Origin of the sequence: Phenylobacterium sp. (assembly GCF_036495085.1) — a bacterium.
Lineage (GTDB): Bacteria > Pseudomonadota > Alphaproteobacteria > Caulobacterales > Caulobacteraceae > Phenylobacterium.
Map to the genome: position 1 here is coordinate 1 of NZ_DASXNL010000172.1, position 41,191 is coordinate 41,191.

At 67.3% G+C, this 41,191-nt stretch carries 37 protein-coding genes, 2 tRNA genes and 1 pseudogene; 26 read left to right on the plus strand and 14 right to left on the minus strand.

Annotation, left to right across the window (positions count from 1 at the left end):
* The first annotated feature begins 182 nt into the window (after positions 1-182).
* The 4 genes from VGI62_RS19025 to recQ all read left to right on the plus strand — a co-directional run bounded on the left by VGI62_RS19025 (position 183) and on the right by recQ (position 5,754).
* Positions 183-1,922, plus strand: a complete 1,740-nt coding sequence (locus tag VGI62_RS19025; protein ID WP_331506133.1) for an N-acyl-D-amino-acid deacylase family protein — start codon at positions 183-185, stop codon at positions 1,920-1,922.
* 11 nt (positions 1,923-1,933) lie between these two features.
* On the plus strand, positions 1,934-2,986 hold the full coding sequence (locus VGI62_RS19030; RefSeq protein WP_331506134.1) for a TauD/TfdA family dioxygenase: 1,053 nt from the start codon (positions 1,934-1,936) through the stop codon (positions 2,984-2,986).
* Between the two features lie 23 nt (positions 2,987-3,009).
* Positions 3,010-3,765, plus strand: a complete 756-nt coding sequence (locus VGI62_RS19035; protein ID WP_331506136.1) for an enoyl-CoA hydratase/isomerase family protein — start codon at positions 3,010-3,012, stop codon at positions 3,763-3,765.
* Positions 3,766-3,909: 144 nt separating this feature from the next.
* Positions 3,910-5,754, plus strand: coding sequence for a DNA helicase RecQ (gene recQ, locus VGI62_RS19040; protein ID WP_331506172.1), 1,845 nt, complete (start codon positions 3,910-3,912; stop codon positions 5,752-5,754).
* Positions 5,755-5,897: 143 nt separating this feature from the next.
* Here recQ and VGI62_RS19045 read toward each other — a convergent pair whose 3' ends face one another.
* The 4 genes from VGI62_RS19045 to VGI62_RS19060 form a co-directional block, all read right to left on the minus strand.
* A complete protein-coding gene (locus VGI62_RS19045) occupies positions 5,898-8,156 on the minus strand; it encodes a TonB-dependent receptor (protein WP_331506137.1) in 2,259 nt (752 codons plus the stop codon).
* Between the two features lie 328 nt (positions 8,157-8,484).
* Positions 8,485-10,923 (minus strand): DNA topoisomerase (ATP-hydrolyzing) subunit B, encoded by a 2,439-nt coding sequence (gene gyrB / locus VGI62_RS19050; RefSeq protein WP_331506138.1) that lies wholly within the window; start codon positions 10,921-10,923, stop codon positions 8,485-8,487.
* On the minus strand, positions 10,920-12,071 hold the full coding sequence (gene recF, locus VGI62_RS19055) for a DNA replication/repair protein RecF (RefSeq protein ID WP_331506139.1): 1,152 nt from the start codon (positions 12,069-12,071) through the stop codon (positions 10,920-10,922). Before recF ends, gyrB begins: the two co-directional genes overlap by 4 nt.
* Before the next feature lie 41 nt (positions 12,072-12,112).
* Positions 12,113-12,676, minus strand: coding sequence for a metallophosphoesterase family protein (locus VGI62_RS19060; protein ID WP_331506140.1), 564 nt, complete (start codon positions 12,674-12,676; stop codon positions 12,113-12,115).
* A 1,152-nt stretch (positions 12,677-13,828) separates the two neighbouring features.
* On the opposite strand from VGI62_RS19060, the gene VGI62_RS19065 reads away from it, so the two are divergent.
* The 3 genes from VGI62_RS19065 (at position 13,829) to VGI62_RS19075 (ending at position 18,643) form a co-directional block, all read left to right on the plus strand.
* Positions 13,829-14,629, plus strand: a complete 801-nt coding sequence (locus VGI62_RS19065) for an isocitrate lyase/phosphoenolpyruvate mutase family protein (RefSeq protein ID WP_331506141.1) — start codon at positions 13,829-13,831, stop codon at positions 14,627-14,629.
* 180 nt (positions 14,630-14,809) lie between these two features.
* Entirely contained in the window at positions 14,810-17,686 is a 2,877-nt protein-coding gene (polA, locus tag VGI62_RS19070) for a DNA polymerase I (RefSeq protein WP_331506142.1), read from the plus strand.
* A gap of 18 nt (positions 17,687-17,704) precedes the next feature.
* Positions 17,705-18,643: a DUF1206 domain-containing protein gene (locus VGI62_RS19075; RefSeq protein ID WP_331506143.1), complete on the plus strand. Its 939-nt coding sequence runs from the start codon at positions 17,705-17,707 to the stop codon at positions 18,641-18,643.
* A 58-nt stretch (positions 18,644-18,701) separates the two neighbouring features.
* Here VGI62_RS19075 and VGI62_RS19080 read toward each other — a convergent pair.
* Positions 18,702-18,777, minus strand: a tRNA-Ala gene (locus VGI62_RS19080).
* A 134-nt stretch (positions 18,778-18,911) separates the two neighbouring features.
* Between VGI62_RS19080 and VGI62_RS19085 the strand changes: the two genes are divergently transcribed.
* The 3 genes from VGI62_RS19085 (at position 18,912) to VGI62_RS19095 (ending at position 20,455) form a co-directional block, all read left to right on the plus strand.
* Complete coding sequence (locus VGI62_RS19085; protein WP_331506144.1) at positions 18,912-19,196, plus strand: YggT family protein; 285 nt, start codon at positions 18,912-18,914, stop codon at positions 19,194-19,196.
* 14 nt (positions 19,197-19,210) lie between these two features.
* The gene (locus tag VGI62_RS19090; RefSeq protein ID WP_414695708.1) at positions 19,211-19,492 is read left to right on the plus strand and encodes a DUF167 family protein; all 282 of its coding nucleotides are present in this window, start codon (positions 19,211-19,213) and stop codon (positions 19,490-19,492) included.
* A gap of 207 nt (positions 19,493-19,699) precedes the next feature.
* Positions 19,700-20,455 (plus strand): Sir2 family NAD-dependent protein deacetylase, encoded by a 756-nt coding sequence (locus tag VGI62_RS19095; protein ID WP_331506145.1) that lies wholly within the window; start codon positions 19,700-19,702, stop codon positions 20,453-20,455.
* A 12-nt stretch (positions 20,456-20,467) separates the two neighbouring features.
* Here the strand turns inward: VGI62_RS19095 and VGI62_RS19100 are convergent, their stop codons facing one another.
* Positions 20,468-20,929: a hypothetical protein gene (locus tag VGI62_RS19100; protein WP_331506146.1), complete on the minus strand. Its 462-nt coding sequence runs from the start codon at positions 20,927-20,929 to the stop codon at positions 20,468-20,470.
* Positions 20,930-21,216: 287 nt separating this feature from the next.
* Between VGI62_RS19100 and VGI62_RS19105 the strand changes: the two genes are divergently transcribed.
* The 5 genes from VGI62_RS19105 to VGI62_RS19125 all read left to right on the plus strand — a co-directional run bounded on the left by VGI62_RS19105 (position 21,217) and on the right by VGI62_RS19125 (position 26,947).
* Positions 21,217-22,203, plus strand: coding sequence for a toll/interleukin-1 receptor domain-containing protein (locus VGI62_RS19105; protein ID WP_331506148.1), 987 nt, complete (start codon positions 21,217-21,219; stop codon positions 22,201-22,203).
* Positions 22,204-22,255: 52 nt separating this feature from the next.
* On the plus strand, positions 22,256-24,019 hold the full coding sequence (locus VGI62_RS19110; RefSeq protein ID WP_331506149.1) for a hypothetical protein: 1,764 nt from the start codon (positions 22,256-22,258) through the stop codon (positions 24,017-24,019).
* 66 nt (positions 24,020-24,085) lie between these two features.
* On the plus strand, positions 24,086-24,634 hold the full coding sequence (locus tag VGI62_RS19115; protein ID WP_331506150.1) for a hypothetical protein: 549 nt from the start codon (positions 24,086-24,088) through the stop codon (positions 24,632-24,634).
* 131 nt (positions 24,635-24,765) lie between these two features.
* Positions 24,766-25,062: an antibiotic biosynthesis monooxygenase gene (locus tag VGI62_RS19120; protein WP_331506152.1), complete on the plus strand. Its 297-nt coding sequence runs from the start codon at positions 24,766-24,768 to the stop codon at positions 25,060-25,062.
* A 232-nt stretch (positions 25,063-25,294) separates the two neighbouring features.
* A complete protein-coding gene (locus VGI62_RS19125; protein WP_331506153.1) occupies positions 25,295-26,947 on the plus strand; it encodes a TIR domain-containing protein in 1,653 nt (550 codons plus the stop codon).
* A gap of 51 nt (positions 26,948-26,998) precedes the next feature.
* Here VGI62_RS19125 and VGI62_RS19130 read toward each other — a convergent pair whose 3' ends face one another.
* The 5 genes from VGI62_RS19130 to VGI62_RS19150 form a co-directional block, all read right to left on the minus strand.
* Positions 26,999-27,367: a hypothetical protein gene (locus VGI62_RS19130; protein ID WP_331506154.1), complete on the minus strand. Its 369-nt coding sequence runs from the start codon at positions 27,365-27,367 to the stop codon at positions 26,999-27,001.
* A 233-nt stretch (positions 27,368-27,600) separates the two neighbouring features.
* Positions 27,601-27,676 (minus strand) — tRNA-Thr (locus VGI62_RS19135).
* A gap of 52 nt (positions 27,677-27,728) precedes the next feature.
* Positions 27,729-29,255, minus strand: coding sequence for a heme biosynthesis HemY N-terminal domain-containing protein (locus VGI62_RS19140; RefSeq protein WP_331506155.1), 1,527 nt, complete (start codon positions 29,253-29,255; stop codon positions 27,729-27,731).
* Positions 29,252-30,121: a hypothetical protein gene (locus VGI62_RS19145; protein WP_331506156.1), complete on the minus strand. Its 870-nt coding sequence runs from the start codon at positions 30,119-30,121 to the stop codon at positions 29,252-29,254. The genes VGI62_RS19140 and VGI62_RS19145 overlap by 4 nt, the downstream gene beginning before the upstream one ends.
* A complete protein-coding gene (locus VGI62_RS19150) occupies positions 30,118-30,822 on the minus strand; it encodes a uroporphyrinogen-III synthase (RefSeq protein ID WP_331506157.1) in 705 nt (234 codons plus the stop codon). Before VGI62_RS19150 ends, VGI62_RS19145 begins: the two co-directional genes overlap by 4 nt.
* 76 nt (positions 30,823-30,898) lie before the next feature.
* Here VGI62_RS19150 and VGI62_RS19155 point away from each other — a divergent pair, with 76 nt between their 5' ends.
* A complete protein-coding gene (locus VGI62_RS19155) occupies positions 30,899-31,366 on the plus strand; it encodes a DUF3828 domain-containing protein (protein ID WP_331506158.1) in 468 nt (155 codons plus the stop codon).
* A 43-nt stretch (positions 31,367-31,409) separates the two neighbouring features.
* Complete coding sequence (locus VGI62_RS19160) at positions 31,410-31,571, plus strand: hypothetical protein (protein WP_331506159.1); 162 nt, start codon at positions 31,410-31,412, stop codon at positions 31,569-31,571.
* A gap of 14 nt (positions 31,572-31,585) precedes the next feature.
* On the opposite strand, the gene hemC is transcribed toward VGI62_RS19160, so the two are convergent.
* Complete coding sequence (hemC, locus tag VGI62_RS19165) at positions 31,586-32,548, minus strand: hydroxymethylbilane synthase (protein ID WP_331506160.1); 963 nt, start codon at positions 32,546-32,548, stop codon at positions 31,586-31,588.
* 68 nt (positions 32,549-32,616) lie between these two features.
* On the opposite strand from hemC, the gene tsaD reads away from it, so the two are divergent.
* From tsaD to VGI62_RS19190, 5 genes are read left to right on the plus strand one after another with little or no spacing between them, the layout of a single operon-like run.
* Entirely contained in the window at positions 32,617-33,711 is a 1,095-nt protein-coding gene (gene tsaD, locus VGI62_RS19170) for a tRNA (adenosine(37)-N6)-threonylcarbamoyltransferase complex transferase subunit TsaD (protein ID WP_331506174.1), read from the plus strand.
* Positions 33,708-34,712: an NAD(P)H-dependent glycerol-3-phosphate dehydrogenase gene (locus VGI62_RS19175; RefSeq protein WP_331506161.1), complete on the plus strand. Its 1,005-nt coding sequence runs from the start codon at positions 33,708-33,710 to the stop codon at positions 34,710-34,712. Before tsaD ends, VGI62_RS19175 begins: the two co-directional genes overlap by 4 nt.
* Positions 34,713-34,715: 3 nt before the next feature.
* Entirely contained in the window at positions 34,716-35,000 is a 285-nt protein-coding gene (locus tag VGI62_RS19180) for a YciI family protein (protein ID WP_331506162.1), read from the plus strand.
* A gap of 28 nt (positions 35,001-35,028) precedes the next feature.
* Positions 35,029-35,349, plus strand: a complete 321-nt coding sequence (locus VGI62_RS19185) for a Rieske (2Fe-2S) protein (protein WP_414695709.1) — start codon at positions 35,029-35,031, stop codon at positions 35,347-35,349.
* Positions 35,350-35,401: 52 nt separating this feature from the next.
* On the plus strand, positions 35,402-35,932 hold the full coding sequence (locus VGI62_RS19190; RefSeq protein WP_331506164.1) for a YbhB/YbcL family Raf kinase inhibitor-like protein: 531 nt from the start codon (positions 35,402-35,404) through the stop codon (positions 35,930-35,932).
* Here the strand turns inward: VGI62_RS19190 and VGI62_RS19195 are convergent.
* Together VGI62_RS19195 and VGI62_RS19200 are read right to left on the minus strand one after the other, a co-directional pair.
* On the minus strand, positions 35,929-36,678 hold the full coding sequence (locus tag VGI62_RS19195) for a creatininase family protein (protein WP_331506166.1): 750 nt from the start codon (positions 36,676-36,678) through the stop codon (positions 35,929-35,931). The two genes, VGI62_RS19190 and VGI62_RS19195, sit on opposite strands and share 4 nt — an antisense overlap.
* Before the next feature lie 53 nt (positions 36,679-36,731).
* Positions 36,732-37,280, minus strand: a complete 549-nt coding sequence (locus VGI62_RS19200) for a hypothetical protein (RefSeq protein WP_331506167.1) — start codon at positions 37,278-37,280, stop codon at positions 36,732-36,734.
* Between the two features lie 54 nt (positions 37,281-37,334).
* Here VGI62_RS19200 and acs point away from each other — a divergent pair, with 54 nt between their 5' ends.
* From acs to VGI62_RS19220, 4 genes and pseudogenes are all read left to right on the plus strand, one after another.
* Entirely contained in the window at positions 37,335-39,287 is a 1,953-nt protein-coding gene (acs, locus tag VGI62_RS19205) for an acetate--CoA ligase (protein ID WP_331506169.1), read from the plus strand.
* A gap of 20 nt (positions 39,288-39,307) precedes the next feature.
* A complete protein-coding gene (locus VGI62_RS19210; protein ID WP_331506170.1) occupies positions 39,308-39,889 on the plus strand; it encodes an SRPBCC family protein in 582 nt (193 codons plus the stop codon).
* The gene (locus VGI62_RS19215) at positions 39,886-40,860 is read left to right on the plus strand and encodes a small ribosomal subunit Rsm22 family protein (RefSeq protein WP_331506171.1); all 975 of its coding nucleotides are present in this window, start codon (positions 39,886-39,888) and stop codon (positions 40,858-40,860) included. Before VGI62_RS19210 ends, VGI62_RS19215 begins: the two co-directional genes overlap by 4 nt.
* 139 nt (positions 40,861-40,999) lie before the next feature.
* Positions 41,000-41,191, plus strand: a pseudogene (locus VGI62_RS19220) (NADP-dependent oxidoreductase); the annotation flags it as partial.

The following is a 41,191-nucleotide window of genomic DNA, read 5'->3' on the forward strand; positions in this document are numbered from 1 at the left end:
CGCAAACCCATGCTCTAGCTTGTTGCCTTAATTCGCCCGGAACAAGAGTGCTGAATCGTTCGTGAGTTCCGGCAGGACGAAGCGGCGGGACGCGATGCTGCTTGACCGACGGGGCCTTGCGGGCGGCAAAATGCCTGGAACAGGCAGCGCAGATTGCACTTTACGGCCAAAGGGAGCCCGCGATGGAAAAGGCTTACGACCTGGTGATCCGGGGCGGCAACATCGTCGACGGCACAGGCGCCAAGCCCTTCGCGGCCGACGTGGCGATCAAGGATGGCGTCATCGCCGCGGTGGGCAAAGTTGCAGGCTCGGGCGCGGAGGAGATCGACGCCCGCGGCCAACTGGTGACGCCCGGGTTCGTCGACATCCACACCCACTACGACGGCCAGGCCACGTGGGACGAGCGGATGCAGCCCTCGTCCTGGCACGGGGTGACAACCGTGGTGATGGGCAATTGCGGCGTCGGCTTCGCGCCCTGCAAACCCCGCGATCATGACCGTCTGATCCGCCTGATGGAAGGCGTCGAGGACATTCCCTTCCCTGTGCTGGCGGACGGCCTGCCCTGGAACTGGGAGAGCTATCCGGACTACCTCGAGGGCCTAAGCCGGCGCCGCTTCGATGTGGACATCGGGAGCCAGTTGCCGCACGCGGCGCTTCGCGTGTTCGTCATGGGCGAGCGGGGCGTCAACCGCGAGCCCGCCACGGTGACCGACATCAGCGCCATGGGTGCGATCGCCAAGCGAGCGATGGAAGCTGGGGCAATCGGATTCGGCACCTCTCGCACGCTCAACCATCGCTCCTCCGACGGCTCGCCAATCGCGACGCTGACGGCCGGCGAGGACGAACTCACCGGCATCGCCATGGGGATGGCCGCCGCCGGACGGGGTGTCCTGCAGGTTGTCTCCGACTTCAACGATCCGGCCGAGGAGTTCGCCATGTTGCGGCGGATCGTCGAGGCGTCCCGCCGGCCGCTGTCTTTCTCGCTGGTGCAGAGCCCGCGGGAGCCCGAGCAGTGGCGGTTCATGCTGGACCGGATGTCCGAGGCAAAGGCCGCGGGCCTGCAAATCAGGGCCCAGGTGGCGACACGGCCCGTCGGCGTGCTGTTCGGGTTGGAGCTGACGGCGAACCCGTTCAGCTCGCACCCGAGCTATCGCGCGATCAAGGATCTGCCGCTGGCCGAGCGCGTGGCGCGGCTAAGGGATCCGGAGTTCCGTCGTCGCCTGCTCAGCGAGGAGGCCGAATCGGCCCGCGCGCCTGGTCTCTCACCGATGCGCGCCTGGGAGCGCATCTACCCGATGGGCGCGGAGCCAGACTATGAGCCCACCCCGGATCACTCGCTGGCTGCGATCGCCGCCGAGCGCGGGGTCGACCCCTACGAGCTGGCGCTCGACCACATGCTGCTGAGAGACGGCCGCGGCATGCTCTACCTGCCGCTCTTGAACTACGCCCAGAACACCCTCGATCCGGCCTATGAGATGCTACAGCACGACTGCGTCGTGCCGGGCCTCTCCGACGGCGGAGCGCATGTCGGCATGATCTGCGACGGAAGCTTCCCGACCACCAACATCGTCCACTGGACCCGTGACCGCACCCGCGGGCCGAAACTGCCCCTTGAGAAGATGATCAAGGCTCAGTGTCGCGACACCGCTGAAACCGTGGGGCTCTACGATCGGGGGGTGATCGCGCGCGGCTACCGCGCAGACCTCAACGTCATCGACTACGACCGCCTGAAGCTGAAGGCTCCGAGCGTCGCCTATGACCTGCCGACTGGCGGGCGCCGGCTGATCCAACGGGCCGAGGGCTATACTGCGACCCTTGTCGCCGGCCAGGTGACCTACCGCGACGGGGAGCCCACCGAGGCCCTGCCCGGGCGTCTGCTGCGCGGAGGGCAGGCCGCTCCCGCCGCGATGGCGGCGGAATAGGAGGCAAGGAAATGAACGACATCGCCCAGGTCTCGACCGAGGCCCCGCCCCAGGTCCTGGAAATCGCCTGCGAGTGGACCGCCAAGGACGTGAGCGATCCTACTCAGTGGACGGAGCACCTCTCGGCCGCGGAGACCGACGAGCTCGACGAGGCGGTGCAGCACGCCTTTTCAATCTCCGACGACTTCCTCGAAATCAGCAAAGCGCAGTTCCCGCTGCCGACCTTGGGACCCCGGCTGGCTGCCATCGAGCGCGAACTGATCGACGGGCGGGGGTTCGTGCTGGTCCGAGGACTGCCGCGCGAACGCTGGTCGAACGACGAGATGAGCATGGCCTACTGGGGGATCGGGGCGCACCTGGGCAAGCCCTGGCCCCAGAACGCCAAGGGCCACCTGCTGGGCGATGTCACCGATCACGGCAAGGCCCCGGGCGACCCGACGTCGCGGGGCAACGAAATCGGACTTGTGGGCCTAGACTTCCACTGCGACGGCTCGGACCTGGTCGGCCTCATGTGCCTGCAGACTGGCGTTTCCGGTGGACTGTCAGCCGTCTGCAACTCAGTCGCCCTGCACAACCGGCTGGTCCGCGAACGCCCGGACCTCGCCGCCGAGCTCTACAAGCCGCAACCCTTCGACTATCGCGGCGAACAGGCGCCCGGAAAACCCGGGTGGTACCTGATGCCGGTGTTCACCCGCCACGCCGACCGAATCTTCATCCGTCTGATCCGGCCCTACATCCTGGCGTCACAGCGCCACGCCGACGCCCCACGCCTCACCGAAAAGGCCATCGAGGCGCTCACTTGGATGCAGGATCAGGCCGAAGGCGGCGATTACTCGGTTGTCATGGACTTCCAACCCGGCGACATGCAGTTCATCAACAATTACCACGTCTTGCATGGCCGCAGCGCCTATGAGGATGACCGCGCCTCGGGGAAGATCCGCCACCTGAAACGCCTGTGGCTGGAGACCGAGGTCCTGGCCGACCGGCCGGCCCAGTTCGTCAACCGCATGGGCAGCCACTGGGCGAAGAAGCTGACGATCAGCCGGATGGACGCGACCAACTAGCAGCAGCACGAAGGAGCGCCGCCATGACGGACCTGGTCACCCGCCAGGACAGGGACGGCGCCGCGACGCTGACCCTCAACCGGCCCGAGAAACTGAACTCGCTGAACGTCGAGCTCTTCATCCAGCTCAACGCCCATGTGGAGCGCCTCGCCCGCGAAACCGACACGGTCGGCCTGGTCATCCTGCGCGGAGCCGGCCGATGTTTTTCCGCCGGCCACGACCTGGGCGACATCGCCACCGGCGAGAAGCTGCCAGAGCCTTTCTTCCAATCGAAGGTGATCGAGCGGCTGGCAGACCTACCTCAGCCAGTGATCACGGCGGTGCATAGCCATTGCTACACCGGGGCGCTTGAGCTCGCTCTGGCGGGCGACATCATCCTGGCCTCGGAGAACGCGAAGTTCGCGGACACCCACGCCAAGTGGGCGCTGACGCCGGTCTGGGGTCTTTCCCAGAGGTTGCCGCGCCGGGTCGGGACCTACAAGGCCCGCGAAATGATGTTCACCTGCCGCACGATCTCTGGGCGTGAGGCCGAGGCCAACGGCCTGGCGAACATCTGCGTTCCTGACGATGAGTTCGATGCGCGGATCGGGTCGCTGGCCCGGGAGATCCTCGGCAATTCCTGGTTCAGCCACCGGGCCAACAAGCGGCTGGTGCGCCAGACTGACGGGCTGCCCCTGCCGGCCGGCTTGGCGCACGAGATCTTCCGCGGCGAGGGGCGCGGCCCCGACATGGAAGAGCGCATCGCCGGCTTCGCCAACAAGAGCGTCAAACAGGCCTGATCAGGGGCCGGCCGGAGCCCTGGATATTTCAGGACCGGTCACCCCTGGACCAGGCCAAGGCCGCGACCAGTCAATTTCGAGCTGAGCGTCCATTCGTAGGGAACCTAGATGGCAATCGGGGTGAGTCTTCCCCATAACGACCCGATGCACGCCGCCGTCGCCGAGCCGTCCACACCCCTAGATCAAGCGCGCGATATCCTCAGGCGCACCTTCGGCCACGCCGAGTTCCGGGGGATGCAAGCCGATGTGATCGCCGAAGTGCTCGCGGGACGAAGCGCCATGGCGGTGCTGCCGACCGGGGGCGGCAAGAGCCTTTGCTATCAGATCCCAAGCCTGATCCGGCCCGGCCTTGGGCTGGTGGTCTCGCCGCTGATCGCGCTCATGGCCGACCAGGTGGCCGGCCTGCAGCAGTCGGGCGTGGCGGCGGCCCGACTCGATTCCAACATCGACCCCAGCGAGAAGGCCGAAACCTGGCGGCGGATCGAGGCCGGCGAACTCGACCTGCTCTACACCTCACCTGAAGGCCTGATGCAGCCGTGGATGCTGGAGCGGTTGTCGCGCACCCCTCTGGCCTTGATCGCCATCGACGAGGCCCACTGCGTAAGCCAGTGGGGCCACGATTTCCGGCCTGAGTACCGGATGCTGGGGCGCCTGGCGGACGTCTTCCCGAATGTCCCGCGCCTTGCGGTCACCGCCACCGCCGACGCCCGGACCCGTGAGGATATTCGCGCCGAGCTGCGGCTGGAGAGCTCACCGGAGTTCGTCGCCAGCTTCGCTCGGCCCGAGCTGATGCTGTCGGCCGAGCGCAAACACGGCAGCGCGCAGAAGCGGGTCGTTGAGCTGGTCACCGCACGGCCCGATCGGTCCGGGGTGGTCTATGCCGGGTCGCGCGATAAGACGGAAACCATCGCCGAAGCCCTGCGCCACGCAGGTGTGCCGGCGCTGGCCTACCACGCCGGCCTCGATCGCCAGGTGCGAACCGATCGGCTGGAGCAGTTCCTGCAGGCCGACGCGGCGGTGATGGTGGCGACCATCGCCTTCGGCATGGGGGTCGATAAGCCCGACGTCCGCTTCGTGATCCACGCCGATCCGCCCGCCTCTATCGAGGCCTACTGGCAGGAAATCGGCCGCGCGGGGCGCGACGGCGACCTGGCCGAGGGGATCACCCTTTATGGGGCGGCGGACATGAGCTGGGCGCTGCGGCGGATCGGCGAGCGAGAGATGGACGGCGCCGTCAAGCAGGTGCAGGTGGGTAAGGTGCGCCAGCTCTACGCGCTGCTGGACGGAACCGGCTGCCGCGCGGCCACCGTGCGCCGCTATTTCGGTGAGGAAGGCGTCACGACGTGCGGCCAATGCGACGTCTGCACCGGCCAGATCGAGACCAGCGACGCCACCGAGGCCGCGCAAAAGGCGCTCTCGGCGGCCCATCGTTTGGCCGGCAGGTTTGGCCGTGGCCGGCTGGTCGATCACCTGCTGGGCAAGACCAAGGATGTCAGCGACCACGAGGCCTCGTTATCGACCTGGGGCATCGGCCAGGAACTGTCGGCGAGCGCCTGGCGCGACCTGGTGGAACAATTGCTCTTCGAGGGCCTGCTTCGGGAGGATCCCAACGACGGCCGCCCGCTGGTGGGTGTCGGCGACAACGAGGCGGTGCGCGCCGTGTTCCGCGGCGAGCGCCGGGTGACGATCCAGACCCGTGCTGAGGCGCCGGCCAAGGCGCGCCGCGGCCGCAAGGGCCGCGAGACCCTGACGCTGTCACCCGCCGACCAGCCGCTGTTCGAAGCGCTGAGAGCCTGGCGTAGCGGCGAGGCCAAGAGCCAGCACGTGCCGCCCTATGTGATCTTCCACGACCGCACCCTGGCCGAAATCGCTGCGATCAAGCCGGGCGGCCGCGCCGCACTCGAACGCATCAACGGCGTCGGCGAGGGCAAGCTCGCGCGCTACGGCGCTGCGGTGCTGGAGGTGGTCGAGGGTTTCGCCAGGACATGAAGGCTCTCGCGCTCACGATCCTGAGCGCGTTGAGCCGGCAGAGTTTTCCCCGGTAGGGGAATGTCCCCGGCCGAAGGCGGGGCAATGGGGGAAATGTTCTCCACTCCCCCCATGCGATCCCGCGAGCGTCGCTGAAGCCGCCTCTAGAATATCGTCTTCACCTCGACGCCCCAGGTGCGGGGGTCGTTGATGAAGCCGGTCAGGTTGTCGAAGTCGATCGCACCTTCCAGCGAGATGTGGTTGGTGATGTTGCGTCCGAACAGGGCCGCCTCCCACTTGCCGGCTTCCGCGCGGTAGCCGATGCGCAGGCCGCCTTCCAGTAGGTAGTCGCTGCTGAACTCCGTCGACTCATAGAGGAAGAAGTTGACCTTCGAGCGGTAGGCCCAGTCGGTAAAGGCGAAGATCTCGCCGGTCCCGACCGGGATCGAGTAGCCGGCGGTCAGGTTGCCGACCCAGCGCGGAGCATTGGGTAGGCTATTGCCGTTGATGTTCACCGTGCCGGGCAAGGCGCCGGGCGGATCGAGCACCGTGCAGGGCGCGCCGCAGGGTTGCGTCGCCAGGTTCGGATCATCAATCCGGGTGTGGTTGTAGGAAAGGCCCGCGGTCAAGACCAGACGGTCGACGGGACGGGCTTCGGCGTTGAACTCGAAGCCGTAGCCATCCGCGTGCTCGGCGTTGATCAGGCGGTTGAAGTTGGCGCCGCCGCCCACGGCGGTGAGCTGCAGGTCGCTGACGCGGTAGTAGAAGACGTCAGCGTCCATACGGACCTTGCGCTCGAAGAAGTCGCCCTTCACGCCCGCCTCGTAGGACATGTTGGTCTCCTTGGTGGCGACCGAAATCGTGTCCCCGAAAAGCAGGCGCCCCTGGATGGATGGAGCCCGGTAGCCCTTGGCGATGCGCGCGTAGAGGTTGACGTCCTGGTTCAGGGCATAGGTCGTATTTACGTTGAAACTGACGTCGTCGCTCGAAGGATTGGCGGTAAGCGGTCCGATGGGTCCCCCGCCGATCGGGGAGATGTAGCGCTGGGCCGAGAAGTCCTTCTGGTCGTTGGAGTAGCGAAGCCCGCCGCCGATCGTCCAGTCCGCCATCAGCTTGTAGTCGGCGTTGCCGAACAGGGCCCAGGCGTTGGTCTTCTGGTGCTGGCGGGCGAAGCCGTCCTCTGCGCCGCCGGCAAGGGTGTTGTAGTCGAAGCTGTCGATCTTCACGTCTTCGAAGAAGTAGAAGGCGCCGAGCGTGTAGGTGAGCGCGTCGCGGGCGCCGGCCAGCCGCAACTCCTGGCTCCACTGGGCGTGGTAGGGTAGTCCGTCGGCGCTTTCCGAGGGGAACGGGATCAAACCGGGGCCGGAGGGCGGGGCGAAGACTGCGCCGAAGCCGCCGTCGATATCGCCCCGGCTAAACACCTTGGCGTGCTCGTAGGCGGTGATGGAGGTCAGGACCGGCCCGCCGAAGTCGTAAGTCATCTTCACGTTCGCGCCGCTCAGCTCGACCTTCTGGGTGGAGCGTGGCTGGGCGTCCTGGGCGATCTTGTCGGGTTCGAACCCGGGCACGAAGTCGTTTGACCCCGGCTGGATGATGTTGGCGCGGAAGATCTGCGGCGTGCCGTCCAGGTGCATGTAGTGGGCGCCGGCAAGCGCGGTGAACTGCTCATTGGGGGTGAACAGCAGTTGGCCGCGCAGCGCGTATTCATCATAGCCGCCGGTCGCGTTGTTCTGGTGGGTGAAGGTGTTGTCGATCCAGTCGTCGCGGTGCTGGTAAAGCGCCGAGAAGCGGCCGGCGAGGACGCCCGGCATGATCGGGCCGGAGACCGCGCCTTCCAGGTTCGTCGTGCCGTACGTGCCGTAGGAGGCCTGGGCGTAGCCGCCGAAGGTTTGGGTGGGTTTGGCTGAGTCGAACTTCAACACGCCGGCCGGCGTGTTGCGGCCGAAGAGCGTCCCCTGCGGGCCGCGGAGCGCCTCCACCTGGTCGATGTCGAATAGCGGAAGGCCCTTCAGGATCGGGTTTTCGAGAACGACCTCGTCGTAGACGAATGAGACCGGCTGTGAGGCGTTCAGGTCGAAGTCGGTGTTGCCGAGGCCGCGGATGTAGGGTCGCGGAAAAGTGCGCCCGAAGCTCGATTCCAGGAGCACGCTCGGCACCCGCGCCGACAGCACCCGGATGTCGCCGCCGGAGGAGCGGATCACGTCCAGCTTCTCGCCGCTGATCGCTGTCACCGAGACTGGAACGTCGTTGATGTTCTCGGATCGCTTCTGCGCGGTGACGATCACTTCGGCCACCTCGGAGGAATTCGCCGCCGGCGCGTCCGCTGCGCAGGCCGGAGCCCCACCGCCGGCCGAGGCGATCAGGAATGCGGATACAGCCGCGCCACTCGCAAGCGCCGAGCGCCGCGATGTCCAGTTTTTCATCTAGATTGCCCCTCGTTTCGGCTGCGCCGGCGCCCATCGGCGCGATGTCACGGAAGCTACATTGTTTCGAACCTACTGCGACCCGGCAGGGGAAAGCGCTGTGTCTTTTCCGTCGCGAGCGCGGCGCCCATGCAACACAAAGAGGCCTCTGGTCTTATGAACGCCTCCGCGTGGGAATGCCGGTATCTCGCCAAGCCACATGCGGCCAGCTTCCCGCGCCACCATTCGGCGAGCAGGACTGCTCACCTCCGCCCGACGGCGCTCGGGCTCGACGGCCGCCGAGCCCTGCAAGGCCGTAACCGCCGATGACGAGACCGCTGGAGGGAGCCTAGACGTCGACCTCGGCGTCGAGAGCGTTTTCCTGGATGAATTCGCGGCGGGGTTCGACAAGGTCGCCCATCAGGCGGGTGAACATGCCGTCGGCGTCGTCCGCATGGGTTACCTTGACCTGCAGCAGGGTGCGGGCGTCGGCATCCAACGTGGTTTCCCAAAGCTGGTCGGCGTTCATCTCGCCCAGGCCCTTGTAGCGCTGGATGGCCAGGCCCTTGCGCCCATTGTCCATCACGGCGTTGACGAGGTCGATTGGACCACGGACCACGGTGGCCTTGTCCTTACGGGTGTAGGTCGCCCGGCCGGAGAAGATCTCGGCGAGTTCCTTAGACCGCTCGGCCAGGCGCCGTGCGTCGGCGGCATGCAACAGGAGTTCGTCCAGCACAATGCGCTCAGAGACGCCGCGCTTCACACGGGAGAAGACGAAGCTGTTGGCCTCCCCCGCCGCGCCCGTCCAGGCGCCGTCGCCCTCCTCTGCATAGAGGTCGAGCCGCGCCGCGGCCTTGGCCGGATCGCCATCGGGGCCCAGCAACCCAGCCAGGGCGGCCTGCTCAATGGCGAAGGCCGGCGCCCGGGCCGCCAGCCGCTCGACATTGGCTTTCGCGCCGCGCGCGGTCTGCACCATGGCCAGGAGATCGGCGCCGGTGATCCGTTCGCCATTGGATAGGTCGAGGGTCGCGCCGTCGACACCTTCGTCGATCAGGTAAATCTCGAGTTCGGCATCGTCCTTCAGGTAGCGGACGGACTTTCCCTTGGCGGCCTTATAGAGCGGCGGCTGGGCGATATAGAGGTAGCCGCGGTCGATCACCTCCTTCATCTGCCGGTAGAAGAAGGTGAGCAGCAGCGTGCGGATGTGGGCGCCGTCGACGTCGGCGTCGGTCATCAGAACGATCTTGTGGTAGCGGATCTTCTCGATATCGAAGTCTTCGCTGCCGATCCCAGCGCCCAACGCGGTGATCAGGGTGCCGATCTGCTCGGAGCCCAGCATCTTGTCGAAACGGGCGCGCTCGACGTTCAGGATCTTGCCGCGGAGCGGCAAGATCGCCTGGTTGTCGCGGTTGCGGGCCTGCTTTGCCGAGCCGCCGGCGGAATCGCCCTCGACGATGAAGAGCTCCGACTTGGCCGGGTCCTTCTCCGCGCAGTCGGCGAGCTTGCCGGGCAGCGACGATATGTCGAGCGCCGACTTACGACGGGTGAGCTCGCGGGCCTTGCGGGCGGCTTCCCGCGCCGCGGCGGCCTCGGCGATCTTCTGGACGATCAGGCGGGCCTCGTTCGGATGCTCCTCAAACCAGGAGCCCAGCCCCTCGCCGACCAAACCTTCCACCGCCGGACGCACTTCCGAGGAGACCAGCTTGTCCTTGGTCTGGGAAGAGAACTTCGGGTCCGGGACCTTCACCGAAAGTACGCAGGTAAGGCCTTCGCGGGCGTCCTCGCCGCCCACCGACACCTTCTCGCGCTTGGCCGCGCCGGAGGAGTCCGCATAGCCGGTGATGATTCGTGTCAGCGCCGAGCGGAAGGCCGCGAGGTGGGTCCCGCCGTCCCGCTGCGGAATGTTGTTCGTGAAGCAGAGGACGTTCTCGTGGTAGCCGTCGTTCCACCAGAGCGAGAGGTCGATTTCGACGTTCTCGCGTTTGCCGCGGATCACGATTGGCGCTTTCAGGAGCGGGGTCTTGGCCTTGTCCAGGTGCCGCACGAACGCCTCGACGCCGCCGTCGTAGTGCATGACTTCCTCGAACGGCTCGGCGCCGCGATGGTCCTTCAGCCAGATCGTTACGCCGGAGTTCAGGAAGGCCAACTCGCGCAGCCGGTGCTCGAGCGTTTTCACGTCGAACTCGATAAAGGCGAAGGTTTCCAACGACGGCAGGAAGGTGACTTCCGTGCCTGAAAGCGGCTCGCCGTTCGCACGCGCAGGTGCGTCACCGGTGACCACCAGGGGCGAGACCGCATCGCCGCGACGGAACTCCATCTCGTAGGCCTTGCCGCCGCGATAGACCTTCAGCTTCAGCCAGTCGGAAAGTGCATTGACCACCGAGACGCCCACGCCGTGTAAGCCGCCGGACACCTTGTATGAGTTCTGGTCGAATTTTCCGCCGGCGTGCAGCTGGGTCATGATGACCTCGGCGGCCGAGACACCCTCGCCCTCGTGGATGTCGACCGGAATCCCGCGGCCGTCATCGGTGACGGTGCAGGACCCATCGGCGTTGAGGATCACCTCAACGCGCGTGGCCCACCCGGCCAGCGTTTCATCGATGGCGTTGTCGACCACCTCATAGACCATGTGATGCAGGCCAGACCCGTCATCGGTGTCGCCGATGTACATGCCGGGCCGCTTGCGCACCGCGTCGAGGCCCTTCAGGACCTTGATGCTCTCCGCGCCGTATTCGTCCTGACCGTTCGACTCAGGGGCCAGGCCGTTGGTCTCGTTCTCTTCGCTCATTGGGAATCCAGCTCAGTCAGGCCGGAGGCGTCTACGCGTACGCCCTGGGCCCGTCCTTTCAAGTCTTCGAAGAGGTGCTCATCGGTTCCGGTCAGGAAGGCCTGGAGCCCGAGCGCCTCGATTTCGTCGAACAACGCTGCCCGCCGCTGGCGGTCCAGATGTGCTGCGACTTCGTCCAGCAACAATATAGGGCTTGGCGCTGATTCTGCACGTGAAAGCCGCGCCGATTGGGCCAAGACCAGGTTCAGGATCAGCGCCTTCTGCTCGCCGGTGGAACATTCTCCTGCCGGGCGGTCCTTTTCGGCGTGAATGACCGCCAGATCGCCGCGATGCGGGCCGGTGAGGGCCCGGCCAGCGGCGGCGTCGCGGTCACGCGCGGAGGCGAGCGCTCGAACGAGTCGGGCCTCGATCTCGGCGAATTCAGCGCCGGCGGCCGCAATCTGCTCCCACTCGCCGGTCAGCGAGAGTTTCGCCTGGGGAAAGGGCCGCGCGGCGCGGCCGTCGATCTCGGCCTGGAGGGCGCTGAGCGTCGTCGCCCGGGCCTCGGCCATCAGCGCGCCGAACTCGGCGATATTGCTCTCAAGGGCGTCGAGCCACGCGCCGTCGGGCGTGACCCCTTCGTCAGTCAGTAGGCGCATCCGTTCGCGCATCGCCCGTTCATAGGCCTGGGCGTGGGCGGCATGGCGCGGGATCGCGGCGAACACCAGCCGATCAAAGAACCGGCGGCGATCGGCCGCGCCCTCCAGGAACAGGCGATCCTGCGCCGGGGTCAGCCAGACCTGCCGCAGATGGTCGGCCAGCCGGCCCGGCGGCACGGTTTCGCCCGCGATCCGCACGGTGCGCCGCGATGCGCCCGCGAGCTCGACGCCGGTTCCAAGCTGGGTCTGCTCGCCGCTCGCCAAGACAACAGCCGAAACCGCCCAGGCGCGCCCTTGTGGCTCGCCGGGCAGCCGGCGACCAACTTCGGCCAGGCTCGAACCGCGCAGGCCCCGGCCCGGCGTGAACAGGCTGACGGCCTCGAGAAGGTTGGTCTTTCCAGCACCGTTCGGCCCGACCAGGAACACTGGACGGCCGTCCAGCAGGAGGTCTGCCCGCGTATAGGAGCGGAAGTCGGTCAGGGTCAGTCGGGAAAGGGCCGTGGCGGTCACGGCGGCGTCATACAGGGTTTCGGGCGCGGGAGCGAAGTCAGCTACGCCAACGGAACCAACCTGCCTTCGAGCGCACCGTCCGCAAGGTTCAGCGCCGCGACTGTCGCGGGGGAGCCTTCGGCGGGAAGCACGGCGCTTCCGGGGTTGAAGACCAGGCAATCGCCCGCGTTGGAGGCCTCGCCACGGTGGGTCGAGGCATGCAGCAAGAGGTCGATCCTTCGCCCGAACAGGCGTTCGGCGACAGCGTCGAAATCGGCCGCCGGCACGAAGGGGTAGGAAGAGATCGCCAACCCGACCTTGGTGGCGTCGAACACGCAACCGAGCGCAAGGCCGCCGCTTGTCAGCACAAGGACCGGCGAGTCCGTCCGCGGATCGTCGGAGTCATCGGCGCCGCGAACGCCAATCACCGGCGCGATCTCGGCGAGCTGATCCAGGCCTGCAGCCTCGCCCATGTCGCCAAGGGTCACGATGAGGTCGCTGCCGGCGAGCGCATCGAAAAGGACTGGGGGAAACGTCGGGCCCCCGCCGGGGTGGATGTGGCAGTCTGCCAGCACGACGAGGTTGACGCCGTCGATGGCCCACTCCGCCCGCGAAGGATCGTTCATCGCCACTCACTCCCGGCTCGCTCGCAAGCTTGCCACCGCCTCCAGCTGCCGTCGACGTCCGGATTTCGCCGGCCTTGTGTAGCAAACGCGCCCCTCCGCGAGCAGTCGCTTTTGGTCACCCGGAAATGACATGGTCGAGCTTACACCGACGCCGCCTCTCTCGCCCTCGCCCCCGGGAGAAGGAAAGCCCGACCTTTCGGGACACAGGGTTGGCCTGGCTCCGCCTCGTCCCCGGGGTCAGGCCGAAATCGGGTCGCGGCTCGGGTCTTGGCCTGATGGCGTCGTCGGCGCGAACATATCTGAGTGTGGGCTGCGCTCGGCCAGCCCTGACGGGACGGGTAGTGGCCGATCGGTGGAAGGGTCGCCATGATCGGCAGGTCATTCGGAGCCTTGGTCTGCGCGTTCGTCCTGACCTGTCCCGATGGATTGGCCGGTTCCCACGCGAGGGACCTGGCTTTGCTTCGCCATGTTGGACGCTCCGTGGACTGCGAGCCTGTCGCACGGTGTGATGTCGGCGCTGGAAATCCGCGCGCGAGACCGACCGCCACGCCTCCTGAATCCTCCATTGCGGCCGAGCTATCGGAGTGCTCGCCCTTCTATGGATTCGATGGCTCCCAGGAACTCGATTTTGACCCGGAGAGGGGCGTTGTCGTAGAAACGATCGACCCGCCGGCGGGCGGCGGGGGCGCACGCAGCTCCCCACCGATCGAGCTCGCCGGAACCTTTTCGGTCAAGGCCCGCACAGGTCGTGTCTTCGTCGCGATTGGAGGCGTCAGGCGGGAATATACCCTGGTCGTGCCCATCGAGAGCGCCCAGTGCATACTCGCCTTCGGGAGCGCCAAGACTGTCGATCTGAAGCGCAGTTGGTTCGCCACGTCCTCAGACGAAGAAGACGCTGATCCGCCGGAGTATCAGCACGCCGCAAAGCGCCAACCGCGCCAGGGTCGTCCGGTCATGACTTCCGGATCAAAAGCATCGTAGCGCGCTCCAACCACACCTCTCCCGGCTTCAGACGCCGGACCGCCGGCGGCGAGGCGGCGGGAAGGCGGCCTCGAGCAGCCTCAGCACCGGGCGCCAGGGATGCCGGATTCCGCCAGCGGTTGTCACAGCCCCGGCGCTACCTACGTCTTCGTCTCAGCATTAGAGGGCGCGATGAACCAGAAGGCCGAGGCAGAGACTTTCGCCGGACTTCACCGGGGTCCCGAGATCCTGATCCTGCCGAACGCCTGGGACGCCGCCAGCGCCGCAGTGATGGAGGACGCCGGCGCCAAGGCCGTGGCGACCTCCTCCGCCGCAGTGGCCTGGAGCCACGGTTATCCGGACGGCGACGTCCTGCCCCTCGCGAACCTGATCTCCACGGTCTCGGCGGTGGCCCGGGTGGTTTCCGTGCCGGTCACCGCCGACATCGAGGGCGGCTATACAGACGATCTTGACGCGCTAGGCGAGACCATCCGAGCGGTGATCGGCGCCGGTGCGGTGGGTATCAACCTGGAAGATGGCTCGCGTGACCCGAGCCTCCACGCGCGCAAGCTCGAGGCCGCGCGCAAGGCGGCGGACGCGACCGGCGTCGCACTCTTCATCAACGCGCGCGTCGACACCTACCTGCGGCGACTTTTCGAGGGCGACGAAGCCGAGGGCGAGACCGTGCGGCGCGCCGAGCTCTACAGCCGCGCCGGCGCCAACGGAATCTTCGTGCCCGGTCCCACCGACGATGCGTTGATCGGCCGCCTGGCCAAGGCGATCAAAGCGCCCGTGAACATCATGCTGATCGCCGGGCTATCGCCGGCCGCACGGCTTCAGGAGCTGGGCGTGCGCAGGTTGAGCTCAGGCGGGCGGCCGTTCAGCGGCGTCTATGCGCACCTGGCCAATGCCGTGCGGGCCTATCTGGCTGACGGGCGGGTCGATCCGTTCATGACCGAGGGCTTGGCGAACCTCAACAAGCGGTTCGGATAAACGGGCCTTCCTGCGCCGCTTGCCGCCCGCGCCTTGGGGCCGGATCGCCGCGATGAGGCGCGAGCCGACTGGCGCGAGATTGGCCCACCAGGGGCTCATTCAGAAATCGCTCGCGAGGGAAGGAAAATAGCAGTCGCCATCGCAGATGACCTCGCCCGCGCGCACGCCTATCTTCCTGCGATGACCGACACGCTCGACGCCGCGCCCGAAACCCTCGCCGACATCGCCCGCGAACCGACCCAGGACGGGCCCAATGTCCGGCTCTATCTCGTGGACGGCTCGGGCTTCATCTTCCGCGCCTTCCATGCGCTGCCGCCTCTGACACGCAAGAGCGACGGCTTGCCGGTGGGGGCGATCGCCGGCTTCTGCAACATGCTGTGGAAGCTGATGGTCGACATGAGGGCCTCGGAAGCGGCGCCGACCCACCTTGCGGTGGTGTTCGACCATTCCGAGCAGACCTTCCGAAACAAACTCTATGACCAGTACAAGGCCCACCGTCCGCCGCCGCCTGAGGACCTTGTCCCGCAATTCCCGCTCGTGCGTGCGGCGACCAAGGCGTTTGGCGTGCCCTGCATCGAGCTGCCCGGCTACGAAGCCGACGACCTGATCGCCGCCTACGCTTGTAAGGTCCGCGACGCTGGCGGGGAGGTGGTGATCGTCTCCTCCGACAAGGACCTGATGCAGCTGGTGGGGCCGAAGGTCTCGATGCTCGACACCATGAAGACGCCGAACCTGCGCATCGGCGCCGAGCAGGTGTTCGATAAGTTCGGCGTGACTCCGGACAAGGTGGTCGACGTTCAGGCCCTCTGCGGCGACAGCGTCGACAATGTGCCGGGAGCGCCGGGGATCGGCATCAAGACCGCCTCGGCGCTGATCACCGAGTATGGGGACCTCGACACGTTGCTCGCCCGAGCCTCGGAGATCAAACAGGATAAGCGCCGCCAGACCCTGATAGATTTCGCCGACCAGATCCGGCTGTCCCGCCAGCTGGTGCAGCTCGACTGCGACACCCCGCTGCCCTCGCCGATCGGCGAGCTGGCGCTGGAAGAACCCAACGCAGAAACGCTGGCGAAATTCCTCGAGGAGATGGAATTCCGCACCTTGGCGCGGCGGGTAAGCGAGGCCCGCGAGGGGCGGGCTCAGGCCACCACGCCGACACCCCCCGCAGCCAAGGCGCCTGAAGCGCCGGTCCACTCAGCCATCGACGTCAACGACTACGAATGCGTCCGGGACCTGGCGAAGCTGGACGCCTGGATCGCCCGCGCCCACAGCGCCGGAATTGTCGCCTTCGACACCGAGACCGACGCACTCTCGGCCTCCAGCGCCAACCTCTGCGGCGTATCGCTGGCCACAGCGCCCGGCGAGGCCTGCTACATCCCGCTCGGCCATGCCCACGAGGGCGAAGGCGGCCTCCAGCTCGACGCACCCCCCGACCTCACCCAGATCCCGCTCAAGGACGCGCTAGCCCGCCTTAAGCCGCTGCTGGAAGACCCTGGCGTTCTCAAGGTCGCCCAGAACGGCAAGTACGACCTGGCCGTCCTTTCGCGGCACGGGATCGAAGTCGCGCCGATCGACGACACCATGCTGATCGCCTTTGCGCTCGAGGGCGGCCTGCACAAGAGCTACGGCATGGGTGAGCTCGCCCAGCGCCTGCTGGGCCACGAGCCGATCAGCTTCAAGGCCGTCGCCGGGACCGGCAAGAAGCAGAAAAGCTTTCGGCACGTCGGCCTCGCCGAGGCGACCTGCTACGCGGCTGAGGACGCCGACGTCACCTTGCGGATCTACCAGCACCTGCGACCGCGGCTGTCGCACGAGCATCTGCTGACCGTCTATGAGACGCTCGAACGGCCCATGCCCAAGGTGCTGGTCGAAATGGAGCTGGCCGGTGTGAAGGTCGACCCGGATCGCCTGCGCAAGCTTTCCTACGATTTCTCGCTGCGGATGGGCGAGCTGGAGCTCGAAGCGCACCGCGTCGCCGGCCGACCATTCAACCTGGGAAGCCCCAAGCAGATCGGCGATCTGCTGTTCAAGGAGATGGGCATGGCGTCCGGCAGGACGACCGCCACCGGGGCCGCGTCAACCGACGCATCCTTGCTCGAAGAGCTGGCGGCCCAGGGCCATGAACTGCCGCGCATCATCCTGGACTGGCGCCAGCTGTCGAAGCTCAAAGGCACCTACACCGACAACCTTGTGGCGGCGATCGATCCCAAGACCAACCGGGTGCACACGTCCTATTCGCTTGCGGCGGCGACGACCGGGCGGCTCGCCTCCTCAGATCCCAACCTGCAGAACATCCCTGTCCGCACTGAAGAGGGCCGTAAGATCCGCCGCGCCTTCATCGCCGAGCCCGGTCAGGTGCTGATCAGCGCCGACTACAGCCAGATCGAACTGAGGTTGCTGGCCCACATCGGCGACATACCACAGCTCAAGCGCGCCTTCGCCGAGGGCCTGGACATCCACGCCATGACAGCGTCCGAGATGTTCGGCGTGCCCGTCGAAGGCATGCCCGCCGAGACTCGCCGGCGCGCCAAGGCGATCAACTTCGGCATCGTCTACGGCATCTCCGCATTCGGCCTCGCCAACCAGCTGTCGATCCCGCGCGAGGAGGCCGGCGCCTACATCAAGACCTACTTCGAACGCTTCCCCGGCATCCGCACCTACATGGACCGCATGCAGCGTCAGGTGCGCGCCGAGGGCTTCGTGACCACGATCTTCGGCCGCAAGGTTCACATCCCGGCCGCCCAGGGCAAGTCCCCGGCCGAGCGCGCCTTCGGCGACCGCGCGGCGATCAACGCCCCGATCCAGGGCGCCGCGGCCGACGTGATCCGTCGGGCCATGGTCCGCATGCCGGCGGCGCTGCGCGAAGCCGGATTAACCGCCAGGATGCTGCTGCAGGTGCACGACGAGCTGATATTCGAAGCGCCGGAAGCCGAGGCCCCGGCAGTCATTGCCGTCGCCAAGCAGGTCATGGAGAAGGCCCCCGAGCCGGCAGTATCGCTCTCGGTCCCCCTGGTCGTTGACGCCCGCGCCGCTTCCAACTGGGACGACGCGCACTAACCAGGAGGCGGCCAGCGGGTGGACGGACGCACGACAACGACCATCCGACCTAGCGTCTCGACGAGGTTGCTTCAACTTCGTCGGCGCTTCGCGGGCGCGCCCTGGGCCGCCACCGTCGAGATGGCGGCGCGCCTCGGGTATGTGGCCAGGGGAGTCGTCTACCTGAGCATCGGGCTGATCGCGCTGCTGGCCGTGGCGCGCCTCGCGCCCAGACCGCGCGGCGCCGTCGGCGCCCTGGAGGCCTGGGGCCACTGGCCGATGGGCGTCGTTTTGCTGTGGCTCATCGGCCTGGGTCTTTACGGGTTTGCAGGCTGGCGGGTGCTGCAGTCGGTCTTCGACGCCGATCGACAGGGAAACAGTGGCAAGGCTTTGGCCAGCAGGGCTGGGCAGGCGCTGAGCGGCCTGATCTACGGGGGCTTGGCGGTCTCCACGTTCGGCCTGATCGATACGATCCACGACCTGCATCGAGCGAATGAAATGGCGGCGGAGCGCGCCACCGTCGCCGCGGTGCTCGCCTGGCCGCTGGGATCGAGCGTGGTCATGGCGACAGGGGCGTTCATCATCGCGTGCGGGCTCGGCAACATGGCCCGCGCGGCGCTCGATGATTTCGGCGCGACGTTGATGTGCGATCCAAAGACCCTCGCCTGGACTTCCTGGCTCGCGCGGAGCGGCTACTTCGGACGCGGTCTGGCTATGCTCCCCGTTGGCGTCTTCATGCTGCGCGCCGGGTGGCATGAACACGCCGCGGAGGTGAAGGGGATCGGCGGCGCGCTCTGGGCCCTGCACGCGCAGTCGGGTGGCGATCTCGTACTGACGTTGGTCGCCCTTGGCCTGATGGCGTTCGGAGCCTTCGCCCTCGTGGAGGCTTGGTTCCGCCCGATCCGTCCGGAAGCCGCGCTCGAATCGGACCTCGGTATACACGGGACATCGCCGCTTCGCGGAGCTTCCGGCGACTGACTCCGTCGAAATTCTAAGATGCTGTTTTACTTGGGGTGTCTACCGCCATCCCGAAGGATGGTGGAGCCGAGGGGAGTCGAACCCCTGACCTCCTCATTGCGAACGAGGCGCTCTACCAACTGAGCTACGGCCCCTAGGGAAAACCCAGGAAGGCGCGGAATAACCCTTTTGGGCCGGGCTCTGTCAAGCCAGTCGCGGCGTCCCCATCGTCGCAGCGGCAGGGGTCAAGCCTTGCCAGAGCGGCAAAGCGCTCTAGAACCTGCGGACCATGGATCCGATCCACTTCGTCATCTTCGTCGTCCGCGCCCTGCTGCAGGCGCTGATCTTCGCCATCATCGTCAGCGCGGTGCTGTCGTGGTTGGTAGCCTTCGACGTGATCAACCTGCGCAACCGCTTCGTCTACAACGTGGCCCACTTCCTCGACGCGGTGACGCGGCCGGTCCTTAGGCCCGTTCAGAGGATCATTCCGCCGCTTGGCGGCGTGGATATCAGCCCGGTCATCGTGATTATCGTGCTCCAGGGCGCGCTTTCCTACCTTATCCCTCCGGCCTGACGGCGAGCGTGCCCATGCTTCTCAGCGTCCGCGTTACGCCTCGGGGCGGCCGCGACGCCATCGAAGGCTGGGTGCGCGACGATGCCGGGCGGGCGGTGCTCAAGGTCCGCGTTGCGGCGGCTGCCGCTGACGGTCTGGCCAATCTTGCGGTTACAGCCCTGCTGGCCAGGGCGCTCGGCCGGCCGAGATCGGCAATCAACCTGGTCTCCGGTCGGACCGCGCGCCTGAAGCGATTCGCGACCGAGGGTCTGAGCGAGGCCGATTTGGCCACGGCTTTCGGGCCAGCCCCGCCATGACGGCTGATTTCGCGTAACCGCCGGAACCTATCGGGGTAGCGCCGGTTAACCCCGGCGATCCCTCGGCATTCCCCCCCGCCGACGGGTCACAAGCCGGCCCGGCGACCCTTCGGCATCCCTTGACCGCGCCGGGCCGGCCCCACGTCTGCGCCCGCCTGGACATCTGCGCCTCTGGCCTTCGCGCGTGACCTTGCGGCAAGATGGGGCATGTCCCAGAACGCGACCAGGGCCGACTTGGCCCGGCTAATCGCCGACGCCCGCCGCATGGTGGTGTTCACCGGCGCCGGTATCTCCACCGAGTCCGGCATACCTGACTTTCGCAGCCCCGGCGGCGTATGGAGCCGGATGAAGCCGATCTATTTCCAGGACTTCGTTAGCGACCAGGCCAAGCGCCGGGAAGCCTGGGAGCGGGCGTTCAGCGGCCGCGCCGGTTGGGTGGGCCGCGAGCCGAACGCCGGTCACATGGCCGTCGCCCGCCTGGTGCAACGCGACAAGGTGGCCGCCGTGATCACCCAGAACGTCGACAACCTGCATCAAGATTCAGGGGTGCCCGCCGACAAGGTGATCGAACTGCACGGGAACGCCAGCTACGCCCGGTGCCTGGAGTGCGGCGAACGCCACGAACTCGCCGAGCTGAAGGAGAGTTTTCTGAAGGCGGGGGAAATTCCCTACTGCCGGCGCTGCGGTGGCCTGGTGAAGACCGCGACCATTTCGTTCGGCCAGGCGATGCCGGCCGAGCCCATGGCGCGGGCCGAGGCCGCGACTCTGGATTGCGACACCTTCCTGGTGCTCGGCTCCTCGTTGGTGGTGCATCCAGCCGCAGGTTTCCCGCTGCTCGCCAAGCGAAACGGCGCGCGGCTTGGCATCGTCAACCGCGAAGCCACCGACCTCGACGGCTTCGCCGACCTCGTACTGCACGACGAGATCGGACCCGCTATGACGTCGGCCTCGCCCGCCAACTGATCGGGGCTATCGTCACTTTGGAGCCGGCGCGGCCGGGGGTGCTGCCGGCGGCGCTCCCGGCGGCGAGGAGACCGGGCCCTGGAAGTTCGCCTGGGCGGTCTGCAGGGACTGCATGGCCTGCTGAATTAGCGACCCGCAGCGCCGGAGCTCCGATTGGAGGTCTGCAGGGGTCATCCGCGCCGCCTCAGTCTTGAGAGCGGCCGTCAGGTCGAGGTTCGGTGCGCGAGCGGTGAGCCGGCCTTCGAAGAAATAGACGCCCAAGGTGCCAGCCTGCGCATTTGCCTTGTTCGAGGCGACCATTCCCATGGTCAACAGGCAGCGAACGTCACCGGTCACCCCGGTGGTGAGCGCCGCAGATCCGGCGGCCGCGGGGGCCGGAGTAGGGTGGGCGGGGGCGTGCGCCGCCTGTGCTGCCGCGGGCGACGCCGCACCCATTACGGCCGCCATGACCGACAGCTTCGTCAATATTCCCATGTTACACCCTCCATCGGCCGAAGTGCGGCTTCGCCGCGGCCTGGCCGCCTTCGTGTTTGCGACACGCCATTCGTGGAATGGTGAAATGGCATGCTTTGGCCGCGCTGTCGTCGGGCCTCGTGCGATAAGCGAGCGCCCCTTTCTGTTTGGGTGGCGCCCGTTAACTAAACTTCGCGCAACCGGTTAACCATGTTTGCGACAACCCAAAGGAGAATGCGCTTGCTTGCGACTGACCTTAACAGATACTGAACAACCGCCGATCTTTGGGAATTAGGGCTTTGGGGGCAATGAGCGCCAGTATCTTTATTAGCTTCGCCTCGCAGGACCACCGCGTGGCGATGACGCTTTGCCAGGCGCTCGAGACCCGCGGCTTCAAGTGCTGGATTTCCTCCCGCGATATCCAGCCGGGAGAGAACTTCCAGGTCGCCATCGTCCGCGCGATCCGACAGGCGAAGATCATGCTGCTGGTCTTCACCAACAATTCCAACAATTCGGAAGAAATGAACAAGGAGCTGGCGCTGGCCAGCCAGAGCAAGCTCATCGTGGTTCCGCTGCGAATTGAGGACGTTACGCCCAACGAGGCGTTCTCCTATGAGTTCGCCACCCGCCAGTGGATCGACTTCTTCGCTGATTGGGAGTTCGCGATCCAGCAGCTTAGCCAGCGCATCGAGTCAGCAACCCATGACGAGCCTCCGGAGGCTCGGCGCGCATCCCCAGCGAGACCCGCTCCGCCTGTTCTCGCTGTCGAGCCGTCGGCTCCCGAGCCGGAAGGCGCCGCCGTCGCGCTGGCAAAACGATTGAAGATCAGCCGGAAGCTGCCCGCGAAGCCGAAGCCGGCCGCAGAAGCTGCGCCGCTAGGCGAAATCGCGACATTCGAGGACGAGCCGATCCTGGCCGACAGCGGCGAGGCCACGACGCCCAACGCCGGCGCCATGGCCTTCCTCCGCGCGCGGCGCAGCGCCGTCTACATCGGCATCTCACTGATTGTCCTGATCGTGGCGGGTATCGGCATCGCGCCCAGCCTGATGAAGCCGAAGGCGGCCCAGAGCGAACCGCGGGCCATGGCCATGCTGCCGGTAGCCCCGCCGTCCAACCTGCAGCGGGTTTCCGTCCCAAGCTCGGCGCCGGCCGCCGACGCTGCGGCCCCGTCCGCTGACGCCGCCTTGGACGCTGCGGCCCCGCCTGCCGACGCCGCCCTAGACGCCGCGCCCAAGGCCCCGCCGCACAAGAAGAAGGCGAAGGCCGCAGTGGCGACCGAGGACGTGCCCTACTGAGTTGCCGGCCCTGCCCGCATGAATGAACGCCCCGAGTGAGGATCAGTCACCGATGACCGCCGCGGATCTGCGTCCGAGCCGCGCGCCGCGCGCCCGCTCGGCTGCCGACCAAAACCAGGCGGCCCCGGCCGATCCGCTGCCAAGGCTGCAGTTCACGCAGATCGCGTTTGCCGGGCATAACCGAAGTGGAGATCTCGGCGACCCGGCCCGCGTCTCGACGGGGCTGGATAACGCCTTCGCCATGCTCGCTGGCGCTGGCGTCCGCGACGCCCGCCTCGTCACCGGCCTCGCAGCCGGCGCAGACCTGCTCGCGGCCAGGGCCTGGGCGGCAGCCGGGCTGGGACCGGTGCACGCCGTGTTCCCGTTCCTCGATGATCCAGTTGAAGGCTGGGCGGCGGAATTGATGGCCTCCGGAACCTGGCTGGATGGGCGAGCAACCGAGACGCTGGGCCGCAATCCATACCTGGCCCAGACGCGATGGCTGATCGGCGCGGCAGACCTGCTGGTTGTGGTCTGGGCCGGAAAGCATGCACGCGGCGCGGGCGGCACCGCGGACGCGGTTCGGCTGGCCCTGGAGCATGGGCTTCCGGTGTTGTGGATAAAGCCGGGCGATCGCCACCCGCCGCGGCTGATCCGACCCGAGCACCTGCATGAGGACTTCGGATTTCTCGAATTCCTTGATGAACTCCGTCTGGGTCGCGAGCCCCTGGTGAGCGTCGCGACGCCGCAACTCCTCCACCAGACGCTCGCCGACCTGGGACTGCGCGCCGAACCGCCGGCCGGGGTGGACGTGCATGGCGCCGGCAGGGCGTCGCGCAAACGCCACCTCGACGGCACGTGGCGGGCCTACGCCGTATTCCGCCGCACGCTTGGCGGGAGAGCGCCGCCCTTCGAGGCGCTCCCGCCGCCCGCGGACCTGGCCGCGGAACCAGGTTTCGTTCGGCTGACCGAGGCTCAGGCGATCGCTGATGAGGAGGCGAGCCGGCTGGGGTCGGTCCATCGTTCCCAACAGGTGATCCTGCTGGGCGTCGCCATCCTGGCGGCCATGGCCGGCTCGGCTGGAGCCGTTTGGCCGCAAACAAAGCTCCTTATGGTGAGCGTCGTCATCTTTCTGGGGTTCGGCGCATATCTGGTTTGGCGCAGCGCCGATCGCGCCGGGCGTCACGAGAGATGGGGAGCCTCGCGGCGCCTCGCCGAGGACCTACGAATGGAACGGGTGGCCTGGGCGCTGGGCGTCAGCACCGTGCCGCACGGCGCCAATATGCTCTCCAGCAGCCCGCCGGCGCGGCAGGTGCGGCGCGAGGCCGGTCTTCCCGGCGGCCCCTTCGCCCGCGATCGCGTCAAGGCATGGGGAGCCTGGGCGGTCGACGACCTGATCGCCGGGCAGGCCGCCTATCACCGCGGCCAGTCGCACATCAATGGCCACGTGTCCCACAAGGTCCACCAGGTGGAGAGCAGCAGCGTCGGCATCCTGATGGTCCTGATGGTGACCTATGTCGCGGCCACTCTCGGCCTGGCGCTCTGGGGCCACCATACGCCCCACTGGTTGAGCGTAAGCGTCGAAGTCGCTGCGACGATCGTGCCTGCCATCGGCGCAGCCTGCCTGGCCCTGGAGGCCACACTGGCGCTGGGTGAGCAGGCTGAGCGGAGCCGCGTTCTCGCCGTGCGGCTCGAAGCGATCGTCGCCGACCTTGGCGACGCCTCGAGTCTGGAGGCCCACCAAGAGGCGGCACGCGCGGCGATCCGACTACAGCGGGCCCAGGAGAACCATTGGAGTGAAGGCACAGGACGCCGGCGCCTGCTGCGGGGCAGCTAAGGCCTAGGTGCTTTCACCGTCGCCGTAGTCATGCAATTCTAGCCACGCTTATTCTGGAGGTTGTCTATGAGTGCCCGCCTAGCCTGCGCAACAGGCGCTCTCCTGCTGCTCGGAGCCTGCGCGAGCCCCGCGGGCCCATCCAAGGCTCCCACGACCGTATCGGCTGCTGCGGCGAACACCACAGCGGTGTTCCGCCCCGCCGACTTCGCCTGGTCCCAGGCTCCCGGAAAGGGCGGGATCGACGGCCAGCTGACCTATGGCCAATCGGGCCAGGCGTTCAGCTGCGCGGCGTCTGCCGTCGTGCTCACGCCCGAGACACCTTGGGTGAAGCGCAGGATGCTGATCCTCTACAACTCCGACCAGGCTTCAATCCTGCCGGCGGCCGAGGTGCGGGCGCGTACTCCGCCGGGGAGCAGCCAGGACTATTCGGCCTATGTTCGCCGCACGACGTGTGACGCAGCCGGGCACTTCACCTTCGCGGGATTGCCCGACGGATCCTGGTTCGTGATCACGGTGGCCAAGCCCGCCGCCGGCGGGGGTCCGCCCGGGCGCGACGTGGCGATCATGCGTCGCGTGACGCTGAAGAACGGCCAGGTAGCAAAAGTGAAGCTGTAAAGTCCCCCGGCCGGCCAAGGACCTCGGGATGGCGACGGGGAAAATCGGACCCGTTGGGGACAAGTGGACGCAAGCATTGCCTAGGGCGCAGGGGCAACGCATCATCGGCGCGTCTCTTCGGGAGATAGCTCATGACTGCGTTCAACGTGGTGCGTTTTCAGGTCAAACCGGGGCGCGAACAGGATTTCCTTGAGGCCCATAAGCACGCTCAGGCTGACTGGGCCGGCCTCAGGCACGCCAGCATCATCAAGACCGCTGAACGCAGCTACTTCATCATCGCGGAATGGGCGGACATGGACACCCTCGCCGCCGCCCGACCGCACATGATTGCTACGCTCGATACTTTCCGGGACACCCTTGAAGACCTCGGCGGCGGCCAGGGAGTCACCGCCCCGGCGTCGGGACCGGTCGTGCTTACGCTGAAGTAAATGTTCGCCTTGCCCCGCGCGAGTTCTCGGGCCCGTTCACGGGCAAGGTGCTTGGGTAGCGGCTTGACGCTGGCGCCCGGATCGGCGGCTCACGGCCTCCTTTTCACCACCCTGGAAGGATGGCGCCGTTGGGTTGCTCGAAAGACTTGAGGGCCGGAATCTACCGCCTCCGCCTTTGTCGAATGGGGCAGCCAAGGTAGGGTTGGCGCTCCCGATACGGAAGCGTCCCCGGATGTCCGACGTCTTCGTCTCTTACGGCCACGCAAAATCCGCCGAGGCTGGCCGGATCGCGCAGGTCCTGCGGGATCTAGGCTATGCAGTCTGGCGCGATGACGACCTCCCAGTACATCGCGACTACTCAGACGTTATCGAGGAACGCCTGCGCGGGTCGAAGGCGGTGCTGGTCTTGTGGTCGACTGACGCGGTCAAGTCCTCGTGGGTGCGCGCCGAGGCGGAGATGGCGCGTGAGGCGGGAACTCTGGTCCAGCTCAATCTGGACACCGTGCCATTGCCTCTTCCCTTCAACCGCATCCAATGCGCCGACCTTTGCGGCTGGACGGGCGACCTTCAGGCGCCCGCCTGGCGGAAGGTCGTCGAGAGCGTGGCCGAATTGGTCGGCGCGCCGGCGGAGCACGTCAATGGGGGCGGCATTGCGCATGGGCCGCTGGCGCTGCCCGATAAGCCTTCGATTGCCGTCCTTCCTTTGACCAATCTCAGCTCCGACGCCGAGCAGGAGTATTTCGCTGACGCGGTGACCGAGGACCTCACGACGGCACTGTCTAGATGGCGGTCCTTCTTCGTCATCGCCCGAAACTCGGCTTTCACTTACAAGGGCCGTGCCGTGGACGTGATGCGGATTGGGCGCGAACTCGGGGTGCGCTACCTGCTCGAGGGCAGTGTTCGCGAAGTCGGGTCTCGTGTGCGTATCAACGCTCAGCTCATAGATGCGGCGGACGGGACTCATATCTGGGCCGACAAGTTCGATCGCGACCTCGTGGATATCCTTGCGCTCCAAGACGAGATCACGGAATTCGTGGTGGCCGCGATCGAGCCGGCATTGCTGCGTCGCGAGGGCGCCCGCGTGGCGCGCAAGGACATCCGGGACTTCACTGCCCTGGATTGCTTCTATCGTGGGATGTCGCACCTCAACGAGGTGTCGCTGGACGGCTATCAGAAGGCGCAGGCGGAATTCCGGGAGGCCATCGCGCGTGATCCAGAGTTGGCCCTGGGCCACATCGGGTTGTCGCGGATTCTCTACGCTGGGGCGATGTACAACTGGTCTGCGGACCCCGGACGCGATCTTCAGGAAGCCTACGCGTCCGCAGCGACCGGGATACGGCTCGATTCCGGCGACGCCTATGGCCCTTTTGCGCTATCGGGGGCCGCGCTCTATCTCGGGCGTCAGTCCGAGGCCTTGGATGCCGCCCAGCGGGCCGTGGCACTGAACGAGAACTTTGCGTTTGGCTACAATCGGCTCGGGCAGGTGCTGGTCCATGTGGGCCGCCCGGCGGAGGCGATCGCGCCGCTGGAGCGCTGTCTGAGGCACAGCCCGTTCGACCCGCAGATGGGGCTCATGCTGTGCGGCCTAGCGCTCGCTCACTATCTGGCCAGGAACTACGCCGAAGCTTGCACTCATGCCAGCGCGGCCACGCAGCACGACTATCCGCCTGCCTTCGCGGTGCTAGGTGCGAGCCTGGCGCGCCAGGGGCGCATTGAAGAGGCGCGGCGGGCAATCCCGGTGGATCTTGTGCCCATGGTGACGGCGCAGGTATCGCGCCTCGTGTCGGCCGCGAATCCGGCTGACCGGGACCATCTGCTTGAAGGCATAGCCCTCGCTGGGCAGGCCATGACGGCGCCCGTTGAGGCCACCAGCGGTTCACTGTGAAGTTGGGCGGAGCGCTCGGCCATCGCGGCGAAGAATTCGGCGTTCTTGCCGTCATCGACCCGTGGCAATTGGATCGTCCCCTGGATAGCGGCCGCGGTACAGCACGGTGATCCCGCAAGCCATGTCCCAGATCGTAAGCTCATAGTCATAGGCGGGCGCCAACGCGAAGACGATGGTCCGTGGAGGCGTCGCTTTAAGTGCCAGATACATCACCCCACGTAGGCCATCCCGAATTGCAGGTGGGATGCTCTCGACATACGCGGCGACAACTTTCCTGAAGTCCCCATCGTCGTCGTCAACGAGAAAACCTAGATCCAACATCTTGCCGGGCGCAAACTCTTCCGCTCGGCGCGCGAGATGGACGACGCCTTCATCGTCGAAATGGCGATTTAGGCGACGAAGGAGATTGTAGAACGCCACCATGACATCCACCTCGAAATCTCAGGATTTCAGACGTCGCCACCTCGTCAGGCGTAGCCTTGACGGCTGATGAGAATTTAACAATGGGATTCTGTCGTTAGGCGAACGACGTTCCATCCGCTTCGGGAGCAAGCAGCCAAGGCGGCCGAGCCGGCTGGGTCGGCCCGGAGTTGTTACCTATGTCTTAGGTGCGACCTGTCACCCATCTGTCCGGACCGGACAAATGTGAAAGGTGGTGCCGCCAGGGTGACTCGAACACCCGACCTACGCATTACGAATGCGCCGCTCTACCGGCTGAGCTATGGCGGCCCATGGGCCTAGATTCCGGGTGCGGTCGGAGGGCCCGGCCGCGAAGGAGCGCCTATTTAGCGGCTCTCGGCGCGCTCGCCAAGCGGCCTCGGCTTTGGCGCCGACGCGGCGGCGAAGGCGCCTGCTCGGCCATCGGCAAATCGTCTTCACCGTAGGCCTCGTCGTCCACCGGATAAGGCGCGGGCTCAAGACCGTCGGCGATGATGAACGGCGCGGCGTCAGCGTAGGCGATCGGAAGTTCCGGCAGTTCGCTCAGGCCGCGTTCGTTGCGCTCGTGGCGCGGATGGATGAGCTCACCGGTCTCCGAATAGGTGATTACAAGGCGGGACCAGTCGGCCGGCTGGTATGCGAACGCGCGGCCTTCGGGGTCCAGGTCGGACCAATCAGGCTCATGAGCGGCGTTCAAGCCCTGGGCCAGCCACAGGCGAGCCTCGTCCGGCTGGCCTGAGGCGAAAGCCACGCGGGCGCGCAGGCCGGCGATTCGCGCTGTGACCGGTTCGCCCTCGAGCGCCTGCATCGCGCCACGCGCCTGGGCCGCATCTGCGATAATCAGCGCGCGCTCGACATTGAGGATCCGGCTTTCGCGGTGCGCGGGGTTCTGGGCGGCAAGGGCGACCAGCCGATCTGCGCGCTCGGGCGGAGTCTCGTTGGTCTTCAGGTCGCGGTAGGCAAGCCAGAGCGCCGGATGCGGCGCGATCTTCCAGGCAGTCTCCAGGGTCGCTGAGGCCCGGCCGAGCTTGCCGTCAGCGGCCAACAGGCGCGCGGCCATCGCCACGCCCGGCGCGAATCCGGGCTGCAACTTGGCCGCTTCGACGGCGCGATCCAGCGCCTGGCCACGCGACTTGAGATCATCGGACTGTTCAAGCTGGGCCGCCAGTGCGGCGAGCAGGGCTGCGCGCGCCCGTTCGCCTGTCACCTGGGGGATGATCCTGCGGTCGACGGCGTTCTTGACGAGTTCCAAGCCGGCGCTCCATTCGGCCGCGTCGAGGCGGGCTTCCAGCAGGGCGCGCCAGGCCCACCGGGCGCTGCGCGTCTCGCTGAAGGCTTCCTGGGCGTGGCGCAGCGCCGTCTCGCGCTCCCCTTGGGCGAGGGCGAGCTGCATCAGCCCCTTGTGGCCAGCAAGGCGCATTTCTGGAAAGCCCAGCATGGCCGAATAGACAGCACGGGCCGCCGCGGCGTCACCGGCGGCCTCTGCGGCCTGAGCGGCAAGCACCCGAACCAGACCCGGCGCCTCGTCGGCGAGGTCGGCGGCCTTCCGGGCCAGTCGCCGCGCTTCCGAACCGTCGCCGGCTGCGGCCGCCAGGAAACCCCGGGTCAGGGCCTCGTTGGCCTGTCGGCGGCGGCTTTCGGCGCGGGCGCGTTCGGCGCGCTGCGGCGCGGCCAGGATCCACAGGAGTGTCCGCCAGCCAATCGTCGCCATGAGCGACGCGAAAAACACGATCAGCACCGCGGTGGCGGCGGTCATATCCGCCCGCCAGCCTAGCCAGGTGAGACTGGCGTGGCCGGCGTCGCCGGCCAGCGCCAGCATGGCGACCACAACCGCAGCAACCACCAGCACCACCAGGCTTGCGCGGATCATGCGCCGCCTCTCGCCTCGGCGGCGAGCGCCTGGAGCGCCTGGGCTCGGAGCGCCTGGGCGTTGCGGTCGATCTCTGCGCGCCGTTCCGCCCGATCGCGCCACGGCGCCATGGCGTCCCGCGCGGCCGGCGGAAGGCGATCGAGGGTGCGCAGCGCATGATCGAGATCGCCATCCTCTACCTGCCGCTCGGCAAGAGCCAGGACGCCATCGACGCCGTCGCCGGATGCGTCGCCGACCCGTCTGAGGCTGACGATTCGGGAAAGGGCATAGACGATACGATCGCCCAACCCCGCCTTGTCACCAGGCGCGTGCCCAGCGCTGGCGGCACGGGCCGCATAGTCGGGGAAGCTCGCGGCAAGCGCCGTGCGGCTAGGGGCGCCGACCTGGGCGAGGCGGGCGAGGGACTGCAGTTCCGGAGAGGGCGGGGAGATCACCCGCAGGCTTTCCAATTCCTCGGCGAAGGGCGCCGTGCCCTGCGAGGCCTCCACCACGACCGAGGCGGCGAGCGCGGCCGCGGCGGCTTGGGAGGTGTGCGCCTGCTGCGCCTCAAGGCTGGTCACCCGCGCGGCGAGCCGCTCGACGTCAGGCGAGGGTAGCGCGGGCGGCGGGGCGACCGGGACCGGGGCCGGGACGGGGAGGGAAGAAGTGGGGGCTTGCGTCGTCGAGGCGACCGGGACAATCGCCTTTGACGCGGATCTTAGGGGAAAGAGCCTGGGTCCCAGGTTTGCGACGCCCACGCCGGCCACGATGCAGAGCATGCCGAAGGCCACCATCGCCCAGACGGTGAAGCCGAAGACCGAACGCGACTTAGCGGAGGGAGCTTGCGTCGGCGCGGCGCTCCCGGGGACGTCGAGGGGCGGAATCATGGATTGCGGTCTATCAGATTCAGCAACGCCCCCTCGAGGGGCATGGAAGGGTAGACCTTGGCGGCCAGCGGGATGCGCGCCAGCGGCTTGACGACCGCCTTCGACAGGCCAAAGGCCCTCAGCTTTGGCGATGGATAAGCCTTCAGGAGGGTGGCCAGGACCTGGGCCGCGCGGGGTGAATGCAGTAGCGCCGCATCCGCCTGCACCAGTTGCCTGGCGAAATCGGCCTCCAATCGCACGGGCGCGGTTTCGTAGAGGATCAACCGGCGGGCGGCCACGCCGTGCTTCTCAAGCGCGCCGGCCAGGTCTCCGGCCGGTTCGGCTGCGCCCGGATGCAGCACGGCGCCGCGCAACTCGGTGCGGCGGAGCGCTATGCCCTCGGCCAGGGCGTCAACGTCCCCGTCAGCGGAGAGCACCAGCTTGAATCCTGCCGCGCGGGCGGCCTGCGCGGTGGCTGCGCCGACCGCAAAAACCCTGAGCGAGCGCTCCGCACTGAGGTCGGAGAACGCGCGCACGCCGTTGGCGCTCGTGAACGCCAGCGCTGCGACGCCCGACAGGTCGACCTCAACGTCTTCGATCGCCCGCACGGCCAAGAGCGGCGCGACGATCGCCTCATGCCCCAGCGCCCGGACGCGCTCAGCGGTGACATCGGCTCCGGGCTGGGCGCGGGTGATCCAGATTCGTTGACGACGACGGGCCATGCGGACCTTCTAACGCAGACAGGTTTAACCTTCTGCAAACCGTATTCGATCGGTCTGTCCAGACGGGAGCTTCACTATGCGCCTCGGCGGCGTGCTGGCGGTGCTGATCCTGGGGTCGGCGTCCGCGGCGAGAGCGCAGGACCTGGCCGACGCGCACGTTTTCGTAAGCGCACTATACGCCGCCTATCAGCGACACGAGCCGGCTCATCTCGGTCGGCAGGCCAGGGCGGTATTTTCCCCTCGCATTCTGGCCCTGATTCGCCTGGATACCGCGCGCACCCCGGCAGGGGATATCGGCGCCCTCGATGGCGATCCGATCTGCGACTGTCAGGACGCCGGCGGCCTTCGGGTCGAAGACGTGCAGATCAGCGGCGGCGGCGATGCGCGCGCCAACGCCACGGTTCGCCTCCGGTTTCCCGACGGGCCCAGGACGATGCGTCTGGATCTGGTCGGGCTCAACAGTCACTGGCGCGTGGACGATGTTCACACTGAGTCGATACCCAGCCTGGTCAAATACCTTGAGCAACATGCGGGGGGCCGCTGAGGCGGGAATTCCTGTACACTGGCCACGCCGCCGGAGAAGCCTGATGTCTGATGACAACGACGAGACCCCTATCCAGCGCGTACTGCGTCTGAAGAACGAGAAGATCGCGGCCCGCCCAAAGCCGCCGAGGGGCGGCAAGTTCCAACGCGAGCAGGCCGCGGCGGCTCACTCGTCGTCGAAATCCAAGCCCTGGATGTCGCGTTAGGCCGCCACAAGAGGCTAGGCGAGGATCGCGTCTCCAGCTTCGTCGCGTATGGCGAGCCCAAGGGACAAGCCGAGGTCGCGTGCCGAGACTTGCGGATCGGCGAGTTCGGTCATGTCCGCCTCGCCGGCGTGCCGGAAGCGCTCGCGGCCGTTGGTCGACAAGGCTTCGACGATCAGCTTCAGGCGCGCGCCCTCGAACCACGCATGCGCGCCGATGGCGGTCTTGCAGGAGCCTTCAAGCGCTGCGAGCGCGCCGCGTTCCGCGGCGACGGCGACCGTCGTAGGACCGTGCGCGATCGCCTGCACCCAAGCTGCGTCGCGGTCCTGGCTGCGGGTTTCGATGGCAAGCGCCCCCTGGCCTGGAGCCGGCGGGCATTCGACGGGATCGATCAGGCTTTGCGACAGGTGGGCCAGGCCAAGTCGCTTTAGCCCGGCAAACGCCAGCAGGATCGCGTCGGCCTCGCCGGCCTGAAGCTTGGCAAGCCGGGTGTCGACATTGCCGCGCAGCATCCGCACATCAAGGTCAGGTCGGCGGTGCAGGGCCTGAGCCTGCCGCCGAAGGCTCGCCGTGCCGAGCACCGCGCCCTGCGCCAGATCCTCCAGTCGCTCAGCCTTGTGGCTGAGGAAGGCGTCGCGCGGATCCTCGCGCTCAGGGATGGCGGCGATGCAGAGCCCGTCCGGGAGGATTGCGGGCATGTCCTTCAGCGAATGGATCGCGCAGTCGATTCGCCCGGCGATCAGAGCTTCCTCGATTTCCTTGGTGAACATGCCTTTTCCACCGATCTCGAGCAGACGACGGTCCTGCACCCGATCTCCGGTGGTGGTGATCACGACCAAAGGCGCGACACGCTCGACCTCGTCGGGGACGTCCGGGTCGGCGCCAAGGGCGGCCGCGATCCGGCGTTGCATGTGGCCGGCCTGAGCGAGCGACAGCTTTGAGCCGCGGGCGCCGATCCGGACTGGCGGTTGCGTGGGCACGGGCGGCGGTCTACCTCGGAGCGGATTGAATGCGCCTGCTACAGGAGCAGGCGCCCCCCGGCAACCGGATGACCGTCAGCACTTACACCGTCCTTGGACTCGAAACGAGCTGCGACGAGACCGCTGCGGCCGTGGTCCGCCGTGGGCCGGACGGCGGCGTGGATGTCTTGTCCTCCATCGTGGCGAGCCAGATCGCCGCGCACGCCCCCTTCGGCGGCGTGGTGCCGGAGATCGCCGCCCGCGCGCACGTAGAGAACATCGACGCCATCGTTGCGCGGGCGCTGGCGGACGCCGGGCTGGGCTTTGGCGACCTCACCGGCGTCGCAGCCACCGCCGGCCCGGGTCTGGTGGGCGGCGTGATGGTTGGCCTCTCGTTCGGCAAGGCCGTCGCGCTGGCTCGGAGCTTGCCGCTGGTGGCCGTGAACCACCTGGAGGGGCACGCGGTCTCCGCCAGGCTTGCGGCGGATCTCGACTATCCGTTCCTGCTGCTGTTGGTGTCCGGCGGCCATTGTCAGCTCCTGGCGGTCGATGGCGTCGGCGCCTGCCGCAGGCTGGGCTCGACCATCGACGACGCCGCCGGCGAGGCGTTCGATAAGATCGCCAAGACCCTGGGCCTACCCTACCCCGGCGGCCCGGCGCTTGAAGCGCTGGCGGAGGGCGGCGATGCCGCACGGTTCACGCTGCCTCGCATGCTGCTGGGACGAAAGGATTGTGACTTCTCCTTCTCCGGCCTGAAGACCGCGGCTGCGCGGATCGCCGAGGGGCTGACCACCCATGCCGAGCGTCGCGATCTGGCCGCGGCCGTGCAAGGGGCCATCGCCAACCAACTCGCCGAACGGAGCGACCGGGCGATGATCGCCTACGCCCTGGCCCACCAGGGCCGCAGCCTTCGTTTCGTCGTGGCGGGCGGCGTGGCGGCCAACCGGGCTGTGAGGACGCGGCTGGAGGCGACGGCGCAGTCGCGTGGCTTTTCCTTCACGGCGCCGCCTCTCGCCTACTGCACCGACAACGCCGCAATGATCGCCCTCGCCGGAGCCGAACGGCTGGCGCTGGGGATTTCCGATCCGCTCGACGCACCCGCCCGGCCGCGCTGGCCGCTGGACGCGGCCGCCGCCAGCTCCAAGCCGACCCACATTCCAGGCCGCAAGGGCGCGAAGGCATGACCCCCCCTCCCTCCAGGAAGACGGCCGGCGTCATCGGCGGCGGGGCGTGGGGCACCGCGCTCGCGCAGGTCTGCGCGCGGGCGGGCCTCAAGACGACGCTGTGGGCGCGCGAGGCCGAGGTGGTGGCCAGCATCAACACAAGCCACGAGAACACCAGCTTCCTGGCGGGGATCGACCTCGATCCGACGATCGGCGCCACGGGCGACCTCGCAGATCTGGCAGGGAGCGACGTGGTGCTGGCCGTTGCGCCTGCCCAGCATTTGCGCGCCGCGCTGACGGCCTTCGCCCCACACGCCCGCGACGGCCTGCCGATCCTGCTATGCGCCAAGGGCGTCGAGCAGGGCTCGCTGAAGCTGATGACCGAGGTGCTGGCCGAGACGATCCCCGCCGCCGCCCCTGGGGTGCTGTCAGGCCCGAGTTTCGCCGGTGAGGTGGCCCGCGGCCTGCCGACCGCGGTCACCTTGGCCTGCGCAGATGAGGACTGCGCTCGCGACCTCGCAGAGCTGATCGCGACGCCAGCCTTTCGGCCCTACTTCGCCACCGACATGATCGGCGCGGAGGCCGGGGGGGCGGTGAAGAACGTCCTGGCCATCGCCTGCGGTATCGTAGAGGGCAGAGGTCTTGGACGCAGCGCGCATGCCGCCCTCATCACGCGGGGTTTCTCCGAACTTTCCAGGCTGGCGGTGGCGCTGGGCGGCCAGGCCGAAACGGTAGCCGGGCTTTGCGGCCTCGGGGATTTGGTGCTGACCTGCTCCAGCCCGCAGTCGCGCAATATGAGCGTGGGACTGGCGCTCGGGCGCGGTCAGACGCTGAACGAAGCCCTCGCAGACAAGCTTTCCGTGGCCGAAGGCGTCGCCTCTGCGCCCGCTGTCCGCCAATTGGCGAAGAAGCTCGCTGTCGACGTCCCGATCTGCGAGGCCACCGCCGCCATCCTGGCCGGGGAAGTCGGCGTCGACGACGCCATCCGCGGCCTGCTCTCCCGACCCCTTCGCGAGGAATAATCGATGCCGCTTTTCATGCTTGCCTGTTTCGACAAGCCCAACGCGCTCGATCTGCGCATGGCCACCCGGGAGGCGCACCTGGCCTATGTCCGGGACAACATGGCGCTGGTGAAGGTGGCCGGACCCATGCTGGACGCGGCCGATGGCATGGCCGGGTCGCTGTTCATCCTGGAGGCGGAGGATCGGGCGCAGGTCGCAGCGTTCAACGCCGCAGACCCCTACCAGAAGGCGGGCCTTTTCGATCAGGTCGAGATTCGAGGCTTTCGCGCGTCCATTGGCCAACTCTAGCGACAATCCCGCCCGCCCGGCGTCGGGCGTGCGGCTCTGCGCTCTGGCCGAGATCGCCGATCCCGGGTCAAGGGGCTTCCGCTTCCGCGCCGACAGCCGCCTGTTCGCCGGGTTCATCGTGCGCAGGGGCGAGCTGGTCCTGGGCTATGTCGACAATTGCCCGCATGCAGGCTGGCCGCTCGGCGTCCTCGACGAACGCTACCTCACCCGTAGCGGTGACCACATTCTCTGCTCCGGCCATGGCGGCCTTTTCACGCTGGACGGCGAGGGCGCTACGAATCCCTGCCTTGGCCTGAGCCTTACGCCCTGGCCCGTCGTGGTGCGGGAGGGCGAGATACTCACGGCGTAGGGCGCACCAGGAGCCTCCTGAAGCGTTAGGTGGAAACGGAAGGAGGCTGCTCATGCGAGTCCTCACGACCGCGATCGCGTTCGCACTGGCCGGGTCGACCCCTGCGTTCGCCGCCATGACCATAACCAGCCACGATCTTGCGCCAGGGGGATCGATTCCCGCGGCGCACATCCATCAACGCTGCGGAGGCCAGAACATCTCGCCGGACTTGTCCTGGAGCGGAGCGCCGGCCGCTGCGAAGAGCCTTGTGCTGAGCGTGATCGATCTCGACGTGAAGCCGGCGCTCTGGTCGCACTGGATCGTCGTGGATCTGCCGACGAGCGCCAAGGACTTGCCGCGTGCGGCGAGCACGCTGCCGCCCGGCGCACGCGCGGTGATCAGCAACTTCGGGGAAGCCGCCTACGCCGGACCCTGTCCCCCGAAGGGTAGCGGCCCGCACCGCTACGAGTTCACCATCTGGGCGATGCCGACCGCCAAGACCGCCGTGTCCGCCGATCAGCCCGCCAACGAACTGCGGGCGAAGCTCTCGGCAGCCGCCATCGACCACGCCTCCTTCACATCGACAGTCACCGCCAAGCCCTAACCGGGCGCGGCCTCGTTGCTGAACGCTGCGACGTCGTCAATCAAACCTGCGACTGCGGCGGCCACCAGTTCGCCACCCTTTTCCGGGGTCGCCTGACCAGGATCGGAGCCCATGCGGCCGTCGGGGTATCGGGCCCGGAAGTCCAGGGCCTCGCGGATCGGGCCAGTGGGCGCGATCTGAGGCGCGTAGTTCGCCGACTTGATTGCGTCGGGGTAGCCCCACTGAGTGACGGCGATCTCCGAGGGCGTGGCATGGCTGCCGTGGCCGGTGGGGAACTGGCGACTTGCGAGGGACATGACCCCCTTCAGCTCCCACCAGTTCTTCTGTCGGCACGCAAAGCCGCGGTTGCGCTGGCTGTAGGTGGCCTCCGCGTAGAGTTCAGAGAAGGCGGCGTCGATCGTGGCGACGTTGCCGCCGTGTCCGTTCAGGAAATAGAGCTTCTCAAAGCCCGCCAGGCCAAGGCTGCGGCACCAGTCGCCGATCGCCGCCATGAACGTGGAGGGCCGAAGCGCAATGGTGCCCGGGAAGCCCAGATGATGCTGGGCCATGCCGATGTTGAAGGTCGGTGCGACCAAGATGTCGGCGGTCTTCTGCGCTTCGTGGGCGATGATCTCGGGGCAGAGCCAGTCCGTACCCAGCAGGCCCGTGGGCCCGTGCTGCTCGTTGGAGCCGATGGGAATCACCACCGTCTTTGAGCGTTTCAGGTAGTCCTCGATCTCCTGCCAGGTCGAAAGGTGCAGCAGCATGAAAAGCCTCGTGGATGAATCACCCTTCGCATAGGCCCTGCGGCAAGGCCGGGCTAGGGGCGCTTCAGATCGGCCGCTTGCAGGCCGACGAGCCGCCAGGCCTTGCCGGTCTTGCCGAACGACAGCAGGCAGCGGGTCTTGCCTGAGTCCTGCACACAGACGTGGGCTTTGTCCCTGACAGTCAGCGCCGGCGCGACTTGCGCGGCCGTGGGAGCCGGCGGCAACGCTGCGCGGGCGACCGCCAGCCCGATTGTCTGCGGAGTAACCATCCGGTCCATGGCGAATTCGGAGGGACCGCCATTCACGTCGACCCCGTTGGCTCGGCCGAGTTCGGTCAGTTGGCCGCGCAGGTCGGAACGCAGGGCGGGGCGATCCAACGCGGTTTCGATGGCGGCGACGTCGTTTCTTTGAACCGCGCCAAGGAACGTCGCGATGTCCTTTGCGGCATCGGGGCGGACGTCGCGGCTGCAGGCCGCCGACGACAAGGCAAGCGCCGAAAATGCGACCAGCAGACCTTTGTGAAGCATGCGCCGGACCATGGCGGCGCCCGGCGTTTGGGGCAAGCGCAGCCACAGGTTCTCTGCCGCGGTTGTTGCGCGCACCGGCGCTCTCCGCATACTCCAAGGGGCAGACAGGTTAATTCGGGAGTGAGCGCAGTGTCCGACGGCGAGGTATTTCCGGTTCCCGAGCCCTGGGCGAAAAACGCCCTGATGAACGCCGCCGGCTATGAGGCCGCCGTGGCGCGCGTCGAAAGCGACCCCGACGCCTATTGGACGGACGTCGCCAACCGCCTGGACTGGATCAAGCCGTTCACCCAGGTGAAGGACGTTTCCTTCGACGCCAAGGACTTCCGGGTCCGCTGGTACGCCGACGGCGTGCTGAATGTCTCCGCAAACTGCATCGACCGACATTTGCCCGAGCGGGCCGACCAGGCGGCCTTGATCTGGGAAAGCGACGATGGTGCGAGCAGCGACATCATCACTTACGGCCAGTTGCACGCCGAAGTCTGCCGCATGGCCAACCTCCTCAAGGCCAAGGGCGTCAAGAAGGGCGATCGCGTCACCATCTACCTGCCGATGATCCCGCAGGCGGCCTATGCGATGCTGGCCTGCGCGCGGATCGGGGCGATCCATTCGGTGATCTTCGGCGGCTTCTCTCCCGACAGCATCTCCGGACGCATCCAGGACTGCGATTCGCGGATCGTCATCACCGCCGATGAGGGCCTGCGCGGTGGAAAGCCTGTGCCGCTGAAGCGGAACGTCGATGAAGCCTTGAAAACGTGTCCCGGGGTCACCGACGTCATAGTGGTTCGCCGTACTCGGGCCGAGGTGCCGATGTCCGAGGGGCGCGATGTCTTCTATCCCGACGTCAAAGCCACCGCCGCCGACCAGTGCGACCCCGAGCCGATGAACGCGGAGGATCCGCTGTTCATCCTCTACACGTCGGGCTCGACAGGTAAGCCGAAGGGCGTGCTGCACACCACCGGCGGCTACCTGACCTGGGCCGCGCACACTCATGAGCTGGTGTTCGACTATCGGCCGGGCGAGGTATTCTGGTGCACCGCCGATGTCGGTTGGGTCACGGGCCACAGCTATGTCGTCTATGGGCCGCTCGCCAACGCTGCGACTTCGGTGATGTTCGAGGGCGTTCCGAACTATCCGACCTCCTCGCGCTTCTGGGAGGTCTGCGACAAGCACAAGGTGGAGATCTTCTACACGGCGCCGACCGCCATCCGCGCCTTGATGCGCGAGGGCGAGGAGCCGGTGAAGCGGACGTCACGAAGCTCGATCCGCCTGCTGGGGACGGTCGGCGAGCCGATCAACCCTGAAGCCTGGCTCTGGTATCATCGCGTCGTGGGCGAGGAACGCTGCCCAATCGTCGACACCTGGTGGCAAACCGAAACGGGCGCATGCCTGATGACACCATTGCCCGGCGCAATGGCGCTGAAACCGGGGTCCTGCGCCAAGCCGCTGCCTGGCGTGAAACCGCAACTGGTGGACGCCGAGGGCAAGGTGCTGGAGGGCGCCGTCAGCGGCAACCTGTGCCTTACGGACAGCTGGCCCGGCCAGATGCGCACGGTCTACGGCGACCACGAGCGCTTCATCTCGACCTATTTCACGACCTACCCGGGCACGTACTTCACCGGCGACGGCGCGAGGCGCGACGAGGACGGCTACTACTGGATCACCGGCCGGGTTGACGACGTGATCAACGTCTCCGGTCACCGCCTAGGCACTGCCGAGATCGAGAGCGCGCTGGTCGCAGACCCGAAGGTCGCCGAGGCCGCGGTGGTCGGCTACCCGCACGAGATCAAGGGCCAGGGCATCTACTGTTTCGTGACGCTGAAGTCCGATGTGCAGCCCTCCGCCGCCCTGGAGCCGGAGCTCCGCGACTGGGTGCGCCGCGAGATCGGCCCCTTCGCCTCGCCGGACGTCATCCAGTTCGCCCCGGGCCTGCCGAAGACACGATCTGGGAAGATCATGCGCCGCATCCTCCGCAAAGTGGCCGAAGGCGACATCGCCAACCTTGGCGACACCTCGACGCTTGCTGACCCCTCGGTGGTCGACGACCTGGTGCGCAACCGCGCAAAGAAGCCGGCCACGGCCTAGGGCCGGGCCGGACCAGGTCCGTGCGCATCTTCCCCATTCTGCTCGCCCTCGCAGTGAGTTCACCGGCGGCGGCCCTCGACCTTGGCCCCAAGGCCCAGGCGTTGCTGGACCGCGGCCGGCCCTACGCGGAAGTCACGCCGGACTCCGATGGGACGTCCGGCGTCATCCGGGCGGCCATCGACATCGCCGCCCCGATCGGGGCGGTCTGGAGCGTGATGACCGACTGCGATCTCGCACCGAAGATGGTGGCCAACCTCAAGAGCTGCCGCATCCTCGAGCGAGACCCGCAGGGTCGCTGGGACATTCGGGAGCAGGTCAGCAGGATGACCTTCCTGCCCTCCGTCCGAAGCGTCTTCCGGGAAGACTTCGAGCCGCCGAACAAGATGACCTTCCACCGAATCGACGGCGATCTGGACGTGCTGGAGGGAGAGTGGCGGCTGACGCAGCATGGCGAGCGCGTGCGGGTGACCTACGAGGCCCGGGTCGCCGCGCCCTTCGCGGTGCCAGGCTGGATAGCTCGGCTTGCGCTGCGCCATGACGTGCCGATGGCGCTGCTGGCGATGCGCCGCGAGGCCATCGCCCGCGCAACCAAGGCCCCATGAGCCCCGACCTTCCGGCGGCCCTGCGCGCGGCGCTTGGGGACGCCCTTGAGGGCGTGCCTCGCAAGGGGCTGGCGGAACGCGCTGGGCGAACTTCACAGGCCTATCGCGCCGGCCGTACCTCGGCAGGGGTGATCCGCGAAACCGAGGATGCGCTGGCCTATGCGGTGACCCGCCTGCCTGCGACCTATGCGGCCTGCGCCGCGGTCATGGGCGAAGCCTCACGTATGGCGCCCGGATTCAGGCCCAGGACGCTGCTGGACGCGGGCGCAGGGACAGGGGCTGCAAGTTGGGTCGCGACTGAAGTCTGGCCGGGCCTCGAAACGGTGACATGGCTGGACGCCAACCCGCAGTTTCTGGCGTTGGCCGCCCGGCTGGCGGCCGGGGGGCCGGCGGCGTTGCGCAATGCCGAGACGGTCCGCGCCGACCTGACGACATCAACAGGCTGGCCGAGAGCCGAGGTCGTCGTGGCGAGCTACGCGCTGGCGGAGATCGAAACCGATCACCAGACTTCGGTAGTTGTCGAATTATGGGCTGCTTGCGACGGCGTTCTGGCGCTCGTCGAGCCCGGCACCCCGGCCGGGTATGGCCGCATCTTGGCCGCCCGGGCCACGCTCATCCAATCCGGCGCGGTGATACTCGCGCCCTGCCCCCACGCCGCGGCTTGTCCGTTGGTCGGGGAGGACTGGTGTCACTTCTCCGTCCGCCTGCCTCGCAGCCGCGATCATCGCCTCGCCAAAGGCGCCGAGGTCCCATTTGAGGACGAGCGCTTCAGCTACCTGATCGCGGCCCGTCCGAAGATCGCAGCGGCCCCACGCCAGCCGCGCATCCTGGCCCCGCCCCGCGTCGGAAAACCCGGCATCGCCCTGAAGCTCTGTGGCCTTGACGGGGGTCTCGACCACAGGCTCATCACGAAGCGGGAGAAGCCCGCCTATGCTGCGGCGAGGCGGCTGGACTGGGGCCAAGTTCTCTAGACAGCTCCGGTTCGGAAAGCTCGCGTATCGAAAAGTCCGGCTCCCGGAAAAAGCGCTCTCGGATGCCACTTGAGGTGGCCGGAATGCCGGTTCACAACGTCGGTATATTCCTAGCGATCCAATTTCCAGGAACCTGCTTATGCCCAAGAGCCGTGAGATCCATCTCCTGCAGCGCCCCACCGGCGCGCCGAAGCCGGGCGACTTCGCCCTGATCGAGCGCGACGTGGCCGACGCGGCGGACGGCGAAGTGCTTGTCGAGAACCTCTACATGTCCGTGGACCCGGCCATGCGGCCCAGGCTCACCGCAGGCCAGGCGCTTGGCGAAGCCATG

What these genes read in the sequence shown, in the direction of transcription:
- VGI62_RS19175 (WP_331506161.1), top strand. Translation starts at nt 33,708, where the DNA reads ATGACCCCCCCTCCCTCCAGGAAGACGGCCGGCGTCATCGGCGGCGGG.
- recQ (WP_331506172.1), top strand. Translation starts at nt 3,910, where the DNA reads ATGCACGCCGCCGTCGCCGAGCCGTCCACACCCCTAGATCAAGCGCGC.
- VGI62_RS19045 (WP_331506137.1), bottom strand. Translation starts at nt 8,156, where the DNA reads ATGAAAAACTGGACATCGCGGCGCTCGGCGCTTGCGAGTGGCGCGGCT.
- VGI62_RS19095 (WP_331506145.1), top strand. Translation starts at nt 19,700, where the DNA reads ATGTCCCAGAACGCGACCAGGGCCGACTTGGCCCGGCTAATCGCCGAC.
- VGI62_RS19060 (WP_331506140.1), bottom strand. Translation starts at nt 12,676, where the DNA reads ATGAACGATCCTTCGCGGGCGGAGTGGGCCATCGACGGCGTCAACCTC.
- VGI62_RS19190 (WP_331506164.1), top strand. Translation starts at nt 35,402, where the DNA reads ATGCGAGTCCTCACGACCGCGATCGCGTTCGCACTGGCCGGGTCGACC.
- VGI62_RS19180 (WP_331506162.1), top strand. Translation starts at nt 34,716, where the DNA reads ATGCCGCTTTTCATGCTTGCCTGTTTCGACAAGCCCAACGCGCTCGAT.
- VGI62_RS19195 (WP_331506166.1), bottom strand. Translation starts at nt 36,678, where the DNA reads ATGCTGCTGCACCTTTCGACCTGGCAGGAGATCGAGGACTACCTGAAA.
- VGI62_RS19110 (WP_331506149.1), top strand. Translation starts at nt 22,256, where the DNA reads ATGACCGCCGCGGATCTGCGTCCGAGCCGCGCGCCGCGCGCCCGCTCG.
- VGI62_RS19155 (WP_331506158.1), top strand. Translation starts at nt 30,899, where the DNA reads ATGCGCCTCGGCGGCGTGCTGGCGGTGCTGATCCTGGGGTCGGCGTCC.
- VGI62_RS19140 (WP_331506155.1), bottom strand. Translation starts at nt 29,255, where the DNA reads ATGATCCGCGCAAGCCTGGTGGTGCTGGTGGTTGCTGCGGTTGTGGTC.
- VGI62_RS19160 (WP_331506159.1), top strand. Translation starts at nt 31,410, where the DNA reads ATGTCTGATGACAACGACGAGACCCCTATCCAGCGCGTACTGCGTCTG.
- VGI62_RS19035 (WP_331506136.1), top strand. Translation starts at nt 3,010, where the DNA reads ATGACGGACCTGGTCACCCGCCAGGACAGGGACGGCGCCGCGACGCTG.
- VGI62_RS19115 (WP_331506150.1), top strand. Translation starts at nt 24,086, where the DNA reads ATGAGTGCCCGCCTAGCCTGCGCAACAGGCGCTCTCCTGCTGCTCGGA.
- VGI62_RS19105 (WP_331506148.1), top strand. Translation starts at nt 21,217, where the DNA reads ATGAGCGCCAGTATCTTTATTAGCTTCGCCTCGCAGGACCACCGCGTG.
- VGI62_RS19150 (WP_331506157.1), bottom strand. Translation starts at nt 30,822, where the DNA reads ATGGCCCGTCGTCGTCAACGAATCTGGATCACCCGCGCCCAGCCCGGA.
- VGI62_RS19100 (WP_331506146.1), bottom strand. Translation starts at nt 20,929, where the DNA reads ATGGGAATATTGACGAAGCTGTCGGTCATGGCGGCCGTAATGGGTGCG.
- VGI62_RS19120 (WP_331506152.1), top strand. Translation starts at nt 24,766, where the DNA reads ATGACTGCGTTCAACGTGGTGCGTTTTCAGGTCAAACCGGGGCGCGAA.
- gyrB (WP_331506138.1), bottom strand. Translation starts at nt 10,923, where the DNA reads ATGAGCGAAGAGAACGAGACCAACGGCCTGGCCCCTGAGTCGAACGGT.
- VGI62_RS19090 (WP_414695708.1), top strand. Translation starts at nt 19,211, where the DNA reads ATGCTTCTCAGCGTCCGCGTTACGCCTCGGGGCGGCCGCGACGCCATC.
- VGI62_RS19085 (WP_331506144.1), top strand. Translation starts at nt 18,912, where the DNA reads ATGGATCCGATCCACTTCGTCATCTTCGTCGTCCGCGCCCTGCTGCAG.
- VGI62_RS19125 (WP_331506153.1), top strand. Translation starts at nt 25,295, where the DNA reads ATGTCCGACGTCTTCGTCTCTTACGGCCACGCAAAATCCGCCGAGGCT.
- tsaD (WP_331506174.1), top strand. Translation starts at nt 32,617, where the DNA reads ATGACCGTCAGCACTTACACCGTCCTTGGACTCGAAACGAGCTGCGAC.
- polA (WP_331506142.1), top strand. Translation starts at nt 14,810, where the DNA reads ATGACCGACACGCTCGACGCCGCGCCCGAAACCCTCGCCGACATCGCC.
- VGI62_RS19145 (WP_331506156.1), bottom strand. Translation starts at nt 30,121, where the DNA reads ATGATTCCGCCCCTCGACGTCCCCGGGAGCGCCGCGCCGACGCAAGCT.
- VGI62_RS19065 (WP_331506141.1), top strand. Translation starts at nt 13,829, where the DNA reads ATGAACCAGAAGGCCGAGGCAGAGACTTTCGCCGGACTTCACCGGGGT.
- VGI62_RS19025 (WP_331506133.1), top strand. Translation starts at nt 183, where the DNA reads ATGGAAAAGGCTTACGACCTGGTGATCCGGGGCGGCAACATCGTCGAC.
- VGI62_RS19215 (WP_331506171.1), top strand. Translation starts at nt 39,886, where the DNA reads ATGAGCCCCGACCTTCCGGCGGCCCTGCGCGCGGCGCTTGGGGACGCC.
- VGI62_RS19030 (WP_331506134.1), top strand. Translation starts at nt 1,934, where the DNA reads ATGAACGACATCGCCCAGGTCTCGACCGAGGCCCCGCCCCAGGTCCTG.